This is a genomic window from Actinoplanes sp. G11-F43 (genome assembly GCF_050589265.1).
In the GTDB taxonomy this organism is placed as follows: domain Bacteria; phylum Actinomycetota; class Actinomycetes; order Mycobacteriales; family Micromonosporaceae; genus Actinoplanes.
The window spans coordinates 265,646-322,569 of sequence record NZ_JBNZCE010000005.1 but is presented as its reverse complement, the minus strand read 5'-3'; the positions used below and the strand labels follow the sequence as shown (position 1 = coordinate 322,569).

Here is a 56,924-nt window from a genome sequence, read left to right as displayed (position 1 = left end):
TTCCGCCTTCTCGCAGGCCGCTTCCAGTTTGAACGCGTTCAGGCCGCCCGGGCCCAGCAGGTCCAGGTCCTCGTCGGAGATCAGCACCCGGCCCAGCACCGTCGGTTCGCCCTTCGTCTCGCCCTTCGTCTCGTCCGGGCAGGGCGCCGACCGGCCCCATGGCAGGCAGAGGTGCAACGCCCGATCACACTCCGGATCGAACCCGAGATGCCGGCGGGAGCCGACGGCCACCACCCGGTTCTGCGGCTCCTTGGTGATCGAGCTGGTCAGCAGACGGCGGGCGGTCTGCCGGCCGTCGGTCAGGGTCACCAGGTAGCGCAGCGTCTCCTCACCGGCCCGCCCGTCGACCTCGATGCGGCGGGTGCCCCGGGGCATCGACGAGTCCCGGACCACCTCGGTGTCGAACGGAACGGCCCGGGTCTCCACATCGGTGCGGGTGGTCACCACCGGCTCGGCGGCGGACGGCTCACCGCCGGCCGTCTTCGACGCGGTGGTACGGGCCGGCCGTGGCCCGGTCCGGTCGGCCCGGTCGTCAGTCACCCGGGCCCGGCTGAGCTGGTCGGCCGTCGTCCGGGTGGTCGTGGTGGTGGTGGTGGTCCGTGCGGGCGCCGGGACGGGCGGGGTGGGCACGCCCGCGGTGGCAGCCGGGGTCGGCACCGGCGGGGTCGCACCCGGGCGCCGGGGCAGCGGCTGGGCGGCGGCCGCGGCACGGCTCACCACCTCGGGATCCTCCTCCAGCATCGGCGCGCCGAGGGTGTCGTCGACGGCGGTCTGCGTGGCAGCCGTCGTGCTCTCCGGGCCAGGTCCGAACATGGTGGCGACACCGGCCGCCGAACCACCGACCACCACGAACATCGCGGCCGCGCCGGCGGTCATCCGTACACCGAACGGAAGCCGAGCCCACCAAGACTTTCGTGGCATTTCGAGCAGATCCTGCCAAGAGTCACTAGTTGTCTGGTTTTGCACCAAAGCATTGTTACTTCCTCCGGCTCGCAGGCAAATGTCCTCCTGTCACTCGAAATGACGACGCCCACTCCCCACACCCACCTCCATCCGTTGCCCCGACTAGGTGCAAAGTCGGCCTTTACCATCACTGCCATGGCCGAACCCCCCGTCCCACTCACCCCCGACGAAGAGGCGGTGATGCGTGCGCTCGGCCGATTCCTGCTGGTCATGCCACGTGCGCTCGACGCCGACCTGGAACGGGAACAGCGCATGTCCGCCAGCGAGTACTCGGTCCTGCGCCACCTCTCGGAAACCCCGGGCCACCTGATGCGGATGAGTGAACTCGCCACCGCGTGCGATATGTCACTGAGCGGCATGACACGACTCGCCGGAAAACTGGAGTCACACGGCTACCTGCGCCGGGACCGCTGCCTGCAGGACGCCCGCGGCGCCAACGCGGTCCTCACCGACAAAGGCCTCACCCGCCTGCGGGAAGCCTGGCCCACCCACCTGGCCAGCGTCCGCCGGCACATCTTCGACCATCTCGACGGCCTCGACCTGCGACAGTTGGCCGACGCCTTCACCGCGATGGCCACCGACACCTGAGCCGCGGCGGCGTTTCGCATCGACCGTTCCACCAGATCGTCTTGCGATGATGGTGATCGTGCTGAACGCTGCCACCGACGAAACCCGCCGTACGCCATCCGCCCCCGGCATCCTGGACCGGATCGCGACAGTGGTCTCCGAGGTGCTGGCCCCCGCCGTGCTGGTCGCCGCCCTCCTGCTGATCGTCGGCTGGCACGCCGGCGACACCCCCGGCGTCTCCCGGTGGTGGGGGCTGCCCGGGGCGCTGTTCGCCGCGATCATCCCCCTCGGATACGTCCTGCACGGCGTCCGGCGCGGCCGGCTCACCAACCACCACATCCCGGAACGGGCGGCCCGCCGGATCCCGCTCCTGTTCGGCACCGCCTCCCTGGTGGCCGGCCTGCTCCTGATGCTGGCCCTCGGCGCACCCCGGGAGATCCTCGCGCTGCTCACCGCGGGCGGTGTCGGCCTGGCCGTGTTCGCCCTGGTCACCCACTGGTGGAAGATGTCCATCCACGCCGGCGTGGCGGCCGGCACGGTCGCCGCGCTGACCGCCGTCTACGGTCCGGTCGCCCTCGTCGGCGCCCCGTTGGTGCTGCTCGGCTGCTGGGCCCGGGTCCGGCTCACCGCGCACACGCCCGCGCAGGTGGTGGTCGGTGCGCTGGTGGGTGCCCTGATCGCCGGAACCGTCTTCCCGCTCCTGCGCTGACCTGGCCCGCCTTCACCGCGCTGGTTGTTCCTACGCCGGCTTCCTCTCGGCGGCGAGCCGCAACGCCACGGTCACCACATCTCCCTCACCGATGCCCTCGGCTCGCCGGACCGCGTCCTTGAGCGGCAGCAGATAGCGACCGTCCCGGGGAAACAGCGCGGTCCGGAACTCGGTGCCCCCGATGACGGCACGCACCGGCACCTGTCCCCAGTAGATCAGCGACCGGGCCTCTTCCTTGAGCTCAGCGCTGTCCGCCACAGGCATGGCCACGAAGTAGTACGGCGCCGGCCCACGCCACTCGATGATCTCACCGTCGAATGCCCACTCCACAGACACGAAGCCTAGTGACGGCGGGAGGATCACGCCGCTCCGAGCCGAACCCGAATGCCGCGTCGAGTGAGTCCAACGAGCAGGAAGACCGCCACCACATCAGCGGGCCCGACTCCGACGAGCCGGGCCCTCGCACCGCGGATCAGCGCTTACACGTTGAAGCGGAACTCGACGACGTCGCCGTCCTTCATCACGTAGTCCTTGCCCTCCATGCGGACCTTGCCGGCCGCCTTGGCCGCGGACATCGAACCCGCCGCCACCAGGTCGTCGAAGCTGACGATCTCGGCCTTGATGAAGCCGCGCTGGAAGTCGGAGTGGATGACCCCGGCCGCTTCGGGAGCGGTCGCGCCGACCGGAACCGTCCAGGCCCGGGCCTCCTTCGGGCCGGCCGTCAGGTAGGTCTGCAGGCCGAGCGTCTCGAAACCGACGCGGATCAGCCGGTTCAGGCCGGGCTCGCTCTGGCCGGTGGACTGCAGCAGCTCCAGCGCCTCCTCGTCGTCCAGCTCGATCAGCTCGGACTCGATCTTGGCGTCCATGAACACCGCCTCGGCCGGGGCCACCAGCGCGCGCAGCTCGTCGAGGAACGCCTCGTTGCCCAGCTCGGCCTCGTCGACGTTGAAGACGTACAGGAACGGCTTGGTGGTCAGCAGGTGCAGCTCGGCCAGCAGCTCCAGCTCCACCCCGGCCGCCTTGGCACCCTGGTAGAGCGTGACCCCGTCGTTGAGCAGCTTGAACGCGGCCTCGGCGGCGGACACCACGGGGGCCTTGTCCTTCTTGAGCTTGGCCTCCTTCTGCAGCCGGGGCAGCGCCTTCTCGACGGTCTGCAGGTCGGCCAGGATCAGCTCGGTGTTGATCGTCTCGATGTCGTCGGACGGGGAGACCTTGCCGTCGACGTGCAGCACGTTCGGGTCGGAGAAGGCGCGCACGACCTGGCAGATCGCCGACGCGTCACGGATGTTCGCCAGGAACGCGTTGCCCCGGCCCTGGCCCTTGGAGGCGCCTCGGACCAGGCCCGCGATGTCGACGAAGCTCACCGGAGCCGGGAGGATCTTCTCGCTGCCGAACAGCTCGGCGAGTTTCCCCAGTCGCTCATCCGGCAGCCCGACGACGCCGACGTTGGGCTCGATCGTCGCGAACGGGTAGTTCGCGGCGAGCACGTCGTTCTTGGTCAGGGCGTTGAACAGGGTGCTCTTGCCGACGTTGGGCAGGCCGACGATTCCGATGGTGAGGCTCACGGAACGTGAGTCTACGGGTTCGCCGGCGCCCGCCTTCAGCGGAAGAACCTCCGCAGCTCCGCGGCGACGAGTTCGGGCCGGCCACTGTCGTCGGCGGCGAGATGCCCCACACCGCTCAGGGTCACCCGCCGCACTCGCGGCAGGACCGGCTCCAGGCCGTTCAGGACCGCCGTCAGGTACGCCGGGGAACGCTCGCCCCCGAGCAACAGCGTCTCCACGTCGACCGTCGCGTACGCGCTCAACGGCCCGGCCGCGTCCTCGACGACCGCCGCGTCCAGGCGCATCGTCGGGACCAGCTCCCCTATGCCCCGGCCCGCGCCGCTGCGCATCATCAGCCCCGCCATCGGGATCAGCGCCGCCCGGGGCACGTGCCGCAGTTCTCCGGTGCCCTTGGTGACGGTCACGAACGCCGCGGCCCGGCGGCCCCGCCCCAGCTCCTTCTCGAACCGGGGCAGCCAGGCCAGTGGATCGTGACCCCCGTACTTCAATGGTGGCTCGTACAGCGCGATCCGGTCGATCGGCAGTTCCATCGCCGCACGCAGGGCGATGACCGCACCCGAGCTGAGCCCGAACACGTTCCGCGCGCCGGTCTCGTCCAGCACCGCCGCGAGGTCGTCGATCTCGGCGCGCAGGCCGTGCCCCGCCGCCGCCGGACCGCTGCGCCCACGACCTCGCCGGTCCGGCACATACACCGTGAAGTCCGTCGCCAGCGCCCGCGCCAGCCTGGTGAGGTTCGCCGACGTCTGCATGCCGCCGTGCAGCAGCACGATCTTGGGTCCACCACCGAACGCACGCCATCGGATGTCCGTCCCCGTCGTCCCAGTCATCATGCCGTCAACCTTAGTTGACATATTCCATGATCGTCAACCTGGGTTGACGTCACGGTCATGTCCGAAACCCGCCAGCCGACAGCTCTTCACCGGAGCAGACTCGATGTCATGGAGCTGGACTTCGAACACTGCTACCGGGCCGTCGACAGCCGCGACCCGCGGTTCGACGGGTGCTTCTACACCGCCGTCCGGACCACCGGGATCTACTGCCGGCCGTCCTGCCCCGCGGTCACGCCGAAACGGGAGAACGTCACGTTCTACGTCAGCGCCGCGGCCGCCCAGCGGGGTGGCTTCCGGGCCTGCCGCCGCTGCCGCCCGGACGCGGCACCCGGCTCACCGGAGTGGGACAGCCGCGCGGACACGGTCGGGCGGGCGATGCGCCTGATCGGCGACGGTGTCGTCGACCGTGACGGGGTGCCCGGGCTCGCCGCCCGCCTCGGATACACCGAACGCCACCTCAACCGAATCCTCACCGCCGAACTCGGGGCCGGGCCACTGGCCCTCGCCCGGGCCCAGCGGGCACAGACCGCCCGCATCCTGGTCGAGACGACCGAGCTGGGGCTGGCGGAGATCGCCTTCGCCGCGGGATTCGGCAGCGTACGGCAGTTCAACGACACGATGCTCGCGGTGTACGCCCGCTCGCCCAGCCAGATGCGCGAAAAACGACCGTCCGGACGGAGCGAGGCCGGAGTGGTGAACCTGCGGCTCGCATACCGCCCGCCGCTGCACGCGAGTGCGCTGCTCGGCTTCCTGGCGGCCCGAACCCTGCCCGGAGTGGACGCGGTGGTGGACGGCACGTACCACCGTGGACTGAATCTGCCACACGGCACCGCGCAGGTGGCGCTCACTCCCGGTGACCGCTGGATCCACGCCACCCTGCGTCTCGGCGACGTGCGGGATCTCGCGCCCGCGGTGGCCCGGTGCCGTCGTCTGTTGGATCTGGACGCCGATCCCGTGGCGGTGGACGCCCTGCTCGGCGCGGACCCGGCGCTGGCCGCGGCGGTCGGGGCCGAGCCGGGCGTGCGGGTCCCCCGAGCTGTGGACGGTTTCGAGACGGCGGTCCGCGCGATCGTGGGCCAGCAGGTCAGTGTGGCCGGCGCACGAACCACCCTCGTCCGAATCCTGACCGCAGCCGCAGCCCCCGGTCCCAGTTCCAGTCCTGGCGCTGGCACTGGCACTGGCACTCCGGATGAGCTCCTCGCCCCGACCCGGGGCACCGCCGGACATCTCATCGGTTCCCCTCCTGTCGATATCCATGACGCCCTTCCCGAACCGTCTCCGAGCACGGCCGTCACCCACTCCGATTTCCCGCCCCCCGAGCTCGTCGCCGGCTTCCCGTCAGCCGAGACCCCCGCCGGTCCCCGATCCGCCGAGACCAACGCCAGCTTCCGATCCGCCGAGACCAACGCCGGTCTCCCGCTGGCCATGACCGGCATCCCATCCGCCGATGCCCTCGCCGGTCTCCCGTCGGCCGTGACCAGCGTCCGATCCACCGATGCCCTCGCCGGGCTTCCGCTGGACGCAGTCATGGCCCACTTCCCGTCAACTGAGGCCTTGACCGGCTTCCCGTCAGCCGAAGTCATCGCCGGGCTGCCGGACTCCGCGTTCGGCATGCCCGCCGCGCGCCGGGCCAGCATCCGGGCCCTCGCCGAGGCGGTGGCCGACGGCAAGCTCGACCTCGACCCCGGCGCCGACCGCGCCGAGACCATCGCCCGCCTCGTCGAACTGCCCGGCATCGGACCGTGGACCGCCGGTTACGTCGCGATGCGAGCGATCGGCGACCCGGACGTCTTCCTGCCCACCGACCTGGCCGCCCGCCGCGGAGCCGAGGCCCTGGGACTGCCCGGCACCGCGAAAGCACTGGCCACCCACGCCGAAGAACACTGGCGGCCCTGGCGCTCCTACGCACTGATCCGTCTGTGGCGAGCCGCCTGACCGGCTCGCCGATGCACCGAATCTACCCGCCGCGCGGCGGCCGGACGGCGTTGTCCACAGTGCGCTCCGCGCCGATTCGGTTATCCACAGGCGGACCGAATTCTCACCCGCGAGCCGCAAAACAAGCCACGCTTGTGACTCCCCCAGCGAGGAGACAACGATGCTGATTCACTCGACTCTGACCACCCCTGCCGGCCCGTTCACCGTGGTGACGACCAAGTCCGGCGCGGTGCGCGCGGCCGGCTTCACCAGGGATGTGCCGGTGCTGATGAGCCTGGTGCACCCAGTGTTGCTGGAGCCGGTGGAGCCCGGCGAGCCGGGCGTGGTGGGCGAGGCGATCAGGGCCTATCTGGATGGCGACCTGACGGCCATCGACGCGATCGCGGTCGAGCAGCACACGGCCGGCGAGTTCATGCGGCACGCATGGCACGTGATGCGTGACATCAAGCCCGGTTCCCCGGTGACCTACACCGGGTTCGCCGAGCTGGCCGGCCGGCCACCGGCGGTCCGCGCGGCGGCCGCCGCCTGCGCCCGCAACCCGGTCGCGCTGTTCACGCCGTGTCACCGGGTGCTCCGCACCGACGGCACGCTCGGTGGCTATCGATGGGGCCTGCACGTCAAGAAGTGGCTTCTGACATTCGAGTCCGGCTCGCTCGAGGGCGAGCCGATGGCTGGATGAGGATAGATCCGGACACCGGCCCCACCAGGCCTCGTTCGAGGTGACGCGGTCGCCGGTGGACTCGGCACAGTGCGGTGCACCGGTGTAAAGCTATGAGGCGTGACGATGGCGTTCGGGTGTCGGCCAGCTGCTGATCAGCGGCAGCGCAGCGCTGGCGGGTTCATCCCGTCGACCAGGTCGCGACGTTTGACGCCGGCCTGGCGAGTGACACCGGGCCGGTGAGTAACGCCGGGCCGGTGAGTAACGCCGGGCCGGTGAGCTGGCTCGTGCGGCCGGACGACAGGATTCAACCGAGATGAGGTGACGGCATGGTGGGTGCTCAGCCGGATCCGTCGGAGAGACTGACGGCGGCGCACGACCCCAGCGATGTTACCGAGCCGGCGCGGCTGACGGTGGGGCAGCCAGGGGTGTATGTGTCCCGGCGCTACCAGACGGATCGGCGCGACGGCGATGACGATCCGTCCACGGGATTCACCGGGCAACCATATGACGAGGCGCCCGGCCACCAAGCCACCGGCCAGTCAGGCGACGGGCTGTCCGGTCACCAGACCACAGGCTCTATCGGACAGTCCGACGACCAGCGCCCCGGCCATCAGGAAGAGGGCGGGCGGAGCGACGACCGGACCGTCTACTACGGCACGGAGAGCGATACGACGATGTCTCATGGCTGGCATCAGGATCAAACCGTGCACTACAGCCGGGACCGGACGCAGGCGCACGGGCTTGCCGGTGACCCGACCCTGCGGTCCATCCCTGACCCCGAAGCACGCGACGAGGAACAGACGCTCAGAATCCGGCGGCTGACAAGGCGCGGGGATTCCGATCCCGAGTCGACCGTGGAGCACGTCGAGGAGGATCCGGCGGAGTGGGCGCGACATCCCGATGGCCGGTGGGTCGTCGGGGATGCCGGGGAGCAGCCGGCGGTTCGGGCTCGGGCTCCACATCTGTTCCGGAACCCGCCACCGGACACGACGATCGACGGGGCGGAGGCCGGCGGGATCGTCTACCGGGCCGCCTCGGTCCGGGGGATCCGTCACCAGCAGCAGGGTGCACCTCGGCAGGACGCCTATGCCGTGCGCTTGACGAAGGACCAGGAGTGGCTGGTCGGCTGCGTCTCGGGCGGAGACTCCAGCTCCGATCAGCAGTACGAGATCACCATCGCGGTCTGCGACCGGATCACCGAAACACTTGTCGATCATCTGACGGCCGAGCCACCTCCGGACGATCCGGCACGATGGGCGGAGTCGATCACCGCGCTTCCCTGGGACCGGGTGGCGAAGGCAGCTGATCATGTCGCCGGTGAGCTGGCGTTCGTGTTGGCGACCGAGGCGTCGCCGGACGGCACCCATCGGGCGATGGTTCTCTATGCGGCAGGTGACGCGGCGGCGTTCCTGCTGCGGAAGGGGCAGTGGGTCCCGCTGGCCAGGGCCGGGGACGAGCCGGGGGTGGTGAGTGCGCGGCCGTTCTCCCCGCGGGTGGGTGAGCCACTGATCGTGATGACCGGTGGGCTGACCGATCCGGTGGGGGACGCGACGGGACCGGTCAGCCGGTTCCTCACGGACTGCTGGAGCGGCCCGCCGGACCCGCTGGCGTTCGCGCAGCAGCTGGCGTTCCAGCGCCCGCCGTTCACCGGAGACCGCACCGCGGTGGTGGTGTGGCCGGGACAACAACCGGAGCAAGAACCGGAGCAAGAACCGGAGCAGGAGGACACGGGACGAGACGCGGAGCATGCGGCGGAGCCGCGATGACGGGCATAAACACGTGGCCGCGGGAGTCGGGCGGTCCTACGCTGACCGGCATGACTGATACGGGAACCGGGCGCCCCGGGCTCCCCGCGAAGCCGTCACTCGACGGTCTCGAGGGCAAGTGGGCGCCGCGCTGGCAGGAGGAGGGCACGTACACGTTCGACCGTTCCCAGGAGCGGGCCGACGTGTTCTCGATCGACACACCTCCGCCGACCGTATCCGGCTCGCTGCACATCGGGCACGTCTTCTCCTACACGCACACCGACACGGTCGCGCGGTTCCAGCGGATGCGGGGCCGGTCCGTCTTCTACCCGATGGGCTTCGACGACAACGGGCTGCCGACCGAGCGCCGCGTGCAGAACCTGTTCGGAGTCCGCTGTGACCCGTCACTGCCCTACGACCCGGAGTGGGAGCCGCCGGCCAAGGCGCCCAAGCAGCAGATTCCGATCTCCCGGCGCAACTTCGTCGAGCTGTGTGACCGGCTGACGGTCGAGGACGAGAAGGGGTTCGAGGCGCTGTGGCGCCGGTTGGGGCTGTCCGTCGACTGGGCACTGACCTACACGACGATCGGCGAGAAATCGCGGGCCGTCTCCCAGCGGGCGTTCCTCGCGCAGCTGGCCGCCGGTCAGGCGTATTCGTCGGAGGCGCCGACGCTGTGGGACATCGGCTTCCGGACCGCCGTCGCGCAGGCGGAGCTGGAGGATCGCGAGCGGCCCGGGGCGTACCACAAACTGCGTTTTCACGGCCCGGACGGACCTGTCGAGATCGACACGACACGGCCTGAGCTGCTGCCGGCATGTGTCGCGCTGGTCCATCACCCGGGTGATCCCCGGTTCGCCGGGCTGACCTCGGTCCGGACGCCGTTCTTCGATGTCGAGGTTCCGGTCCGGGCGCACCCGCTGGCGGCCATGGACAAGGGCACCGGCATCGCGATGGTCTGCACCTTCGGGGACCTGACCGACGTCACCTGGTGGCGTGACCTGGACCTGGACACCCGGGTGGTGCTGGGCCGGGACGGCCGGTTCCTGCCGGACGCCCCGGCGGGTGTGCCGGTCGCCGCCTATCAAGGGCTGGCCGGGTTGACGGTCAACGCCGCCCGTACCGAGATGGTCCGGATCCTGCGGGAGTCCGGTGACCTGATCGGTGAGCCGCGGCCGGTGACGCATCCGGTCAAGTTCTACGAGCGGGGCGACCGTCCGCTGGAGATCGTCACGAGCCGTCAGTGGTTCATCCGCAACGGTGGTCGCGACCCGGGGCTGCGTGATGGGTTGCTGGCCCGGGGCCGGGAGTTGGAGTGGACCCCGGAGAGCATGCGTCACCGGTACGAGCACTGGGTCAACGGGCTGACCGGGGACTGGCTGGTCAGCCGGCAGCGGTTCTTCGGGGTGCCGATCCCGGTCTGGTACCCGCTGGACGCCTCCGGCGAGCCGCAGCATGATCGGCCGCTGCTGCCGGAGGACACCGCGCTGCCCGTCGACCCGTCGTCGGACTGCCCGCCCTGGTTCACCGAGGAGCAACGGGACGTCCCGGGTGGCTTCACCGCCGACCCGGACGTCATGGACACGTGGGCGACCTCGTCGCTGACCCCGCAGATCGTCACCGGCTGGAGCACCGATCCGGACCTGCACGCCCGCACCTATCCGATGGACCTGCGCCCGCAGGGGCAGGAGATCATCCGGACCTGGTTGTTCTCGTCGGTGTTGCGAGGCGACCGGCTGTCCGGTGGGCTGCCGTGGCGACGGGCGGTGATCTCCGGCTGGATCCTCGACCCGGACCACAAGAAGATCTCGAAGTCGCTGGGCAACGAGGTGGAGACGCCGATCGCGCTGCTGGACCAGTTCGGTTCGGACGCGGTTCGCTACTGGGCCGCGGGCGGGCGGCCGGGCGCCGACCTGGCGTTCGAACCGGCCCAGCTGAAGGTCGGCCGGCGGCTGGCGATGAAACTGCTGAACGCGTCGAAGTTCGCACTGGGACTGGGCGCGGCAGTGCCGGACCAGGCGAAGTCGATCACCGAGCCGCTGGACCGGGCGATGCTCGGGCGGCTGGGCGAGGTGGTCGAGACGGCGACCGCCGCGTTCGGGGCCTACCAGCACACCGATGCCCTCCAGGCGACGGAGACGTTCTTCTGGACGTTCTGCGACGACTACATCGAGCTGGTCAAGGACCGGGCATACGGGGAGGGGCCGGGTGCCGACTCGGCCCGCGCCGCGCTCGCCACCGGGCTGTCGGTGCTGTTGCGGCTGTTCGCGCCGTTTCTGCCGTTCGTGACCGAGGAGATCTGGTCCTGGTGGCGGACCGGGTCGGTGCACACGGCGGCCTGGCCGGGGCGGGACGAGCTACCCGAGGGTGACGCGTCGTTGCTGGACCTGGCGGGTGAGGCTCTGCGGCAGGTTCGGCGGGCGAAATCCGACCGGAAGGTGTCGATGCGTACCGAGGTTCCGGTCGCCGAGGCGCTCGGGCCGGCCGATCTGCTGGACCGGCTGGCACTGATCGACGGTGACTTCCGGGCAGCCGCCCGGATCGGCAAGTTGGAGCTGTTCCGGGACCGGACGCCGGAACTGGTGATCGCCTGCGAATTCTGAGTGCGGGCGGCCACCATGGGAGGCATGTCGATCGCGCCCGAGGAAGTGCGGGCTCCGGCCGGGGACACGGTGCTGTTCCGGTCGTCGCCGGGCCGGACCTTCGTCATGGTGTTCGCCGTGCTGATGGTGGCCTACCTGGCGGTGTCACCGGTGATCGGCTGGATCTCCGGTGACGCCGACCCCTGGTGGGTGATCGCCACGCAGGCGATGGTGATCGGGGTGGGTGCGGCCGGGGCCTATACGGTCTCGGCTCGGGCCGCCCTGCCGACCTGGGTGCGGGTCTCGTCCGGAGGGCTGGAGATGGCCGCGCAGGACTCCGATCCGATCCTGCTGGACTGGGCGGACATCTCGGCCGCGGTGATCCACCGGGAGGGGCTGCGGACCGTGCTGGAGGTGATCCCGGCGGACCTGGACAGCGTGCACCCGGTGCAGGAGGGTGACACCGGTGGGCCGGCGCTCACCGATACGCCACGGGGCCCGGCGTTCACCGCCGACCTCACCCAGATCTGGCCGAGCCCGCGAGCGCTGCGCCGCGAACTCGACCGGCACCTGCGCCGCTGACCATCGCGATCTCGCAGCGGTCCCAGCCCGGCGAGACATCAGAAACCCGGCCGGCCCCGATAAGCGGTACGGCAACCCGGCCCGCCCCGGGTAATGCGGTACGGCAACCCGGCCCGCCCCAGGTAATGCGGTACGGGAACCCGGCCCGCCCCAGGTAATGCGGTACGGGAACCCGGCCCGCCCGGTGTAGATGAGATCGGGCGCGGCCGCGGCTGGTGGGGCCAGGGACTCCGTTCGTGTGCCGATTCGCGGCTCGATGCGGACCCTGATGGTTGATTCAGGAAGGCAGCTCGCCTGTGGAAAACGTCATGGAGACCGCGTCCGGCCCGCCGACGAGCCGGTCAACCGTCAGGCTCCGATTCGAGCCACAGATCGGCACGCGGTCGGACCCCGATCGCGGACACTCGCTAGAAGTCGAAACCGCCGAAATCGCCGCCGCCCATGTCGCCGGCGCCGAAATCGCCGCCGGCGAAGTCGCCACCCATGTCACCGCCCATGTCTGCGCCGCCGAAGTCGTCGCCGAAGCCGGGTGAGAACAGGGCGTCGAAGATCAGCATGCCGCCGAGTACGCCGGCACCGGCGCCCAGCGCGGTCTTCCAGACCGGCGTCGAATACCAGCCGGCCGGCACCGGGCGGCCCTGCACACGGCCGCCGGGGTAGTAATACGGGGTGTCCGAGCCTGGCTGCGGCGCCGCCTTGTACGAATGCCCCTGCACACTGACCTCACGCGCCTGGGTGATCTGCCCGGCACCCTGCGCGGAGTGCAGCGGCGGCAGATCCGGCCCGGCGTCCAGCCCCATGGCCAGGCGGGCGGCCCGCACGTACTGAAGTCCTTCGAGGGCCGACTCCCGGGCGAGTTCGAATTGGCGTACCGAATTGGCGCTCTGCAACTGCCCACCGGCGGCGTTGTAGCGCTCGCCGGCGTCGGCCAGCGCCTGCCTCGCGGCCGGTTCCTCGGAACTCAGGTTCATCACCTGACCGCCGAGCCGTTCATACCACCGTTGGGCCTCGGCCCTGGCATCGTCCAGGTTCGTCTGCCGGCGGGCCTGCCCGCCTCGTTGAGTCGCGACGACGACCAGGGCGATCACCGCGACGATGGCCAGGATCAGCAACACGCCCTTCATGTTTCCCACCGTACCCGCGTTAACTGTGCACTTCCTTTCTGGCAATCTGCGGTGGTGACCTTCTCGACACTGGCCGTGGTTCTCGTCTGTCTGGCCGCCGGTGGGGCGGTGGGCTGGCTGGCCGCCCGGGCCCGCGCGGCGACCGACATCGCCCGCCTGGAGGCGACCGTGGAGGCGGCCCGCGACGGCGAACAGCGGCTGGAGCAGTCGTTGCGGTCGCTGTCCTACGAGGCGACGGTGCAGTCGCAGGAGGCGGTGGCCCGTGCGGTGGCCCCGTTGCACGACACCTTGCGGCGGTACGAGGACCGGGTGGCCCAGCTGGAGCATGACCGGGTGGACGCCTACGCCGAGTTGCGGGAGCAGGTGCGGTCGATGGGCGCGGTCTCCGGCGAGTTACGCACCGAGACCCGGCAGCTGGTGGCGGCGTTGCGGGCTCCGCAGGTGCGCGGGCGCTGGGGTGAGCATCAGCTGAAGCGGATCGTGGAGGCGGCCGGCCTGCTGGAGCACTGTGACTTCGCCGAGCAGGTCACGGCGTCGACCGACGATCAGGGGGTACGCCCGGACCTGGTGGTGCGCCTGCACGGCGGCCGGACCGTGGTGGTGGACGCGAAGGCGCCGCTGGAGGGTTATCTGTCGGCGATGGAGGCCCGGGACGAGCACACCCGGGACGGCCATCTGGATCAGCATGCCCGCCACCTGCGCGGGCATGTGGACGCGTTGTCCGGGAAGCGGTACTGGTCGGCGTTCGAGTCGTCGCCCGACTTCGTGGTGCTGTTCGTGCCGGCCGATCCGTTCCTGGACGCGGCGTTGCAGCGGGATCCGTCGTTGATGGAGCACGCGTTCCGCCGGGGCATCGTGCTGGCCACCCCGGCGACGCTGATCGCGATGTTGCGGACGGTGGCCTTCTCCTGGCGGCAGGAGGCGCTGACCCGGAACGCGGCGGCCGTGCACGGGCTGGCCCGGGAGCTCTACGGCCGGCTGTCGACGCTCGGTGATCATGTGGACAAGCTGGGGACGTCGCTGTCCGGGGCGGTCACCGCCTACAACCGGGCGGTGGGTTCGCTGGAGTCGCGGGTGCTGGTCAGTGCCCGCAAGCTGGCCGACATGGGAGTGTCGGACGAGGAGCTGCTCCCGCCCGTACAGGTGGAGATCGCTCCTCGCCAACCGCAAGCCCCGGAGTTCAGCTAGCTTTCGCCGCGGCCGCCTTCTTCATGTCGCGGCGCAGCTCCTGCGGGAGGGAGAAGGTGAGCCGCTCCTCGGCGGTGGTGAACTCGGTGACGTCGCCGAACCCGCGGGTGGCCAGGTGGCCGAGCACCTCCATGACCAGCTCGTCGGGGACGCTGGCGCCGGACGAGACACCGACCGTGGTGGCGCCCTCCAGCCACTCGTCCTGAATCTCGGAGGCGAAGTCGACCAGGTGGCCGGCCCGCGCGCCGGCGCCGAGGGCGACCTCGACGAGGCGCACCGAGTTGGACGAGTTGGTCGAGCCGACCACGATCACCACGTCGCACTCCGGCGCGATCTCCTTGATCACGTGCTGCCGGTTGGAGGTGGCGTAGCAGATGTCGTCGCTGGGTGGCGACTGGAGCAGCGGCAGCTTGGTCTTGAGCCGGGCCACCGTCTCCATCGTCTCGTCGACCGACAGGGTGGTCTGCGACAGCCAGACGACCTTGGACGGGTCGCGGACCACCACGTCGTCCACATCGTCGGGGCCGTCGACCAGCTGGATGTGCCTGGGGGCCTCGCCGGCGGTGCCGATGACCTCCTCGTGCCCCTCGTGACCGATGAGCAGGATGTCGTAGTCCTCGGCGGCGAACCGTTTGGCCTCGTGGTGCACCTTGGTCACCAGCGGGCAGGTCGCGTCGATGGCCTTGAGGTTGCGCTCGCGGGCCTGGTCGTGAACCTCGGGTGCCACGCCGTGGGCGGAGAAGACCACGGTCGCGCCCTCGGGGACCTCGTAGTTCTCCTCCACGAAGATCGCGCCGCGGGCCTCCAGCGTGCTGACCACGTGCTTGTTGTGCACGATCTGCTTGCGCACGTAGACCGGGGCGCCATAGAGCTTCAGCGCCTCCTCGACGGTCTGCACGGCGCGGTCGACACCGGCGCAGTAGCCACGCGGCTTGGCGAGCAGGACCCGCTTACGAGCTTCAGTCACCCGGCCATGGTACGTGCACCACGCCCCGCCCCGCCTCTCTGCGATCTCCGCCACAGCCCCGGCGACCGGGCTTCCGTTTCGCCACTTATAAGGGTAAAAGAACTAGATAATCAACTGATGGGCGCCGTGCTGCGCGTGATGACCGGGTGGGGCCTGCTCGGCATCGGACTGTTGGACATCGCTGTCGAGCTGGACGGCGGACTCACCATCACGTACCTGGTCTTTCATCTGATGCTCTGCGCCGGCGGCCTGCTCCTGCTGGCCCATCGACGGCCGGTGCCGAGCCGGGCCGCACTCGCCGTCACGGCTGTTCCGGTGCTGGCCGGGATGGTTCTCCAATACCCGTACCGGTACCGCGACGGCGCCTCGGTCGACTGGTTCCCCGCCTGCGCCGACCTGGTCTTCTGGGGCTGTGCCGGGCTGCTGCTGGCGTCCGGGCTGGCGATGCTGGAGAGACTGCTGCCGGAGAGGCGTACGCCCGTCGATCTCTCCCACTACACCGGCCACGCCGAACAGCGCGCGGCCGAAAATGTCGGTGGGCTTCCGTAATCTGGCCCGGTGAGCAACCCCAGCACCGCCGACGAGCCCTGGCCGGTCCGCGTCGTCAGCCAGAAGATCACGGCCTGGATCGGCAAGCTGGGCTGGGTCTGGGTGGACGGACAGGTCGCCCAGATCAGCCGCCGGCCCGGTTCCGGAGTGGTCTTCCTCACCCTGCGCGACCCGGCCTCCGACCTCAGCCTGACCGTCACCACCAGCCACGACGTCATCCACGCCGGTGCGCCCGAGCTGGCCGAGGGCGCCCGGGTGACACTGCACGCCAAGCCGGAGTTCTATCCGGCCCGCGGCACTCTCAGCCTGCGGGCCGACGAGATCCGCCAGGTCGGCCTGGGTGAGCTGCTGGCCCGGCTGGAGCGGCTGAAAAAGCATCTGGCCGCCGAGGGCCTGTTCGCCCGGGAGCGCAAGCGGCGGCTGCCGTTCCTGCCCGGCCGGGTCGGCCTGATCACCGGGCGGGCCAGCGCCGCCGAGCGGGACGTGCTGGTCAACGCGCGCCGCCGGTGGCCGTCGGTCGACTTCCGGGTGATGAACGTCCCGGTTCAGGGCCCGACCGCGGTGCCGCAGATCATCGACGCGCTCAAGGTGCTGGACGGCGACGACACCATCGACGTGATCGTGATCGCCCGGGGCGGTGGCAGCGTCGAGGACCTGCTGCCGTTCTCCGACGAGGCGCTGTGCCGGGCGGTGTTCGCCGCCCGCACCCCGGTGGTCAGCGCGATCGGCCACGAGACCGACAGCCCGCTGCTCGACCACGTGGCCGACGTGCGCGCCTCCACCCCGACCAACGCGGCCGAGCGGATCGTGCCCGACCTGGCCGAGGAGCAGAAGCTGATCGCCCACGCGAAAGCGCGGCTGGACCGGGCGGTGCTGCACATGATCGACCGGGAGACGCAGCGGATCGAGGCGTGGCGGTCCCGGCCGGTGCTGGCCCGGCCCGAGGCGCTGCTGGACCAGCGGGCCGCCGAGGCGGACGCCCTGCGCGACCGGGCCACCCGCAACCTGGAGCACCGGCTGCGCCGCGCCGACGACGCGCTGGAGCACACCCTCGCCCGGCTGCGGGCGCTGTCCCCGGCGAAGACGCTGGAGCGGGGTTACGCGATCGTGCAACGGTCCGACGGTCACGTGGTCCGCGCCGCGGGCGAGGTGGCCGGCGGCGACATTCTTCGGATCCGGCTCGCCGAGGGCGAGCTGCGAGCGACGGCACAGGAGAGCTGATGAGCGACGACGAGACGATGAGCTACGAGCAGGCCCGCACCGAGCTGGCCGAGGTGGTCGAGCGGCTGGAGCGGGGCGGCGGCAGCCTGGAGGAGTCACTGGCCCTGTGGGAGCGCGGCGAGAAACTGGCCGACGTCTGCCGGCGGCGGCTGGACGGCGCCCGCGAGCGGATCGAGGCCGCCCGTGCGGCCCGCGCCGACTGAGCGGTCAGGGCAGGGCCGCGGCCAGCTTCTCCAGATTGGCGACGTCGTTGCTGGAGCCGATCAGCACGATCGTGTGGCTCTGCTCGGTCGCGATCAGCGCCGTCTCGCCCTTACGCCCGGCGTACTGCATCCACGTCCGCTGCGTGGTGCGGAAGGTGCCGCTCCGCTGACCCTCGGCACCGACCTCGGCCGGGACCAGCACGCTCGGGTCCACCGTGCTCTGGATCATCAGGATGGCCTCGTCGCTCGGCGGGATGTAACCGAGCCGCAGGGTGGCCCCGGTGCCCTCACGGCGGAAGTTCGCCGACGTGACATGCCAGTCGTCGTCCTCGGTCAGCCCGGCCGGCATCCGCACCGGGAACTCCCGCGACGCCAGCTCCACCGACGACGTGGTGTCCACCGAGACCGGCCGGTTGCCCTCCAGCACCACCTGGTAAAAGACCATGATCAGCGCGATCGGGACCAGCAGCACGGCCAGCGACAGGATCATGTCGCGCGGCCGGCGGCCCTCCTTGGGCGCGAGACGCGGCGAGGAGGCCGGGGCCGGCGGGGTGGGCGAAGAGGCTGGTTCCACCTCGCCATTGTTAACCATGTCGCTGAACCGAGACTTGGCACGTCCTCGGATGCCAGGATCGGGGGACGAAACCCCGCAACGTCGCGAGGAGGCCGCCCGTGCCCGCCCGAGTCCCGCAGGATCTCGACCGCAACATCGCCCTCGACCTCGTCCGTGTGACCGAAGCCGCGGCGATGGCCGCCGGCCGCTGGGTCGGCCGCGGTGACAAGAACGGCGGTGACGGCGCCGCCGTCGACGCCATGCGCAAACTCATCAACTCGATCCAGATGCGCGGCGTCGTCGTCATCGGCGAGGGTGAGAAGGACGAGGCGCCGATGCTCTACAACGGCGAGCGGGTCGGCGACGGCACCGGCCCGGAGGTGGACGTCGCGGTCGACCCGATCGACGGAACCACGCTGATGAGCAAGGGCATGCCCGGTTCGATCGCGGTGCTGGCGGTCGCCGAGCGGGGCGCGATGTTCGACCCGAGCGCCGTCTTCTACATGGACAAGATCGCCGTCGGCCCGGACTGCGCCGACGTGATCGACATCAACGCCGGGGTGAAGGAGAACCTGCGCCGCATCGCCAAGGCCAAACGCTCCAGCGTCTCCGACGTGACCGTGTGCATCCTGGACCGCCCCCGGCACTCCCAGCTGGTCGACGAGGTCCGGCAGGCCGGCGCCAACATCAAGTTCATCTCGGACGGTGACATCGCCGGCGCCATCTCGGCGGCCCGCCTGGAAACCGACGTCGACGTGCTGATGGGCGTCGGCGGCACCCCCGAGGGCATCACCGCGGCGTGCGCGCTCAAGTGCCTGGGCGGCGCCATCCAGGCCAAACTGTGGCCTCTCGACGACGCCGAGCGGGAGAAGGCGATCGCCGGCGGCCACGACCTGGACCGCGTGCTGACCACCGACGATCTGGTCACCGGCGACAACTGCTTCTTCGTCGCCACCGGCGTGACCTCGGGCGACCTGCTGAAAGGCGTCCGCTACCGTTCCGGCGGCGCCCACACCCAGTCGATCGTGATGCGTTCCAAGAGCGGCACCATCCGGGTCATCGACTCCTACCACCGCCTGGAAAAACTGGCCCTCTACTCGGCGGTCGACTTCGACGGCCACCTCCCCACGGTCGCGCTGGGCGACCCGATCCTGTAACCCCGAACACAAAACCCCGCCGCCGGTACGCTCCACGGCCCCACAACCGCAACGGCCCGCCCCGCGTCGTCCCCGCGAGGCGGGCGGTGGGCCCGGACCGCCCGGCGACCGCCGGGCGGATGCGGTGCTCCCGGCCGTCCCACCCCACGTGCCGCCTTCCGGCGAGCATCCCCACACAAGTGCGAGCCGCCGGTGACGTGCCGCAAAGCGGCGCAATCCGCACCACAACGCGGCACGCGAACCCGGAAACACCGCCACGTGCCGCAAAACGGTGCGATCCGCACCACAACGCGGCACACGAACCCGAAAGCACCGCCACGTGCCGCAAAACGGCGCGATCCGCACCACAACGCGGCACGCGAACCCGGAAACACCGCCACGTGCCGCAAAACGGCGCGAATCGCACCGCAGCGCGGCACGCGAACTGCCGACACGGGTTGCGATGCTGCGCTGACTGAGTCACAGCGCGGCACGCGGGGCGGATGACCCGGGGGCACCGCATTCGCCCGGCGGTCGCCGGGCGGTCCGGACCGAACGCCCAGCTCGCGGGGACGCACGGGGGCTGGGTGTTGCGGTTGTGGGGCCGTGGGGCGTACCGGCGGAGGGTCAGGCTTTTCGGCGGAAGACGACTGCCGCGACCACGCCGCCGACCAGGCCCAGCAGGTGGCCCTGCCAGGAGATCCGCTGGTCGGTGGGGAGGACGTTGAAGAGCTGGTACCAGTAGAGGAGGCCGATGAAGCCGGCCACCGCGAAGTGCCACCAGCTGCGTTCGACCAGGCCGCGGGCGAAGATCAGGCCCAGGTAGCCGAAGATCACGCCGCTGGCGCCGACCACGACGGTCTGGGGGTCGCCGATGAACCAGACGCCGACGCCGGAGACCGCGATGATCAGGACGGTCGACCAGATGGCCCGGCGGACGCCTCCGGCGAGCACGAACGTGCCGAGCAGGATGAGCGGGACCGCGTTGCCGTAGAGGTGATCCCAGCCGTCGTGCAGGAACGGGCTGAAGAAGATGCCGTCGATGCCCTCACCGGAGCGCGGGATGATGCCGCCGGCCAGGTCGAGGGTGCCGGGGCCGAGGGCCACGTCGATCGCCTCGATCAGGAACAGCACCGGCACGATCGCGCACATCGTCACGAACGCACGGCCCAGTGCCGCGTAGAAGGCTTCCGTCCCGAATCTTGACGACTCGTCCGCTCGTGCGTCTGCTGCCCATCCGCCGTACCCCATGCATCGATGGTCGCAGGCGAAAACGAAAGCGGCCACTCAAGAGAGGCGTCTTGTGGCCTCTTCGATCTCGGCACGGAACTTGGCGATCTGGGTATAGACCCCGAAATATCCGTCCCGGGCACAACCCAGACCCCAGCTGACGATCCCGATCTGCACCCACCGCCCGGTGCGGTCCCGGCCGACCATCGGGCCACCGGAGTCGCCCTGGCAGGTGTCGACGCCGTGCCGGCCGGCGCAGATCGACTCGTCCTTGACCAGTTCCACCCCGGCCCGCCGGTACGCCGCCGCACACTCCTCGTCCGGGATGGTCGGCACGGTGGCGTAGTGCAGACGGCGTTCCTGCTGGGTCGAGTCCTCCCGGGTCTGCCCCCAGCCCATCACGGTGAACTCGCCCTCCTCGACGTCCTCAGCGGTGATCGGCAGGGTGGGCAGGACGAGTTCGCGTTCCAGCTTGACCAGGGCCCAGTCGTCGCCGGCGGTCTCGGTGACGAAGTCCGGCGACCGGTAGACCTCGACCGATTTGACGGCGACCGCGGACCGGGCTTTGAGGTCGCTGGCGCCGGCGGTGACGGTGATCCGGTCGTTGGGCCCGCTCGGCCCGACGCAATGCCCGGCGGTGAGGACGACGCGGGGCGCGGTCAGGGCGCCGCCGCAGCCCATGGAGAGCCGGACGGCCCACGGGAACCGGCCGTTGCCGGCGAGTTTGCCGCCGACCACCTCCCGGATGGGTGGCCGCCCGGTGTCGGCCCGTGCGGGTGCTCCGGTCACCGCGGGTGCTCCGGCCGCCGCCAACGCGAGCACGACGAATGACAAAGCCGCTTTCCGGACCATACGGACATTGGATCACAGCAAAAACGGGGCCGCGCGATTCGCCGCGCAACCCCGTTCAAAGCTCAGCTTTTAGTACCAGCCCACGCTCTGCGAGTGACTCCACGCGCTGCACGGGGTGTTGTAACGACCCTCGATGTAGCCGAGGCCCCACTTGATCTGGGTGGCCGGGTTGTTCTTCCAGTCACTGCCGGCCGACGCCATCTTCTTGCCGGGCAGCGACTGCGGGATCCCGTACGCCCCGGAGCTGGGGTTGGTGGCCTTGTAGTTCCAGCCACTCTCCTTCTTCCACAGCTTGTCCAGGCAGGGGAACTGGTCCAGCTTGAAACCGGCGTCCAGCATCATGGCGCAGCCGATCTCGCGGCTGCCGCTGTATTCGCTGCAGGACTCCGGGATGTCCCCGGTGAAGGTGACCGGGCCGGCGGCCTCCTCGGCCTTCTTCTTCTCCTCCGCGGCCTTCTTGTCCGCGATGGCCTTCTTCTCCTTCGTCCACGCCTTGGACGCGGCGGCCTTCACCTCGCTGGCGGCCTTCGCCGCGGCGACCTCCTCGGCGGCCACGCGGTGTGCGCGGTCCGCGGCGTGCTCGGCCTCACGCACCTTGAGCAGGCGCAGCTGCTCGGCGGCCGCAGCGGCCTCGGCGTTCGCCTGGACGAGAGACTCGGTCGAGGCCACCTGTTGCTTCGGGGCGTCGTCCCGGTCCTGGCCGAGGTACACACCACCGGTGAGACCCGCCGCGAGAAGACCGACGGACGCGACACGCACTCCGAGCCGGCTCCAGAGCCGCTTCACGAAGTTTCCCTTCGTCGGGGGCAAGAGAACGGCGGGCCCCCGACCCTCGGGCCGGACCTCGCCGTCAGCACCGCGACCCGATCAAGTCGCCGCTTGGTGCCCGCCGAACACCATGGCGCAACGTGAAGTGGATGTGAAACGCCAGCGTGGAGTTGTGAGGTTAGTCACTCGACTTTTCCCTCAAATCTCGGACATATCTGCCACGCTGGCGTTCCACCCGAAGACTTACAGCGGAATCTCCTCCAGGAGGTCGGTCACCACCTCGGCGATCGGCGAACGCTCCGAACGGGTGAGGGTGACATGCGCGAAGATCGGATGCCCCTTCAGCGCCTCGATCACCGCGGTCACCCCGTCGTGCCGGCCCACCCGCAGATTGTCCCGCTGGGCGACGTCATGGGTGAGCACCACCCGCGAGTTCTGCCCGATCCGGGACAGCACGGTCAGCAGCACGTTGCGTTCCAGCGACTGCGCCTCATCGACGATCACGAACGCGTCGTGCAGGCTCCGGCCCCGGATGTGGGTCAGCGGCAGCACCTCCAGCATGCCCCGGGCCAGCACCTCCTCGACCACATTGGCGTGCACCACCGCGCCCAGGGTGTCGAAGACCGCCTGCGCCCAGGGCGACATCTTCTCCGACTCGCTGCCCGGCAGATAGCCGAGCTCCTGGCCACCGACCGCGTACAGCGGGCGGAACACCACCACCTTCTTGTGGCGGTTGCGCTCCATCGTCGCCTCCAGGCCGGCGCAGAGCGCCAGCGCCGACTTGCCGGTGCCCGCCCGGCCGCCCAGCGAGACGATGCCGATCTGCTCGTCGAGCAGGATGTCCAAAGCCACCCGCTGCTCGGCCGAACGCCCCCGCAGCCCGAACGCGTCCCGATCACCGCGGACCAGTTTGATCGACTTGTCCGGGTTGACCCGGGCCAGCGCCGAACCACGCGGTGAATGGATCACCAGACCGGTGTGGCAGGGCAGATTCTCCGCCTCGTCCACCTCCAGCTCGTCTCCGGAGTAGAGCGAGACCACCTGCTCCTCGGACAGCTCCAGGTCGGCCATCCCGGTCCAGGTCGGGTCACTGGCCTGGCCGTGGCGGTACTCGTCGGCGGTGATGCCGACCGAAGCCGCCTTCACCCGCAGCGGCATGTCCTTGCTGACCAGAGTGACCTCACGGCCCTCGGCGGCCAGGCCCAGGGCCACGGACAGGATGCGGGTGTCGTTCGAGTCGTTGCGGAAACCCTGCGGGAGCACACTCTGATCGGCGTGGTTCAGCTCCACCCGCAGCGTGCCGCCCTCGTCGTTGCAGAGCACCGGCTGATCCAGGCGGCCGAACTTGATCCGCAGCTCGTCCAGCATCCGCAGCGACTGCCGGGCGAACCAGCCCAGCTCGGGGTGGTGACGTTTGCCCTCCAACTCGGAGATGACCACCAGGGGGACGATCACCTCGTGATCGGTGAACCGGCGGAACGCCGCCGGGTCGGACAGCAGGACCGAGGTGTCCAGGACGAAGACCCTGCCAGCGGTGGCGGGCTCCGCGTCGGCGTGCCGGTCCCGGGCCCTACGGCGCCCGGTCGTGGCACTGCTGCTGGAGACTTTTTCGGCCGGGTTCTGGTCGACCCCGGCATCGGTACGGCGAGATGTCACAGGCCTGCTCCAGCGGGCGTGCAACCCGGTCCGCCCGCGGTCCGCCACCTCCGGTCGCCGGCCCTCTGCACGGAGTCGGATCGCAGTCCCCGTGGCGCAATCGTCGCAGGTCCGGGCCGACCGGCTGGCCCGGGATGACCCCGTGCCATGACTCAAACGCTAGCGGTCAACTACGTCCCGCGGTAGTGCGCAAAATCGGGCACTCATGGGTGACGCTCGACGCACCGGAAATCGTGGGCATAAAAGAGGGTGGTGCGCGGGTAGTCTGGCTTTCGTGGCAGAGAGCGAACGTCCGACACACCCGCTGACCACCGACGACGCGTGGGCGTTCACCGCTTCACGTGCGTCGTCGACAACCTTCTTCTTCGATTTCGACGGTGTTCTCTCACTCGTCACCGACGACCCGGACGCCTCACAGCCGGTGCCATCCGTCCCAGGCGTGCTCGAGCGTCTGGCCGGCTCCGTCAACCGTGTGGCGATCGTCTCAGCCCGGCCGGTCAGTTTCCTGCGGTCCCGCTTCGAGACCCTCGACAACGTCGATCTGTTCGGGCTCTACGGCCTGGAGGTCTGGCACGACGGCGAGATCGTCACCAACCCGGCCGCACTCGAGTTCGTGCCCGCGATGGCCGAGCTGGCCGAGGCCGCCCGGTCCGCGCTGCCCGCCGAGATCCTGGTGGAGTACAAGAGGCTCTCCGTCGCCCTGCACTACCGGACCGCCCCCGAGCACGCCGCGGCCGTCGAGCGCTGGGCCCACGAGCAGGCCGAGCGCCTCGGCTTGCGCACCCAGCGCGGCCGCATGGTCGTCGAGCTGAAACCACCCGTCGACCAGGACAAGGGCATGGTCATCACGGAGAGCGTCCGGGACGCCGGCTGCGCCTGGTATTTCGGTGACGACATGTCCGACATCAAGGCATTCGACGCGCTGCGCGCCCGCGAGGCCGTCGACCCCGGATTCTTCGGCATGGCAGTCGCCGTCGCCAACCCGGAGACCGGCGCCGAGGTCTCCTCCGCCGCCGACCTCACACTGGAATCCCCCCACGCGGTCGCCGCCTTCCTCACCGAGGGCTTGAAACGCTTCTAACCCTTCCGCCGGTACGCCACGGGCCGCCCTCGCCGAACCGGGGACGCCCCGTGTCGTCCGCGCGACGTGGGTGCCACTCCGGACCGCCCGGCGACCACCGGGCGAATGCGCCCCTCACCGGCGGATTGGTAGCCGGGATTGGCGACACCGAAATGGTTCTTCTCCCGATTGAGGGCCGGGTGCCGCGCAAGTCCTCGGCCGGGTAACTCGAATCCGTCCCGGTGCGGGCACACCGTGACCGGTCGCGCTCCGGCGCAGACACTTCGGAGTCTTCTTCTTGGTGGAGGGCCGGGTGTCGCGCACGTCCTCGGCCGAGCGACTCGCCTCCACCTCGGTTCGGGCACACGGTGACCGGTCGTGCGCGAGCGCAGACGCCCCGGACCCGGCGTGGCATCACGGCCTACCGGCCGTGTTCCCGTGCCAGTGTTCCTCGGCCTGACCAGCGCATACGAACCATGAATGTGTGCGCCGGGCGGGCCCAGGGCCGGCACCGGCACCGGCACCGGCACCGGCACCGGCGGCCAACGATGCCGGCACCGGCACCGGCAACACCGACGGTGACAGCGACGGCGACGGCGACGGTGACAGCGACGGCGACGGCGACGGCGACGGCGACGGCGACGGCGACGGCGACGGCGACGGCGACGGCGACGGCGACGGCGAACGGATCATGATGGAGTCGCCGGCCCCGGCCCGGCCACAGTCCATCTCTCGAAAACGGGATTGCCCGNCGACGGTGACAGCGACGGCGACGGCGACGGTGACAGCGACGGCGACGGCGACGGCGACGGCGACGGCGACGGCGACGGCGACGGCGACGGCGACGGCGACGGCGACGGCGACGGCGAACGGATCATGATGGAGTCGCCGGCCCCGGCCCGGCCACAGTCCATCTCTCGAAAACGGGATTGCCCGTAAGGCCCAACCCCACCAAGCAGAAGGCACTCCGCGTCGGGCGAGGCATCACGGTCAACCGGTCGTGTTCCCGCGCCGGTGTCCTCAGCGCGACCAGCACACATGAACCGCGAAAGTGTGCACCGGTCGGGCCCGGGCCGGTGTCGGCGACGGCGGTTCATGGCGGAGTCGCCGGCCCGACCCGGCCACAGGCCGTCACTGGAAGGCAGGACCGCCCGACAGGCCACCCACACCAAGAAAAGGGTCTAAAAGGTGGTAATTCCCCAGGTTTCGGCTGAGTGGGCCGCCCCGCGAGGGATTTACCGTGAGGGATTGCCGCGAGCGATCAGATGCCCGAGGACAAGACTGAAATCGGCGGCGAATTGACCGAGATCGCATATTTTGCGGTCGCTCACGTGAGGTGTTGCCCGTGAATGGGCGGACAGCCGGGAGCGAGGCCCGACACGGCGGCCAGGGCGGCCAAGAGCTGCGGGAGGGCACTCGATGCGGGGCAACGACGCCGGGGAGCCAGGTCGGCTGAGGAGAAGGCTCGTGACGGTGGTAGATCGAGGGCGGGCCGAGATCGAGGGCGGGCCGCGGATTAAGGCTCACGTCGGGGATTGGACGCCAGGCAGCCGGGGGCGCGCGAGATTCCACATCGGTGGGACGATCGCGATGTTGGCTGGGGCTGAATCGCGGGCGATGTTCGATTTCGGTCAGAGGGCGTCTCGGCGTGGGATGAGACCGGGCGGGGTGCCGGTGGGGGCGCATTCGCCCGGTGGTCGCCGGGCGGTCTTGAGTGGCGCCCGCGTCGCGGGGACGATGCGGGGCGTCTTGGATTTGGCGCGGACGGCCCGGGGCGTACCGGAAGAAAGGTTCAGGCGCCGTAGCGACGCTGTCTCGTCGCGTAGGAGCGTAGGGCGCGCAGGAAGTCGATGCGGCGGAAGTCGGGCCAGTTGGCGTCGTGGAAGTAGAACTCCGAGTGGGCCGACTGCCAGAGCAGGAAACCGGACAGGCGCTGTTCGCCGGAGGTGCGGATGACCAGGTCGGGGTCGGGCTGGCCACGGGTGTAGAGGTGTTCGGCGATGTGTTCGACGTCGAGGATCTCGGCCAGTTCCTCGATGGTGCCGCCGGTGGCCGCGTGCTCGTAGAGCAGGGAGCGGACCGCGTCGGTGATCTCGCGGCGGCCGCCGTAGCCGACGGCCATGTTGACCTCGACGCCGTCGCAGCGGTCGCGGGTCTTCTCCTGCGCGGCCTTCAGGGTGGCGGCGGTGGCGGACGGCAGCACGTCCAGGGCGCCGACCATGCGCAGGCGCCACGGGTTGCCCTCTTCGGCGAGTTCGGTGGCCAGGTCCTCGATGATTCTCAGCAGGGGATCCAGCTCGGCGGCGGCCCGGCGCAGGTTGTCGGTGGCCAGCAGGTAGAGCGTGACGTGCTCGATGCCGGACTGGTCGCACCAGGTCAGCAGGTCTTTGACGCGGGTGGCGCCGACGCGGTGACCGTCGTTCGGGTCGACGAAGCCCATCTCCCGGGCCCACCGGCGGTTGCCGTCGCACATCACGCCGATGTGTTTGGGCACGGGCTTGCCGGCCAGCTTGCCCGCCAGCCGCCGTTCGTAAAAGGTGTAGACCAGAGAACGCAGACTCATCACCCCAAAGCGTAGCCACCCGCGCCACAGGCTCAAGTGGGGCGGCCCGCCGTGGGACCATCCGCGCCGGGATGCGTCCGATCGTGCGATCGGGGGCATCCACCGACCGGCCGGTCCCGCCCCGGGCGCCGTTGCCGTGGGGCGGGACCAGCCGGGGTCAGGCGTCGGCGAGTCTGGCCTTGAGCGCGTCGAGCTCGGACCAGAGCACCGCCGGCAGCTTGTCGCCGAACCTGGTGAACCACTCGGTGACCTGCGGGATCTCGGCCTGCCACTCGGCCGGATCGACCCGTAGTGCCGCCGCCAGGTCGGCCGGGTCGAGGTCGAGTCCGGTCAGGTCGAGGGCCTCCGGGGTGGGCACCGGGCCGATCGGGGTCTCGACCGCGTCGGCGGTGCCGTCGAGGCGTTCGGCGACCCATTTGAGGACCCGGCTGTTCTCGCCGAAACCGGGCCACAGGAACCGGCCGTCGTCGCCGCGGCGGAACCAGTTGACGTAGAAGACCTTCGGCAGCCGGGAGGCGTCGCCGGACGCGCCCTTGGCCATGTCGATCCAGTGCTGGAAGTAGTCGCCGGCGTGGTAGCCGATGAACGGCAGCATCGCCATCGGGTCGCGCCGGACCACACCGACCTGGCCGACCGCGGCCGCGGTCGTCTCGGACGAGAGGGTGGCGCCCAGGTAGACGCCGTGCACCCAGTCCCGGGCCTCGCTGACCAGCGGGACGGTGGTCTTGCGGCGGCCGCCGAACAGGATCGCGTCGATCGGGACGCCGCGCGGGTCGTGATATTCGCCGGCGAGGGTCGGGCATTGTTCGATGGGGGTGCAGAACCGGCTGTTGGGGTGGCTGGACGGCGTCTCCGAGCCGGGTGTCCAGTCCTGGCCCTTCCAGTCGGTGAGGTGTGCGGGCGGTTCGCCCATGCCCTCCCACCAGATGTCGCCGTCGTCGGTGCGGGCCACGTTGGTGAATACCGAGTTGCCGCGGGCCAGGGTGCGCATGGCGTTCGGGTTGGTGTGGAAGTCGGTGCCGGGCGCGACTCCGAACAGCCCGAACTCGGGGTTGGTGGCCCAGAGCCGGCCGTCCTCACCGAAGCGCATCCAGGCGATGTCGTCGCCGACGGTCTCGACCTTCCACCCGTCGAGAGTCGGCTCCAGCATCGCCAGGTTGGTCTTGCCGCAGGCGGACGGGAACGCCCCGGCGATGTACTTGACCGCACCCTCCGGCGAGGTCAGTTTCATGATCAGCATGTGTTCGGCGAGCCAGCCCTCGTCCCGGGCGGCGACGCTGGCGATCCGGAGCGCGAAGCACTTCTTGCCGAGCAGCGAGTTGCCCCCGTAACCGGAGCCGTACGACCAGATCTCCCGGGTCTCCGGGAAGTGCGAGATGTACTTCGTCTCGTTGCAGGGCCAGGCGGTGTCGGTCTCGCCGGGGTTCAGCGGCGCGCCGACCGAGTGCAGGGCCGGGACGAAATCCGTGTCCGTTCCCATCGCGGCGAGGACGTCGGCACCCATCCGGGTCATGATCCGCATGCTGGCCACGACGTACGGGCTGTCGGTCAGCTCGACGCCGAACATCGGGGACGGGGCGTCCAGCGGGCCCATGCAGAACGGGACGACGTACATCGTCCGGCCGGTCATGCAGCCCCGGTACAGCCCGGTCATCAGCTGCTTCATCTCGGCCGGGGCCATCCAGTTGTTGGTCGGCCCGGCGTCGGCCTCGTCGGCTGAGCAGATGAACGTCCGCTCCTCGACCCGCGCCACATCGGACGGGTCGGTGCGCGCCCAGAACGAGTTCGGCTTCTTCGCCGGGTCGAGGCGCACCAGCGCGCCGGAGTCGACCAGTTCGTCGGTGAGGCGGGTCCATTCGGCGTCCGAACCGTCGCACCAGACGATCCGGTCGGGTGTGGTCAGGGCGGCGACCTCGTCGATCCACGCCAGTAGTCGGGGGTGCGAGGCAGGGGGCTGGGTCAAGATGAAGCTCCTTCGGTCGGCACTGACCTATGACCGATCAGCCGGGGTGAACCGGCTGTTGTCATGGGGAGTCACGTCAGCGTAAGCCCAAGTTCATCGGCTGAATCTGTGGACAACCGCACAATCTTTGGCCGAGATGCGCGTTCACGATCGATTCTTCGCCGCAAAGTGCAGCAGTGCGCATGCGTGCCGAATCCGGTCCAGCCACACCGCCACGCCTGACAACTTTCACAAAAAGGGCTTAACGCCTTAGACTCTCGCGTAATCGGGCATTCTTCACAGTTCCGGCCACAGGAGGCGGAATGACGATCCCGGGCAACGACGCGGACTCGGACACCGGCCTGCTCGCCGCGGTTCGGGCCGGCGACACCGCCGCGTACGGGACGCTCTACGAGCGGCACCACACGGCAGCCCGCAAGTTCGCCTTCGGACTGGTCCACCGCCCCGCCGACGTCGACGACCTGGTCGCCGAGACCTTCGTCAAGGTCTTCGCGACGCTGCGCGCCGGCCGGGGACCGCTGGTGGCCTTCCGCGCCTATCTGCACACCACCATGCGGCACCTCTGCTACCAGCGGGCCCGGATGGACCGGCGGCTGGAGTTCACCGACGACCTGACCCGGTACGACCCGGGCGAGCCGTTCACCGACCCGGCTTTGGACCGGCTGGAGCGCACCTTCGCGGCCGCCGCGTTCCGGCAGCTGCCCGAGCGCTGGCGGGACGTGCTGTGGCAGACCGAGGTGGAGGGCAGCACCCCGGCCGAACTGGCCCCCCGGATGGGCCTCACCCCGAACGCGGTGGCGGTTCTCGCCCACCGGGCCCGCGAGGGCCTGCGCAGCCTCTATCTCCAGCAGCACGTGGCCACCGCCGACCACCCGGAGTGCCGCTGGGCCGCCGAACGCCTCGGCGGGCAGGTGCGCGGCCGGCTCGCCCCGCGCGACGCCCACCGGATGCGAACCCACCTCACCTGGTGCGCCGACTGCCGCGAACGGCTGGCCGAGATCCGCGAGATCGACAGTTTTCGTAACTCTCCGTACCGGCAGCGTCACCATGCCGAGACGTCCGGTTAAGGGTCGGCAACGAGGACGGCCGGGAGTGACCGGCGCCGGTACTCTCGGTCCCGTGCCCCCGAACCCCGACCTACGCTCCCGCATCCGGGGGATGGTCCGCGAGCTCGGCAAGTTCGGCACCGTCGGCGGTTTCGCCTTCCTGGTCGACCTGGTGATCTACAACCTGTTACTCCAGGCCGGCTGGGAGACCCTGATCGCCAAGGCCCTGTCGACCACGGTGGCCACCACCATCGCGTTCCTGGGCAATCGCTTCTGGACCTGGCGGGACGAGGGCGACCACGTCGGCATGACCCGCCAGTACACGACGTTCTTCGTGCTCAACCTGATCGGCCTGGGCATCTCCCTGGCCTGCCTGGCGATCAGCCACTACGGCCTGGGCTCGGTCTGGGCCCCGGCACAGACCAAACTCGCCGACAACATCGCCGGGCTGGGCGTCGGGACAGCCTTGGGTACCCTGTTCCGGTTCTGGTCCTACCGTCGTTACGTCTTCCGGGTCAACGCTGCCCCGGGCGTGCAGTCACCGGCCTCACAGTGACTCGGCGTAGCCTCCCCCGCTCCCGTAAGGTTGCCGAATGCCCCCAGCCAGTACGCTGACGTCACGCCTTCGTCAGCTCGCCCCGGAAGCCATCGCCTTCGGCGTCATCGGGGCCGGCAACACATTGCTCTACCTGGCCATCTACTACGTGTCGATGCCGATCGGGCCGGTCAAGGCGAGCATCCTGGCGACGGTCGTCACGACCACTCTGGCGTACCTGGCGAACCGCTACTGGACCTACCGCCACCACACCCGGACCGCACTGCGCCGGGAGTACACCCTGTTCTTCGGGTTCAACCTGGTCGGCATGCTGATCCAGTCCGGCATGACCGCTCTCGGCAAGTACGGGTTCGGCCTCTCCGAGCACGACGACAAGCTGAAACTGCTCGCCGTGACGACGGTCGGCATCGTGATCGCCACGGTCTTCCGGTTCTGGTCGTACCGCACGTTCGTCTTCCTGAAGCCGCCGGTCGACGGGCACGAGGGCGCCATCACCGACATGGACGCCACCGCCGGGTTCGCCGAGCTCAGCGCGATCGACGAGCCGGGCAGCGCGGCTAACCTCGATCTGCGGCCGGAGCTGGATCCTCGATGACCGGGGCCGGGGCCGTCTCGATCAGCTCATACAGGGTGTTCTGCACCAGCTGAGCGGCGGGGATCCCGGCCAGCACCGCGGTCTGATCCCCGATCGAGTCGATGGTCAGCGTCCCGCTGCCGAACATCCGGTCCACCAGCGACTGGGTCATCACATGGTCGTTGACCCGCTCCAACGGCAGGTCACGCCGCTCCCGCGCGAGCATCCCGCGCTGCACCAGGAGCCGCTCGGTGGTCAGCACGTACTCCGTGGACCACCAGCGCAGCAGCGGGCCCACGCCGTAGCGGGATCCGTAATAGAGCACGATGCCGGCCACCATGAGCAGGCCGATCCGGCCGCCCTCGCTCGGCGGGAGCAGCACCCACGCCGTCACCAGACCGGTCACGGCCAGCACCAGCACGACGGCCGGCAGCACCACGGCCTTCCAGTGCCCGCGCAGGTGGAGGACGATCTCCTCCTCGTCGGCGAGCAGATCCTCCGGGAACGACACGCGGATCAGCGTACGTGCAGGACATCCCCGGCCGAGACCCGAAAATCGCCGTCTTCCACCGTACGGATCACCAACTGCCCGTCCCGGTCCACCGCGACCGCCTCGCCGGTCTTCTCCCCGCCTCCGGGCAGCAGCACCCGCACCTCGCGGCCGATCGTGACGCAGTGTCGCTGGTAGGCGGCGAGCAGCCCGCACATCTCGGCGTCGCCGTCCGCCTCCCGCCACCCCTCGTACCACCGGGCGACCCCGCGCAGCAGGGCCCGCAGCAGTGGATCGCGGTCGGTGCTCTCGGCACCGGCCACCCGCAGCGAGGTGGCCGGCACCCCGGTGGTCTCCGGCAGCTCCTCGGCCCGGGTGCTGACGTTCAGCCCGATCCCGACCACCACCGCGTCACCGGACACCTCGGCCAGGATCCCGGCGCATTTGCGGTCGGCGACCAGCAGGTCGTTGGGCCATTTCAGCGCCGCCTCCACGCCGGACACCCGGGTCACCGCCTCGGCCAGGGCCACCCCGGCGAGCAGCGGCAGCCAGCCGAACGCCGCCTGCGGCACGGCCGGGCCGGGCCGCAGCAGCACACTCACGGTGAGCCCGGCCCGCGGCGGCGACACCCACTGACGGTCCCGGCGGCCGCGCCCGGCGATCTGGCTCTCGGCCACCAGCACCAGGCCCTCCGGCTCGCCGCGGACGGCGGCGGCCGCCACGTCGGCGTTCGTCGAGCCGGTCTCCTCGCGCACCTCGATCCGCGACCAGAAGGCGCCCGGCGTGATCAGCGCCCGGGTCAGGGACCGCTCGGACAGCGGCGGCCGGTCCAGCTCGGTGTAGCCCATCAGGGCAGCTTACTGCGGCTTGGCCGAGTGCCTGCTGACGTAGCCGGTGGCCGGCCGGGGCCGGGGGCTGGGCCGTTCCTCGCCGTCCGGCTGGACGTGGCGGGGCTGGGCGTTGCGCTCCTCCCAGGACCGTGGCAGCCGGACCCGGCGTTCCCGATCGCGGGGCGGCCACTCCGGCATCGGGCCGGTCGCCGGGATCGGCGGCAGGTCGAAACCGGTGGCCGGCTCGTAGTCCGGCACCGGCGGAAGCGAGTCCAGGCCGGAGACGGTGTACAGGTCGTCCGGCACCGGGGTCCAGTAGTCCCCGGTCGGCGGGCGCTCGACGTCGGTGTAGCGGGGCCAGTCCCATTCCGGCATCGGCTTCTCCTCGTCCAGTTCGCGGTAGCGCCCGGAGTAGCCCCGGGGGTTCTCGGCGTCGCGCGTCGCCCAGGCGTACCCGTCCGGTTCCGGTTCGCGGCGCCGCCGGCGCGGTGGCCATTCCTCGGCAGGCTCCGGCAGGGGCTGGTCTTCCTCGTCGTCGTCGGCCAGCCCGATCGAGGCCAGCCCGCTGGCCGCCGGGTCCGCTTCGGGCCTCGGCACGCTGTGTGTCCCGGTCGCGGTGAGCACGGGGTACTCCCGGCTCGGCAGTGGGTCCCGGCGGGGCGTGGGCACCGACCGCTCCGAGCGCCGGCGGCGCGCGGAGGAGCCGGCCCGGTCCGTCCGACGAGCCCCGCCACCGAAGAGCACGGCGCGGAAGCTGATCAGGGTGGCGAGGCCGCCTGCGATGAAGGCGAGCCCGGCCGCGGTCATCCAGTTCGTCACGACGCTAGTAACGAATGGGACATTGGGTATGAAACGTGCGCGTAGCGACGCCCTCCCTGTGCGATATCAAATTCGTTAGCCTGAACGAACACTTGGCTGCCTGAGAGCGTGGAGACCATCGTGACAACGCCGCCCGACATCCACACCACCGCCGGCAAGCTCGCCGACCACGCCCGCCGCACCGACGAGGCCGTGCACGCCGGCTCGGCGCGGGCCATCGAGAAGCAACACGCCCGAGGCAAGAAGACCGCCCGCGAACGGATCGAACTGCTCCTCGACAAGGACTCGTTCGTGGAGCTCGACGAGCTGGCCCGGCACCGGTCCACCGCCTTCGGCCTGGACCGGAACCGGCCGTACGGGGACGGCGTGGTCACCGGCCACGGCACCGTCGACGGCCGGCAGGTCTGCGTCTTCTCCCAGGACTTCACGGTCTTCGGCGGCTCCCTCGGCGAGGTCTTCGGCGAGAAGATCGTCAAGGTGCTCGACCTGGCCATGAAGATCGGCTGCCCGATCATCGGCATCAACGACTCCGGCGGCGCCCGCATCCAGGAGGGGGTGGTCGCGCTCGGCCTCTACGCCGACATCTTCTTCCGCAACGTCCGGGCCAGCGGTGTCGTCCCGCAGATCTCACTGATCATGGGCCCGTGCGCGGGTGGCGCCGTCTACTCCCCGGCGATCACCGACTTCACCGTGATGGTCGACCAGACGTCGCACATGTTCATCACCGGACCGGACGTGATCAAGACGGTCACCGGTGAAGAGGTCGGCATGGAGGAGCTGGGCGGGGCGCGCACCCACAACACCCGCAGCGGCAACGCACACTACCTGGCCAGCGATGAGGAGGACGCGATCGAGTACGTCCGGGCGCTGCTCTCCTACCTGCCCAGCAACAACCTGGACGAGCCGGTCGTCCTCGACCTCGCGGAGAGCGGGGAAGCCGATCTCGAATTGGACACCCTGATCCCGGACTCCCCCAACCAGCCGTACGACATCAAGACGGTGGTCGAGACGGTGGTCGACGACTTCCTCGAAGTGCAGGAGCTGTACGCGCAGAACATCGTGGTCGGCTTCGGCCGCGTCGAGGGCCGCCCGGTCGGGGTCGTCGCCAACCAGCCGATGAGCCTGGCCGGCACCCTCGACATCGCGGCGTCGGAGAAGGCGGCCCGGTTCGTGCGCACCTGTGACGCGTTCAACATCCCGGTGCTGACCTTCGTGGACGTCCCCGGATTCCTGCCCGGCACCGGACAGGAGTGGGACGGGATCATCCGGCGAGGAGCCAAACTGATTTACGCGTACGCCGAAGCGACCGTCCCCAAGGTGACCGTGATCACGCGAAAGGCGTACGGCGGAGCCTACGACGTGATGGGTTCCAAGCACCTCGGCGCCGACGTCAACTTCGCCTGGCCCACCGCCCAGATCGCGGTGATGGGCGCACAGGGCGCCGTCAACATCCTGTACCGGGCCGACCTCGCCGCCGCCGAGGACCCGGTGGCACGCCGGGCCGAACTCATCCAGGAGTACGAGGACACCCTGGCCAACCCGTACATCGCGGCCGAACGCGGCTACGTCGACGCGGTCATTCAGCCCTCACAGACCCGCATCCAGGTCACCAAGGCCCTGCGCATGCTCCGCACCAAGCGCGAAACCCTGCCGCCCAAGAAGCACGGCAACATCCCCCTCTGAGGATGTCGCCCCGATCGCGTGGTGAGTTGCGGTGCGCTCCGCGCCGCAACTCACCACGCGGGGTGTCAGAGGGACGCGGACAGCTCCGGGAGCCACTGGCCGGCCAGCAGGAACGCGCCGGTGGCCAAGGCGATCAGGTTGACGACGAGGAAGACGCCGACCCAGAACAGCGCCGGCAGGTGAGTCAGCCGGGCCAACTGGTCGGCGTCCGAATCACGCATCCGGCCCCGGCTGCGCAGACTCTGCAACTCGAACACCGGGCGGACACCACCGAAGAGCAGGAACCAGACGCCCGCGTACGCGAAAGCGGCCTGGGTCTCCGGCTCCGCATACCAGGACACGGCGAACACGATCGCGCCCGTCACCAGCAGCGACACCACACCGAACAGGTTCCTGATGTTGATCAGCATGAGCAGCAGGAGCACCACCGCCAGCCACAGCAGCAGCGTGATCCGATTCCCGCCCAGCAGCCAGGCGCCCAGCACACCCACCAGCGACGGCGCGATGTAGCCGAACAGCAGGGTGAGGATCATGCCGAGCCCGGTCGGACGGCCCGCCGACAGGGTCAGGCCGGACGTGTCGAACTCCAGACGGATCCCGCGCAGCTTGCGCCCGGTCAACAGGGCCAGCAGCGCGTGACCACCCTCGTGGGCGATCGTCACCGCGTTACGGGCCACCCGCCACACCGGTCGGATCGCCACCGCCAGAAGCCCGGCCAGCGCGGTGAGGAGCACCAGCATCCCGGGCGGGTCGGGCTGCGCCCCGAACAGGTGGTCCCACAGGTCAGTCACGCCTTCGATCGACACGCCGGGGACTGTAGCCGATCCGGTTGTGTTTTCGGTCGGCCGCGCCCGCGTCTTCGGGTCGACCGCGCCTCCGTTTTCGAGTCAGCCGCACCCGCGTCCTTGGGTCAGCCGCGCCCGCGTCTTCGGGTCAGCCGCGCCTGCGAGCGACCACCCGGGCCGGCTCCGGCTCAGCGTTGCCCAGCGTGCGGGCGGCCAGCACACCGGCACCCGCGATGACCGCGACCGCGGCCAGGATCAGCAGCAGCGTGAACAGCCCGGCGGACACCACGATCAGCGCGACGTCGACCACCGCGACCAGCATCCAGAGGGCGACCGTGGGCTTTCTGCCGTGTCGTCGGCAGTTCATGAGGAGCACCTCCATCCGTGATGCTGGATAACTACCCAGCCGTCCGGATCTCACTCACACATGGAGGTGGATCATCCTCAGCGGAACTTGAAACTCTGGTAGACCGCGGCCAGATCCTTCTTGCCCGCGTTCCAGTCCTTCGCCTCGGTGTACCAGGTCAGCACGATGGTCTGGTTGCCGTCGTTGAAGACCCGGCGCACCACACGCTGCTTGTAGCCGCTCGGGTTCCGCTCGTACTCGTGCTCGGCGGCCTTCCGCCCGTTGAAGTCGACCTCGGTGGCGCTGCCCAGATCGCTCCTCAGGTACTTGACCGGATCGATCTTGCCGGGCACCACGTCGAACCGGAACTGCCGGCCCTTACCCCAGCTGTACGTGATGTTGTTGCCGCCACCGGAGCCGCTCGCGCTCGGCGGGGCCTTGAACGAGAACCCGGAGTAGTTGAGCGTCCGCCAGTCGTCCGGGATCGCCGCGGCCGCCGGTGAGGACGGCGGCTTAGAGGTCGGCGTCTCCTTCGACGGTGTCGAACCGCCGGTCCCAGCACTGGGCTGCGCCGGGGTCGACGCGACCCCGCCCTGGGTGACCTGGTTGTCCTCCGAGTCGCTGCCGAACGCCTGCACCACGATGATGCCGATCAGGATCACGAACGTCAGCACGATGCCGAGACCGATCGCCGCCTGACGGCGGGTCAGCGTGGTCCCGAAGATGGTGACCCCGCCGCGGCGCTCCTGCGGGCGCATCTGCATCGGCGTCCAGGCCGGGCGGTTCGGGCGGTTGAAACCGGGCACGTCACCGACGACCGAGGTCGGCGGCTCCGGGCTGCTGGTCACGATCCGGCGGCGCGGCGGCATGCTGACCACCGACGTACGGTCGTCGTCCGCACCGGGGCCGGACAGCAACGTCGTCCGGTCCTCGACCGGGGCCCGCGGCGGAGGCGGCGACAGGAACGTCGTCTTCTCCTCGGCCTGGCCCGGCTGGGGCGTCACCGGTTTCGGCGGAAACGCCATGACCGACGTCCGGTCCTCGGCGGCGGCCTTCTCCTGAGCGGCCTTCTCCCGGGCGGCCTTCTCTTCCGCGGCCTTCTCCCGGGCAGCCTTCTCCTCAGCGGCCCGCTCCCGGGCGGCCTTCTCCTCGGCCGCCTTCTTCGCAGCGGCCTCCTCGCGGGCGGCCTTCTCCTGAGCAGCCTTCTCCTGAGCGGCCTTCTCCTCAGCAGCCTTCTCCTCAGCAGCCTTCTCCCGGGCGGCCTTCTCCTCAGCAGCCTTCTCCCGGGCGGCCTTCTCCTCGGCGGCCTTCTTCCCGGCCGCCGCCTCAGCGGCCTTCTCCGCCTCGGCCGACTGGTCCGCGGACTCCGCCTCGGGCTCCGGCGAGCCCTGCGTGGCCGACACCGTCCTGGGCTCGGCCGACGGCTCCGGCTTCTCCCCTGCCTCCGGCTCCGTCTCCGCGGCGGCCGGCGCTTCGGTACTCGCGTCCGCCTCGGCCTTCACTCCGGCTTCCGCGTCGGCGGCTTCGGCGGGTGCGGGCTCGGCGGGTGCGGGCTCGGCCTCCACCACCGGGGCGGCGGCCGGCGAGGTCGGCGCGTCGGCCTTCACCGCGTACGGCGAATCGGTTTCGGTCTTCGGCTCCGGCTGGGAAATCTTTGGTGTGTTCTTCGTCTCCTCAGCCGCCGGAGCGTCCTCAACAGAGGATTCCTCGGCCGATTGGTCACGTGGCGTGACGACGGGGTAGCCGGAAGTGGCCTGCGCGAGGGAACGCTCGTGCTCCGGCGCGGCCTGCTTCCGCCGGTTGGCGACGACGTCGGCTGCGGTGAAACCGGTCCGCAACGCGTTCGTCGGTGCCGAACTGTTCGCCATCGACTGCGGGCTCGCCATCGGCTGCGGACTCGCCGACGACTGCGGGACCTCGACCGGGCGGCCCGGCTCCACCGGCGGGCGGCCCGCCGAAGGCATCCCGATCGAAGGGCGGCCCGCGGCAGGACGGTCCATCGGCGGGCGGCTCACCGTCGACCGGCCCGTGGCGGTACGCGGCGGCTGGCCCGGGTAGGGGACGGAGGCGGACCCCGAACCACCGGAAACGGGTTTGATCTCGTCCCGGACCGGCGGAGTGTCGAGCCGCGTCGCGTCCAGCGGTTTCGCCGGACGCCGGGGCGGCTCCGGAGACACCTGAGCCTTGCCCTGGGCGAAGTGCGGCGGACGGCCGTCAGCGGCGGGCGGCTGCACCACCGGCGGGCGCGGGTTCGGCACCACCGGAGCCGAACCCGTCGCCGTCGACCAGCCGGAACCCGGCAGAACCGGCGGCCCACCCGGACCACTCGGCAGCGACGGGCGCTCCCGGCCGGCACCCGGACGGCGCATCGACGGGCTCATCGGGAACGTGATCTTGGAGCGGCGACCGGCCGCCCGCGCCAGCAGACGCTCGGCCTCCTCCGCGTTGATGCGGTGCGCCGGATCCTTACGCAACAGGCCGTTGAGCACCGGTTTCAGCGGCCCACCGTTACGCGCGACAGGCACGTTCTCGGTGGCCAGCGCGGCCAGCGTCGCGATCGCCGACGGGCGCGCGAACGGCGACTGGCCCTCGACCGCCGCATACAGGGTGGCGCCCAGCGACCACAGGTCGGCGGCCGGACCGGCGGTGCCGTCCCGCGCGCGCTCCGGCGCGATGTAAGCCGGCGAACCCAGCACCAGACCCGTCCGGGTCACATTCGGGTCACCCGGCACGGTGGCCAGGCCGAAGTCGGTCAGAACCACCCGGCCGTCCGCGCCGAGCAGCACGTTGCCCGGTTTTACGTCCCGGTGCATGACGCCGTTGCGGTGGGCGGCACGCAGGGCGTTCAGCACACCCAGGCCGATCTCCGCCGTACGCAGCGGGTTGAACGGCCCGTCCTGCGCCAGCGTGTCCTGGAGCGAACGCGACGGGACGTACTCCATCACGATCCAGGGGTCGGCATCCGTGCTGAGCACGTCGAAGACGCGCACCACGTTGATGTTGTTGAGCCGGGCGATGGCACGCGCCTCACGAAGAGAACGCTCGCGCATCTCCTGCCGCTCGCTCGGGGTCAGCCCCGGCGGCGGCACGAGCTCCTTGATCGCCACTTCTCTGTGCAGGACGACATCGGTCGCCCGCCAGACACGTCCCATCCCGCCCTGACCGAGCGGCGAAACGAGCCGGTACCGATCAGCGACAACGGGAGGGGGAGAAGAAGACATCACGCAGAAAATACCTGGTTCTGTCGAGCGGCCGCGAATTGATCAGCCGAGTGTGGGACACGTGTCACCGGATCTCCGGGCAGAGGTCGTACGCTCGGTTGATGAATGAGGAACCGCTGGTCAGCGTCGTACGGGGAAGCCTAGACGATCATGAGCTGGCCGCGCTGGCCGCCATCCTGGCATCTCGATCCACTTCGGTCAATCGCCATATCACCCCGCAACCCGTATCAGACTGGATGCGCGCGGCCCGCCCGTCAACAACCCCCCGCACCTGGCGAACCGCGGCCCACCCCCGCTGACCCGTCATCCACAGGGGGCAGAGAGGCGCTCGGTGATTCGCTAACCTCGGTGAGTCATTCGTTGAGTGTCGATGGGGGGATCGCCGATGCCTGTGGACAACGGACCCGCATACCGGAGTTCGGTCGACAATTACGATCTCAGTAGCATCAATGGGATCGAAGCGGACATCGCGGCCATGGAGGAGTTCGCCGCCGGCCTGAAGGCCGACCTACTCGCGAACTACGCACCACACGCCGACGCGGTGACGAAGTCCATGTTCGCAGAGATCCCATCCGGCGGCGGGTTCTACAACCTGCAACTCTTCCTGTACGCACACCAGCAGGCCCAGGACGCGACCCAACAAAACGTGTACGGGTACATCGACGGCACGTACCGCTTCGCCACCTCGGCGGAGGCCATCAGCACGCAGTACCGCGGAGCCGACGCCTTCTCCAGCGCCAGGCTCTCCGACGTCGAAGCGGCCTTCAAGAAGACCGGCACCTCGACCTCCGAGCCCATTCACCCCGGGGACAGCTGATGGCCAGGTATGACGGCGGCGGAATCTCCGGCGACATCAACTGGTCGTCCACCGACATGCCCTACATGTGGGAGATGGTCAGCGGGCACGAACACGCCCCGTACCAGCCGGCCCTCGACGGCTGGAGGCAGTCGTACGAACTCGTCCTGATGCACCGGACACAGGTCGAGACGTACAAGGACAAGTTGATGCAGGCGTGGCCGCCGGAGCGCAACAAGGCCTCGCAGGCCTACATCGAACGCTTGGATCAGCTGATCGCGAGCTTGACGGAGACATACGACGCAGCGGTCTCCAACTACACGACCTTCTCAGCGGCGATCTCAGCGGTGGCTTCCGCCAAGAGCAACATGAAGCCCTTGCAGGAGGCGTACGCGGCGAACGAAGTCCTACTCGCCAAACACGAGAAGGACATGACCAGCTGGTCGGCGAAATACACGCCGCCGAAGTCCCCGGTAGCCGACGGCCAGCAGGAACACTTGCGCCAACAGGCAGCCGCAATCATGACGTCCCTAACCGCCGAACTCGCCGCCGCCCAGACGTCCCTCGTCCACCCGAGGCCCTATTCCTCAAAAGCCGCTTTCAGTGATCAAAGCGAGTCTCTAACAACTGGCGGGGCAGTTCCGATGACGCCAGTAGCCTCTAATGCATTCTCGGGAAGCATCACACCTCGAACAAGGCCGTCAAGTTCTGTCATTTCGAAGCCGACTCCGGGTAGCCTAAAAACCACCCCGACACCCGGTTTCGTTGAGCACCCGGGAACCGGGAAAAATCCTCCAACTCAGGGCCCTATCCTTGGCGAGGCGAAGCCACCAATCGGCTCTCCCAGTACCGGGGTGCCGACACCACCTTCAACAAGCACAAACCCTAGCTCCAGCTTTCCTGGTCAGTACAAAATCGGCCAGACGGGCAATCCTCCTCCCTCAACAACACAGCCTCGAATTCCTGCAACCAACAACACTCCCGGCACGTTGCCGCCAGCCGCCGGCAGTACGGGAGTGCGCGGAGGAGCACTGCCACACAGCGGGATTATTGGGGGAAATGCGCCCATAGGCGGCGTTCCCGGTTCGGGCCGCTCTAGCCAAACGATGGGTCCGGGACGTGGCAGGCAGAAGGTAAATCCAGTCGGTGGCCTGCTCGGGCAAGAACAGTTCACTCAGTCAGGGCAGCGCAGATCTTCGCGCAGTCAAGACCAGGGCCAGCATAACCAATGGGATCCAGATAACCCTTGGGAGACCAAGACGGGAATGGATCCTGTCCTTCTCCCTTCCGAGGAGCAAAGAATTGACCCAGGCCCCACTATCGGTGGACGATAAATGAGGGCCAGCAGAAAAGCTGCGATGGTGGCCGCCACCACCTCGTTCGCAGTCTTCAGCTTAGGTACTCCAGCCCACGCCGACAGCATTAGAGATTCACAATGGCATTTGCGGTACCTTAATATCTCCAAAGCGCATGAAATTACTAAGGGCTCTAGCATTAGCGTCGCCGTCGTTGATAGCGGAGTATCCCCACACATCGATCTAATAAAGAATCTTGGAGATGGTACTGACACAAGCTCCGGCGGTGACGGCGTAGGACACGTCGACGAGTCAGGCCACGGAACAGCAATGGCAGGACTTATTGCCGGCCACGGGCACGGCTCCAACGACGGCATCCTCGGGATAGCTCCAGATGCAAAAATCTTACCAATAAAGGCGCTCAGTTCCAATGACTCCAGAAACACCATCGAACTTGGAATACAACGAGCCGCCGAACTAAAGGCAAAGGTTATCAATGTATCCAACGGAACCGCTCAATCACGATCCCTAATCGATGCCGTGGAGACAGCAGCTCGGGCAGATTCCATCCTAATTGCAGCAGCCGGGAACTCATCTCAAGCAGCCAGGCTCGGTTACCCTGCAGCCTTGCCGGAGGTCTTAGCAGTCGGCGCTATCAACCGAAGCGGAAAGGTAGCCAACTTTTCTGTAACAGGGTCAAATATTGGCCTATGCGCCCCAGGCGTTGATATCGCAACGACTGACCTGAGCAACAAATACGTAAAGGGCCGCGGAACTTCACAGGCTGCAGCGATTGTTTCTGGGGCTGCTGCTCTTGTTCGGGCTCGGTTTCCGGACCTGTCTGCTCCTGAGGTTGTTCATCGACTTACGTTTACTGCTGATGACAATGGGCCTCCCGGTAAAGATGATCAGTGTGGGTATGGGGTGCTTAACATTGTTGAGGCTCTGACTGCTGATGTGCCTCCGCTCAACGCCGGCGGGGCGACTTCTGCTCAACCCGGTGTTTCCTCCGCGCCGGGCGGAAGTGATGTGAACTCCACGGGAGCTGTGGGTCAGGCGCCGTCGGAGAGCGAGGATGCCGGGTCCGATCTTTCCGCGCTCATCGGGGTGGGGAGTGTGGCGGCTGTGCTTGTGGGGCTGCTGGCCTTTGTCACGGTTCGGAAACGACGTACTTCCTCGTAGATTCCGTTGGTTCATGGATCGCGCGGTGCTCGCCCACCTATGGCGAGCGCCGCGTTGCGCGCTGTCACAGAGGGGCGCCCGGGCACGTCACCACGGACATCACGGTGCGCTGTGGGGGCGGGATCGCAGGCTAACCTCTCAGGTGCCATTCAGCGTGTGATCTATGGGGAGGGGGCTCCGGTGATCCCTGAAGAGGACCGAGGTCCCGCTTGGCTGCGGGACTACGACTACACCGACTTCGGCAGCATCGAGGCGGACATTCAGGCCATGAAGGAGTTCGCCGCGAAGCTGACGGCGAACATCGAGGGCAGCTACGCCCCGCATGCCCAGTCGGTCAGTGAGTCGATGATGAGTCCGCTGCCGGAAGCGCCGCATTTCTACGAGCTGCACCTTTTCCTGTACGCGCACGATCAGGTTCAGATCGCGACACAGCAGAACGTGTACGGGTACATCAACAACACGTACCGGTTCGCCAGTGCCGCCGACCAGATCAGTGACAAGTACAGCGGCTCGGACGCCTTCTCCCGGGCGAAACTCACCGATGTGCAGCAGTTCCTGCACACCCCGGCAGGCGCCGGCACCGGCACCGGTTCCCCGGCGCTTCTCGATCTGCCTCTGGACGGAAGTGCACCACCGCCCACCACCGAATTCGACAACTCCGGGGAGGGCTGATGGGCATCGAGTCGGGTGGCGGTACCGGCCGCACGAGTTGGGACTCCACGCCGATCCCGATGATGTGGGCGGCGCTGAAGGATTACGACAGCGCGCCGCACTGGCGGATGACGGGGGCGTGGCGGCAGTCGTACGAGCTGCTGATCGCCCACATCGGGCAGGTGAAGCAGTACCGGGACAATCTGGCCGCCGCGTGGCCGCCGCACCGGAGCAAGGCTGCCGCCGCGTACGTGCAGGAACTCGACGGGCTGATCGAGAACCTGGAGGAGACGTACGAGGCGGCGATCGTCAACCACCAGGCGCTGTCCACCGCGACCTCGGCCATCTCGGAGGCGCGGCGTGAGCTGGAGGCCGTCCACACCGAGTACGAGTCGAACCAGACGCTGCTGGCCGAGTACGAGAAGGAGCTGACCTCCTGGTCGGCGAAGTACACACCGCCGGAGAATCCGCTGGCGGACGGGCAGCAGGCCGCGTTGCAGTCGCGGGCGGCCCGCATCATGCAGTCGCTGAGTGCTGAACTGGCGACGGCCCAGACGTCGTTCATCGCCCCGCGGCCCTACACGGCGGCCGGCAACCGGGGCGCCGGCGAGGAACTGGTGAGCCCGAGCGGTGGCGGCGGTGCGGGCGGCGGGCCGGGGTTCGCACCGCGGAGCATCACCCCTCCGGCGCGGTCGGGTTCGGTGACACCGCCCGCGGTCGGGGAGATCGCGGCCCCGGCACCGGCCGGTCAGGGCCCGACACTGGTGGGCACGACGCCGGCTCCGGTTCCGGCCGCCCCGAATCCTGGCCTGCCCACCGCCCCGGTCGCCACGCCCACGGTTCCGCCGGGCGCCGGTGGCCCGTTCCCGCTCACTCCAGTTCCGGGGAATTCGCCGCCCCGCCTCCCGGTGACGGGTGGCGGGGTGCCGACGCGGGTCGGTAGCCCGCCGACGAACACCGGCGTCCGGGGTGGCCCGTTCCCGGGTGGCGGGGTGATCGGTGGCAGCCCGGCGACGGGTGGCGGCAGCCCGACCGGAGGCGGTGGCCGTCCGATGTCGGGTGGTGCCGGTCCGATGTCGGGTGGCGGCGGCCCGATGGGCGGCGGCGGGCGTCCGGTGAACGGTGGGCCGCAGCGGGTGAACCCGACCGGCGGCATGATCGGCGGCCCGGGTGCGGGTGGGTCGGGAAGACCGGGTGGACCAGGTGCACCGGGTGGCATGGGCGGCCCGGGCGGGCGCCGTCACCAGTCGGATGTCGACGGGGATCCGCAGAACCGGCGGTGGGACCCGGACAACCCGTGGGAGACGGACATCGGCGTGGATCCGGTTCTTCTGCCGGCGCGGGAGCAACGTATCGATCCCGGACCGACCATTGGTGGCCGCTGAGTGACGTACCGAAAGATGTCCGCGGTGTTCGCCCTGGCCGGGGTGCTCGTTCTCCCGGCGGTTCCGGCCGCCGCCGCCGACCGGATCAGGGATCAGCAGTGGCAGGTCACCTATCTGAAGCTGGCCGAGGCGCACCGGATCACCACCGGGTCCGGGGTGTCGGTCGCGGTGGTCGACACCGGGGTCGCACGCCATCCGGATCTGGCCCGGAATCTCCAGCGTGGGACCGATGTGATCGCGGGTGGTGACGGTTCCGGTCAGGTCGACCAGGACGGGCACGGCACGCAGATGGCCGGGCTGATCGCCGGGCACGGGAGTGGCCGGGACGCCGGGGTGCTCGGTGTCGCCCCGGGAGCGAAGATCCTTCCGGTGAAGGCCACGGCCACCCGGGACGACGGTGCCGGGGTGGGCCCGGGTTTCGAGTGGGCGGCGTCGCAGGGCGCCGGTGTGATCAACTTTTCGAGTTCGGTGCCGATGTCCCGGACGCTGACCGACGCGGTCGCGGAGGCGGTGAAGGCGGACGCGGTGGTGGTGGCGCCGAGCGGGAACCGGGCGAGCGACCTGGTGTTCTCCTATCCGGCGGCGATTCCGGAGGTGCTGGCGGTGGGCGCCGTCGGTGAGAACGGGGAGGTCGCCGACTTCTCGGTCACCGGGGAGAAGGTCGGGATCTGCGCGCCGGGCGTCGATCTGGTCACGACGACCCGGAACGGCCGGTACGCCAAGGCCAGCGGCACCTCGCACGCCACCGCGCTGGTTTCGGGGGCGGCGGCGCTGGTGCGGGCGAGGTTCCCGGAGCTGTCGGCGCCGGAGGTGATCCACCGGCTCACCGCGACGGCCGACGACAACGGGCCGCCCGGCCGGGACGACGAGTGTGGCGCCGGGGTGCTGAACATCGTCAAGGCACTGACCGCTGACATTCCCTCGACCGAACCTGACAGATCATCTGAAACAGTGGCACAAGTTGACAAAGGCGCAGAACCCACCGGCTCCTCGCTGCCGATGATCGCCGGGGCCGGCGCCGCCGTCATCGTCCTCGGCGGCCTGACCGCGTTCCTGCTGGTCCGGAAACGCCGCTCGGCGTCCTGATCGAAGGAAACGCGGTGGTTGGTCACGCTTCCGCCTTGATGGGGCTTGTAGGCTCCGCTTTTGTGCAGACTGACATCGCGTATCGCCTGATCCTCGCCTCGGCCAGTCCTGCCCGGCGGGCTCTGCTCACCGGGGCCGGGATCGATGCCGAGGTCATCGTCAGTGGTGTGGACGAGAGTGTGGTCGAGCACGAGGACGCCTACACCACCAGTCTCGCGCTGGCCCGGATGAAGGCGCGGACGGTGGCCGCCGAGCTGCCCGCCGATCCGGCCGCCCTGGTGCTCGGGTGTGATTCGGTGCTGGAGTTCGAGAACGAGGTGTTCGGCAAGCCGGCCGATCCGGTGGAGGCGGCCAAGCGCTGGTCCCGGATGCGCGGCAAGTCGGGTGTGCTGCACACCGGGCATCACCTGACCGGGCTGGTGAGCGGGCTGCAGGCGGAGGCGGTGGGCCGCACCGTGGTGCATTTCGCCGATGTCTCCGACGCCGAGATCGACGCCTATGTGGCGTCGGGTGAGCCGTTGCAGGTGGCGGGGGCGTTCACGCTGGACGGCCGGGGTGGCGCGTTCGTGGACCGGATCGAGGGCGATCCGGGCAACGTGATCGGGCTGTCGCTGCCGCTGTTGCGTAACCTGCTGGCCCAGATGGGTGTGCCGATCACCAGTCTGTGGCGACACTGAGATGCGAATCGCGGCTAACTTATCGAAGGTGCGGGGGGCTGAATCCGCCTGAGTAGCCGTTAGGCTCCTACATGTGCGGAAGATTCTGATCGCCAATCGTGGCGAGATCGCCGTCCGGGTCATCCGGGCCTGCAAGGACGCCGGCCTGACCAGCGTCGCCGTCTACGCCGACAGCGACCGGGACGCGCCACACGCGCGCCTGGCCGACGAGGCCTACGCGCTGGACGGCGAGACCGCCGCCGATACGTATCTGCGCATCGACAAGCTGCTGGATGTGGCGGCACGCAGCGGGGCTGACGCCGTACACCCGGGTTATGGGTTCCTCTCCGAGAACGCCGACTTCGCCCAGGCCGTACAGGACGCGGATTTGACCTGGATCGGGCCGACCCCGCAGGCGATCCGCGACCTGGGGGACAAGGTGACCGCGCGGCACATCGCGCAGCGCGCGGGGGCGCCGCTGGTGCCGGGCACGCCGGAGCCGGTCGCGGACGCCGCGGAGATCGTCGCCTTCGCCGCCGAGCACGGGCTGCCGGTGGCGATCAAAGCGGCGTTCGGTGGGGGTGGCCGGGGGCTGAAGGTGGCCCGCACGGCCGAGGAGATCCCGGCGCTGTTCGAGAGCGCGACCCGGGAGGCGGTGGCCGCGTTCGGCCGCGGCGAGTGTTTCGTGGAGCGCTATCTGGACCGCCCGCGGCATGTGGAGGCGCAGGTCCTGGCGGATACGCACGGCACTGTGGTGGTGGTCGGCACCCGGGACTGCTCGTTGCAGCGCCGCCATCAGAAGCTGGTGGAGGAGGCGCCGGCGCCGTTCCTCAGCGACGAGCAGCGGGCGCGGATCCACGAGAGCGCCAAGGCGATCTGCCGGGAGGCCGGCTATCACGGCGCGGGCACTGTGGAGTATCTGGTGGGCCAGGACGGGACGATCTCGTTCCTCGAGGTGAACACGCGTCTGCAGGTCGAGCATCCGGTGACCGAGGAGACGGCCGGCATCGACCTGGTGCGGGAGCAGTTCCGGATCGCGGCCGGCGAGCGGATCGGGCTCGGCGGGGATCCGGTGCCGCGTGGGCACGCGATCGAGTTCCGGATCAACGGGGAGGACGCGGGCCGGGGTTTCCTGCCGGCGCCGGGCACCGTCAGTGAGCTGGTCTGGCCGTCCGGTCCGGGGGTGCGGGTCGACTCCGGGGTGGAGGAGGGCGGTGTGGTCGGCGGCAACTTCGACTCGATGCTCGCCAAGATCATCGTGACCGGGGCGACCCGGGCGGAGGCGCTGGAGCGGTCCCGGCGGGTGCTGGACGAGACGGTGATCGAGGGCATCGCCACGGTGCTGCCGTTCCATCGCGCGGTGGTCCGGGACGAGGCGTTCACCGGTGAGCCGTTCACCGTGCACACCCGCTGGATCGAGACCGAGTGGGTGAACGAGGTGGAGCCGTTCGCCGGCGGCCCGGCGACCGGGACCGAGCAGGACGAACGCGAGACCATCGTGGTCGAGGTGGGCGGACGGCGGATCGAGGTGCGACTGCCGAAGATCAAGGAAACCCAGCGGCGGAGTACGGCCCGGGCGGTCAAGCGCGCACCGAGCAAGGTCACCACCGGCGGCCTGACCGCCCCGATGCAGGGCACCATCGTCAAGGTCGCGGTGCAGAACGGCGACGAGGTGGCCGAGGGCGACACGATCGTGGTGATCGAGGCGATGAAGATGGAGCAGCCGCTGCACGCCCACAAGGCCGGTGTGGTGTCCGGTCTCACGGTGGAGGCGGGCGCGACGATCACGGCCGGCACCGCCATCTGCGAAATCGGCTGAGAAACCCGGGAGCCACCTGACGCGTTCAAGGAGCGGGCCGCCGATACGGGACCTACCGACGGCCCGCGGCCGCGCGCCGGCCGTGCGGCACGGGCAGGTCAACCGTACGCCCGCCACCGGCGCCCGGCGAAAACCGGGAGCGAGGGAAAGGGGCGGGCCGTAGCGTGTCCCGCATCACCGCAGAACGCACACAAGAGAGCGCATGCTGTGAACACAGCGCTCTCTCAGCCGGTCTGTCGCAGAATGCCGGGAGTCTTGAAGCCGCGAGGTGGCCGCACCGATGACCGAACTGCTGACCATGGTGGCGACACCGGCATGGGCGTACCTCGCCCTGTTCTCGTTCCTGGCGGTCGACGCCCTGGTGCCGGTGATCCCGATCCAGGCCATCATGATCACGTCCGGGGCGCTGACCGTCTACGGCAACCTCGATCTGGCCGCGGTGATCGCCATCGGCGCGCTGGGCATGTTCACCGGCGACACCATCGCCTTCGTGCTGGGCCGGTCCACCGGGGCCCGGCTGAGCGCGCTGCGGTCCCGGTTCGCGCCGCGCAACGAGGAGCACGACTCGAAGACCCGCCGGGCGGCCGAGCGGTTCACCCGCGGGCTGCGCCGGCCCGGCCCGCTGGTGATCCTGCTCTGCCGCTTCGTGCCGGGCGGCCGGATGGCATCGGGGTACCACGCCGGCCGCACCGGTTATCCGATCCGCCTGTTCGTGCTCTACGACGGGCTGGCCGCGCTGGGCTGGGCCAGTTACGGCGGACTGGTCGGGCACCTCGGCGGCACCGCGATCACCCAGTCCGCCTGGCGGCTGTTCGCCGTCGCCGCCACCGCCGCGGTCGTCTTCGGCACGGCCGGCTGGATCCTCGCCCTGTTCGGGGGCAAACCCGTCACTGAATCTCGTGCTGCATCAGTTGACGAGCGGCCTCAGCGATCGACCCCGACAGCGACGGATAGATCGTGATGGTGTGCGCCAGCTGATCGACGGTCAGGTTGTTCTCGATCGCCATGGTGATCGGCAGGATCAGCTCGCTCGCCTTCGGTGACACCACCACGCCGCCGACGATCTGCCCGGTCGCCGGCCGGCAGAACAGTTTCACGAAACCGTCCTGGAGCCCGGCCATCTTGGCGCGCGCGTTGCCGGTCAGCGGCAGCATCACCTGACGGGCCGGGAACCGGCCGGAGTCCACCTCGTTCTGCGACACCCCGACGGTGGCCAGCTCCGGGTCGGTGAAGACGTTCGCCGAGACGGTGCGCAGCCGCAGCGGGGCCACCGCCTCACCCATGGCGTGCCAGATCGCGATCCGGCCCTGCATGGCCGCGACGCTGGCCAGCGGCAGCACACCGGTGCAGTCACCGGCCGCGTAGATCCCCGGCACGTTGGTCCGCGACACCCGGTCCACCGTCACGTAGCCGTGCTCGGAGACGTCCACCCCGTACTCCCGCAGGCCCAGCTCGGCGGTGTTCGGGATGGCGCCGACGGCCATCAGCACGTGCGAGCCCTCGACCACCCGGCCGTCGGCGAGGGTCACCCGGACGCCGTCGCCGGTGTTCTCCACCGCGTCACCACGGGACTGGCTGAGAATGGTCATGCCCCGGTCGCGGAAGACCCGCTCGATCGCCATCGCCGCGTCGGCGTCCTCGTGCGGCATCACCCGCTCGCGGCTGGAGATCAGTGTCACGTGCACGCCCATCGCCAGGTAGGCGCTGGCGAACTCGGCGCCGGTCACCCCGGAACCGATCACGATCAGGTGCTCGGGCAGCTCCTCCAGATCCCACACCTGCCGCCAGTCCAGGATCCGGTCGCCGTCCGGCCGGGCGGTGGGCAGCACCCGCGGGGTGGCGCCGGTGGCCAGCAGCACCGTGCCGGCCTCGACCGGGTAGGTCTCGCCGCCCTCCGGGGTGATCAGCACCTGGTGGGTGTGGCCGAGCCGGTCCTCGCCGAGGCGGGCCCGGCCGCGGACCACGTCCACCCCCGCCTTGATCAGCTTGGTCTGGATGTCACCGGACTGGGCCAGCGCCAGTCTCTTGACCCGCTCGTTGACCGCCTTGGCGTCGACGGTCACCCCGTCCAGGCCGGGCGAGCGGATCCCGAACCGCTCGTCGTAGCGCAGCCCGGTCACCACCTCCGAGCTGGCGATGAAGGTCTTGGACGGCACGCAGTCGGTCAGCACACAGGCGCCACCGGGCCCGTCCGCCTCGACGAGGGTGACGTCGGCGCCGAGCTGCGCCGCGACCAACGCCGCCTCGTACCCTCCCGGTCCCCCACCGATGATCACGATCCGACTCACGACTCAAAACCTCCAAAAGCGGCAACCGATGCCGAACAGTTGTGCCGACACGCACTTCTCATATTCTCACCACCGCCCGCTACGACTATCGTCGTCGCCGTGCGTCACTACGCCGCGTATGGCTCGAACCTGGATCCCGCCCGCATGCGGGCCTACTGTCCGCACTCGCCGATGGTCGGCGTGGGGTGGATCGAAGGCTGGCGCCTCACCTTCGCCGGTGAGGGAGATATGGGCTGGGAGGGGGCGGTCACGACGATTGTCGAGTCGCCCGGAGACCGTGTCTTCGTCTCCCTCTACGACGTCCACGCCTGGGACGCGGCACAACTCGACGAGGTCGAGGGCGTGACTGCGGGGGCGTACCAGAAGGTCACCGTCCGTGTATCGACGCTCGACGGTGACGTACCCGCATGGGTGTATGTCTTCGCCGGGTACGAGGGCGGCCTGCCGACCGCGTGGTACCTGTCGGAGATCGCCAACGCGGCCGAGAAGGCCGGCGCGCCCGACGACTACGTGGCCGATCTGCGCGGCCGCCCCTCGGGGACCGCGTCACCCGAGGTCTAGATCGTGGTGCGGTAGATGTTCGCCCGGTACAGCGCGTCCATGCCGACCTTGAAGTACAGGCTCGCGGCGTCGGTCGGATTCTCCAGATCGACGCCGAGCCCGGCCTTCGGGCGACCGGCCCCGGCGTAGGCGGCGAACGCGCGGCGCAGCAGCGCCTCACCGACACCCCGCTTGCGGTACGCCCGGAGCACGGCCAGGTGCTTGACCCAGCCCTCGTCGCTGTCCTCACCACCGTCGCTGCTCTGCAGGACACCCACCACACGGCCGTCCACCTCGGCGACGAACCACTCGCCGAACGGCGTGCCCGGCCGGGTGATCTGCTCGTGCCAGCCACCGAACGGGATCGCCCGGTGGTCGGAGTCGGCGAACGCCTCCTCGATCACGGCGTGGAAGACCCGCAGCTCCGTCGCGTCCCCGGCCCGGACCGGGCGCACGGTGACCCCGGGCGGCGGCTCGGGCGCGACCGGCGAGACCCCGGCCAGCGACATCTGCATCCGGGCGAACTGTTTGAGGAAGACGAAGCCGGCCTCGGTCAGCGCCGCGATCAGCTCGGTCTCGCCGGGGATCGCGCCGGCCCGCACCTCGTAGACGTCGTGGCCCAGCTCGTCGGCCCGCTCCCGCATCCGGCCCATCAGCAGCGCCAGCAGCGGCCGCAGCGCGGGCTCGCCGTCGCCGGGCCGGAAGTAGACGTTGGCCATGTCACGGGCGCCGCCGGTGGAGTTGCCGGGGAAGGCCCAGCCGGCGATCCGCCCGGCGCCGTCGAGGGCGAGCCAGCAGTCCCGCGCCATGTCGGTGTTGGGGTTGGTGAGGTCGTCGCGCACCTCGTCGGCGCTGTAGTCCGGCTCCCCCACCGAGGCGACATCACTGGCGTGCACCAGCTCCAGGATCGCCGGAACGTCGTCGAGGGTGGGCCGGCGTGTGGTCCAGCCCGGGGGCAGCTCGCTCATGCCCCGCATCGGAACACGCCCCGTTCCCCGCTCACAACCGAGTTTCGCCCGGGGCCGGGCCGACCTACCATCGGGCTCATGCAGCCGCGCAGCGAGCGAATGAGCCGCCCCCACCCGGGGCTCCTCGCCGTGCGCTGACCCAGACCACGACCAGGCCCGGTCTCCACGGGCCGCGTCATCTCCCGTCGGGGCTCCGGCCGGACGGGAGAGACATGACCACCTTCTACGTCACGACCGCCATTCCGTACGTCAACGCCGCCCCGCATCTCGGGCACGCCCTGGCCCGGCTGCGAGCAGTTCTACACGGCGGCGGAGCTGCCCGGCGGGCTCTGCCCGGAACACCGGGTGCCACCCGATCCGGTCGCCGAGGAGAACTGGTTCTTCCGGCTGTCCCGCTACACCGGCCGGATCCGGGAGGCGCTGGAGAGCGGCCGGGTCCGGATCGTGCCGGCCGCCCGCCGCAACGAGGTGCTCACGCTGCTCCGCGACGGGCTGACCGACATCAGCGTGTCCCGGCCGGCCGCCCGGGCCGCGGGCTGGGGCATCCCGGTGCCCGGCGATCCCGGCCAGGTGGTCTACGTCTGGTGGGACGCGCTGGCCAACTACCTGACCGCATTGGGGTACGCCGATCGGCATCGCTGGTGGGGCCCCTCCGGTGAGCGGGTCCACGTGATCGGCAAGGGCATCGTCCGGTTCCACGCCGTGCACTGGCTGGCGCTGCTGCTCTCGGCCGGGCACGAGCTGCCGACCGGCATCCTGGTGCACGACTACCTGACCGTGGACGGCGCGAAGCTGGCCAAGAGCGCCGGCAACACGGTCGACCCGGTGGAGCTGACCACCCGGTACGGCACCGACGCCGTCCGCTGGTGGCTGCTGCGCGAGCCGGCTCCGCTGGGTGACACCGACTTCACCGTCGAGCGGCTGGTCCGGCGGGCCGATCACGATCTCGCCAACGGTCTCGGCAATCTGGTCCACCGGGTGCTCGCCCTGGCCTGGCGACTGCGGGACGGCTGGATCCCGGAGACGGGCGTGCCGCCGGGACGCCTCGGCGAGGTGGGCGCGGCCCTGCCCGGCACGATCGACAGCGCGCTGTCCGACTTCGATCTCCGGGCGGCCACCGGCGCGCTCCGGGCAGTCGTCGAGGAGGGCAACCGCTGGATCGAGGCCGAACGCCCGTGGGATCCGGCCGCGGCCGACCGCCTCGACACCGTGCTGGGCGGGCTGATCGCCGTCCTCCGGCTGCTCACCGTGGAGCTGGAGCCGTTCCTGCCGTCGGGGGCGGCCCGGCTGCGCGACCTGCTGCTCGCCGGCGACCGGGTGGCCCGCCCGGCACCGGCCTTCGCCCGCCTGGACAGCGCCCGGTGACGGGTCTCAGCAGGTGGTGGCTCAGCGGGCCAGGCGGTGGCTGAGGGACTCCAGCAGGCCGGCGAACTCGATCCGCTCCGGCTGCTCCAGGGCCGCGTAGGCCTGCCCGGCCAGCGCGTCGGTGACCGCGTCGGCCCACAGCAGGCGGCGGATCAGCGGGCCGGCCGGCGGGTAGGGCGCCTGCCAGCCCAGCGCCACCGCGTCGGTCTCCCCCTCCGGGCCGGCGATGATCGCCTCCAGCGGGGTGAGCCCGCTGGCCCGGACCGCGATCACGTGCACTCCCTGCCGGTGCTCGTGCAGCAGGTGCAGCAGCATCGCGGCGCGGGCGCCGGGCTCGCTGCTCGGCGCCGGCATCGCCCGCCACGCCGCGAAGAGCGGCAGCCCGGCGGTGTCGATCCGGTCGACGACCCGCTGGGCGAGATCGTGCAGGCGGGTCAGCCGGGGGAAGCCGCCGAGGTTGTCGGCGCCCCAGTTGCACAGCTCGCCGAGATGCCATCCGGCCACCTTCGCCGGGGCGGACGACTTGACCGCCGCCTCCCAGCCGTCGGTCACCGCCTCGGGGGCGATGAAGGCCAGCGCCGCGGCCACCGTCTCCGGCCGCACGTCGCCGAGCGCTCCGGCCCGGGCGGAGACGTGGTACGCCCACCCGGAGAGCCCGAGCAGCCGGGCCCCCTGCAGGGTGCGCGGTGATTCCGAGAAGGCACGGAGGATGGCGGCGAGTCCCACTCGGGCATTGGCGGCGGCCTGTTCCGGGGTCACCCGCCCGATTCTGCTCCCCTCGACCGTCTAAAGAAAACGCTCCCCGGCATCAATGCCCGTTCGCGACCTCATCGAGCGCCGCCTGTGCGTCGCCGACCCGGCGCCGGGCCTCGGCGGCCTGGCGTTCCGCGGTCCGGCGGGCCTGCTTGCGCCGGGCCACCTCGGCCACCGCCGCGGCCCGCCGCCGTTCCAGCTCGGCGAGTTCCGTGTCCAGGTCCTCGACCAGGTGCTCGGCGTCGCGTTCGGCGTCCTCGGCCCGGCGCAGCTGGGCGTCGGCGCGCCGCTCGGCCGCCTCGGCCGACCCGAACTCCCGCTCCAGCTCCCGCCGGCGCCGCCGCTGCTCCGCGGTCTCGACCGAAGCCGAAATCGAAGCCGAAGCCGAAGCCGGAGTCGGAGTCGAAGCCGAAGCCGGGGCCGGGTCCGGAGTCGAAGCCGGAGCCGGGTCCGAGGACTCGTCATCACCGGTGATCAGGCGCAGGCGAGGGCGCGGCACCTCACCGAAACCCGCGTAGCTGACCGCCCGGATCAGCCGCCCGGTCCGGATCTGCGCGGCGATCTCCGGCTCGGCCAGCGCCGCGGTGACGGTCGCCTCCACCTCGGCCAGCGGCAGTTTGCCGCCCGCGGCGCCGGCCTCGACGGCGAGCTTGCGGGCCGCCTCGACCAGGGTGGTGACGAACCGCCGCCGATGCTGGGACAGCTCCCGCATCTGATCGCCGCGCAGGTCCCGCTGGGCGGCGCGCAGGGCCTCGGCGATCTCGGCCAGCTCGTCGAGCAGCTCGGGCCGCCGCAGCGCCACCAGGTTGACGATCCAGGCCGCCACGGTGGGTTTCTTGAGCGCGGCGATCCGCCGGGCGGTGTCCCGGTCCCCGGCGGCCCGCGCGGCCTCGACGGCGGCGGACCGGGCGGTGACGAAGCCGTCCGGCGGCGCCTCGTACAGCCGCCGGACCGTCCCGTCGGCGTCGGTCACAGCACGCTGCCGGGCGCCACCTGCCGGTAGGTGGTCTCCGAGAAGTTCTCCAGGTGCTTGCCGTAGACGGCCGCGCCCCGCTCGTTGAGCAGCCCGTCGTGCAGGGCGAAGGCCCGCTCCGGTTTGACGCCGCGGACGAACTCCAGGGACTGGGCGACGGTCGCCCACGGCGCGTTCAGCGGTGCGAACAGCGTCTCGACCGGCTCGTCCGGCACCACGAACGAGTCACCCGGGTGGTAGAGGTTGGCGCCACCGTCGGAGATCAGGAAGCCGAGATTGGCGAAGACCGGCACGTACGGATGGATGACGGCGTGCTGTCCCCCGTACGCCCGGATCCGGAGACCGGCCGCCTCGAAGGAGTCGCCCACCGCGACCGGGACCGTCGCCTCCGCCACGTCGGCCAGCAGGGCCAGCACCGCCTCGTGCGCGTGGATCCGCAGTGCCGGGTTGCGGGCCACCGCCGCCCGCACCGCGGCGACGTCGATGTGGTCGAAATGCTCGTGCGTGACGAGGATCGCATCGGCACCGTCCAGGGCGGACGGTTCGGAGAATTCGCCAGGATCTACGACGAGTACCCCCGCGCCTTCGATGCGTAGGCAGGAATGCGTGAACTTCGTGACGCGCACGGGACCCCTCCGCTGCTGATTCGTGACCGCTCATCTCGCAGTCTGCCGGAACCGGGACGTGCCTGCCGTACGTCCCACGGTCAGTGATGACGTGAGATCGGAGCTGCCATGAATAAACGGGGACTCACCGCGGTGCTGCTGTCCGGGCTGCTGCTGGCCGGGTGTGGCGCGGACGACAGCGATTCCACCGCGAGCTCGGCCGCTGAACCGGCGGTGGCACAGGCCGACCGGGCGGGTGGCGCCGCGGCGGAGAAGGCCGCGCCGGCGGCCGGTGCGGACGTCCCGGCCCAGGCACCGAACCTGCGGGTCGACCAGCGTTCGATCGTCTACACCGGGTCGATCACGGTGCGGGTGGACGACGTGACGGCGGCCGCCGCGCAGGTGACCGGGATCGCGGCCGGGTCGGGCGGATTCGTCAGTGGTGACGAGCGACACAGTGGCACCGGTTCGGCCACCGCGAACATCCAGCTGCGGATCCCGGCCGACAAGTTCAACTCCGTCGTCGACCAGGTCGGCAAGCTGGGCAAGGAGGAGAACCGCGGGATCAACACCGAGGACGTCACCGAGCAGGTGGTCGACCTGGACGCCCGGATCGCCGTGCAGAAGGCCCGGCTGGAGAGCGGCAAGCGCCTGCTCGCCGAGGCGAAGTCCCTGGACGACCTGGTGATGCTGGAGCGTGAGGTGGCCAGCCGGGAGTCCGACCTGGCGTCGCTGGAGGGCAAGAAGCGCCGGCTGGACGACCTGACCGCGCTCTCCACCATCACCGTGGTGCTGCTGGATCCGGAGGCGGTCCGCGACGCCGGGGACGACGAGCCGGCCGGGTTCCTGGGCGGGCTGGCCGGCGGCTGGAACGCGCTGCTGATCTCGATGGGCGTGCTGCTGACCGTGCTCGGCGCGCTGCTGCCGTGGATGATCGCGATCGGCGTACCGGCCTGGCTGATCCTGCAGGGGGTGCGACGCTACCGCCGCCGCACCGCCCCGGCGAACCCGTAGGTTCGTGGGGGGGGGGGGGGGGGGGGGGG

51 protein-coding genes and 4 pseudogenes (1 of these 55 cut by a window edge) are annotated in these 56,924 nt (G+C 70.0%); 31 read left to right on the top strand and 24 right to left on the bottom strand.

Translation table 11 applies throughout. The features are described 5' to 3' along the window. Nucleotides 1-876: the 5' portion of a G5 domain-containing protein gene (locus tag ACQ0O7_RS06630; protein WP_430780855.1), read on the bottom strand. The gene continues 147 nt to the left of window position 1, outside the view; 876 of the gene's 1,023 nt are visible here — the first part of the coding sequence; the start codon lies at nt 874-876; the stop codon falls past the left edge of the window. Nucleotides 877-1,098: 222 nt separating this feature from the next. Here ACQ0O7_RS06630 and ACQ0O7_RS06625 point away from each other — a divergent pair, with 222 nt between their 5' ends. Further along, a complete protein-coding gene (locus ACQ0O7_RS06625) occupies nt 1,099-1,551 on the top strand; it encodes a MarR family winged helix-turn-helix transcriptional regulator (RefSeq protein ID WP_430780854.1) in 453 nt (150 codons plus the stop codon). 46 nt (nt 1,552-1,597) lie between these two features. Next, on the top strand, nt 1,598-2,239 hold the full coding sequence (locus tag ACQ0O7_RS06620) for a phosphoesterase PA-phosphatase (protein ID WP_430780853.1): 642 nt from the start codon (nt 1,598-1,600) through the stop codon (nt 2,237-2,239). Between the two features lie 30 nt (nt 2,240-2,269). Here the strand turns inward: ACQ0O7_RS06620 and ACQ0O7_RS06615 are convergent, their stop codons facing one another. The 3 genes from ACQ0O7_RS06615 to ACQ0O7_RS06605 form a co-directional block, all read right to left on the bottom strand. Continuing rightward, nucleotides 2,270-2,569 (bottom strand): DUF1905 domain-containing protein, encoded by a 300-nt coding sequence (locus ACQ0O7_RS06615; protein WP_430780852.1) that lies wholly within the window; start codon nt 2,567-2,569, stop codon nt 2,270-2,272. Between the two features lie 149 nt (nt 2,570-2,718). Next, nucleotides 2,719-3,804, bottom strand: coding sequence for a redox-regulated ATPase YchF (gene ychF / locus ACQ0O7_RS06610; protein ID WP_430780851.1), 1,086 nt, complete (start codon nt 3,802-3,804; stop codon nt 2,719-2,721). Nucleotides 3,805-3,839: 35 nt separating this feature from the next. Beyond that, nucleotides 3,840-4,631, bottom strand: a complete 792-nt coding sequence (locus ACQ0O7_RS06605) for an alpha/beta fold hydrolase (protein WP_430780850.1) — start codon at nt 4,629-4,631, stop codon at nt 3,840-3,842. 111 nt (nt 4,632-4,742) lie between these two features. Here ACQ0O7_RS06605 and ACQ0O7_RS06600 point away from each other — a divergent pair. The 5 genes and pseudogenes from ACQ0O7_RS06600 to ACQ0O7_RS06580 form a co-directional block, all read left to right on the top strand. Next, nucleotides 4,743-5,760 (top strand): annotated as a pseudogene (locus ACQ0O7_RS06600) (bifunctional transcriptional activator/DNA repair enzyme AdaA); the annotation flags it as partial. Between the two features lie 969 nt (nt 5,761-6,729). Continuing rightward, a complete protein-coding gene (locus tag ACQ0O7_RS06595; protein ID WP_430780849.1) occupies nt 6,730-7,248 on the top strand; it encodes a methylated-DNA--[protein]-cysteine S-methyltransferase in 519 nt (172 codons plus the stop codon). Between the two features lie 308 nt (nt 7,249-7,556). Next, on the top strand, nt 7,557-8,996 hold the full coding sequence (locus ACQ0O7_RS06590) for a hypothetical protein (protein ID WP_430780848.1): 1,440 nt from the start codon (nt 7,557-7,559) through the stop codon (nt 8,994-8,996). A gap of 50 nt (nt 8,997-9,046) precedes the next feature. Beyond that, nucleotides 9,047-11,575, top strand: coding sequence for a valine--tRNA ligase (valS, locus tag ACQ0O7_RS06585; RefSeq protein ID WP_430780847.1), 2,529 nt, complete (start codon nt 9,047-9,049; stop codon nt 11,573-11,575). A 24-nt stretch (nt 11,576-11,599) separates the two neighbouring features. Beyond that, nucleotides 11,600-12,136, top strand: coding sequence for a hypothetical protein (locus ACQ0O7_RS06580; RefSeq protein WP_430780846.1), 537 nt, complete (start codon nt 11,600-11,602; stop codon nt 12,134-12,136). 407 nt (nt 12,137-12,543) lie between these two features. Here the strand turns inward: ACQ0O7_RS06580 and ACQ0O7_RS06575 are convergent, their stop codons facing one another. Continuing rightward, nucleotides 12,544-13,260 (bottom strand): hypothetical protein, encoded by a 717-nt coding sequence (locus tag ACQ0O7_RS06575; RefSeq protein ID WP_430780845.1) that lies wholly within the window; start codon nt 13,258-13,260, stop codon nt 12,544-12,546. Nucleotides 13,261-13,314: 54 nt separating this feature from the next. Here ACQ0O7_RS06575 and ACQ0O7_RS06570 point away from each other — a divergent pair, with 54 nt between their 5' ends. Then, nucleotides 13,315-14,448, top strand: a complete 1,134-nt coding sequence (locus ACQ0O7_RS06570) for a DNA recombination protein RmuC (protein ID WP_430780844.1) — start codon at nt 13,315-13,317, stop codon at nt 14,446-14,448. Here the strand turns inward: ACQ0O7_RS06570 and ACQ0O7_RS06565 are convergent. Continuing rightward, entirely contained in the window at nt 14,441-15,460 is a 1,020-nt protein-coding gene (locus ACQ0O7_RS06565; protein ID WP_430780995.1) for a 4-hydroxy-3-methylbut-2-enyl diphosphate reductase, read from the bottom strand. The genes ACQ0O7_RS06570 and ACQ0O7_RS06565 overlap by 8 nt on opposite strands. A 72-nt stretch (nt 15,461-15,532) precedes the next feature. Here ACQ0O7_RS06565 and ACQ0O7_RS06560 point away from each other — a divergent pair, with 72 nt between their 5' ends. Genes ACQ0O7_RS06560 through ACQ0O7_RS06550 form a run of 3 tightly spaced genes read left to right on the top strand, consistent with a single transcriptional unit; the run spans nt 15,533 to nt 17,388 of the window. Next, a complete protein-coding gene (locus tag ACQ0O7_RS06560; RefSeq protein WP_430780843.1) occupies nt 15,533-15,964 on the top strand; it encodes a hypothetical protein in 432 nt (143 codons plus the stop codon). Between the two features lie 9 nt (nt 15,965-15,973). Further along, the gene (xseA, locus tag ACQ0O7_RS06555) at nt 15,974-17,185 is read left to right on the top strand and encodes an exodeoxyribonuclease VII large subunit (RefSeq protein WP_430780842.1); all 1,212 of its coding nucleotides are present in this window, start codon (nt 15,974-15,976) and stop codon (nt 17,183-17,185) included. Then, entirely contained in the window at nt 17,185-17,388 is a 204-nt protein-coding gene (locus ACQ0O7_RS06550; RefSeq protein ID WP_430780841.1) for an exodeoxyribonuclease VII small subunit, read from the top strand. Before xseA ends, ACQ0O7_RS06550 begins: the two co-directional genes overlap by 1 nt. 4 nt (nt 17,389-17,392) lie before the next feature. On the opposite strand, the gene ACQ0O7_RS06545 is transcribed toward ACQ0O7_RS06550, so the two are convergent. Then, complete coding sequence (locus ACQ0O7_RS06545) at nt 17,393-17,962, bottom strand: DUF4245 domain-containing protein (protein ID WP_430780840.1); 570 nt, start codon at nt 17,960-17,962, stop codon at nt 17,393-17,395. Nucleotides 17,963-18,060: 98 nt separating this feature from the next. On the opposite strand from ACQ0O7_RS06545, the gene glpX reads away from it, so the two are divergent. Beyond that, complete coding sequence (glpX, locus tag ACQ0O7_RS06540) at nt 18,061-19,098, top strand: class II fructose-bisphosphatase (protein ID WP_430780839.1); 1,038 nt, start codon at nt 18,061-18,063, stop codon at nt 19,096-19,098. A gap of 606 nt (nt 19,099-19,704) precedes the next feature. Here the strand turns inward: glpX and ACQ0O7_RS06535 are convergent. From ACQ0O7_RS06535 to ACQ0O7_RS06520, 4 genes are all read right to left on the bottom strand, one after another. After that, a complete protein-coding gene (locus ACQ0O7_RS06535) occupies nt 19,705-20,328 on the bottom strand; it encodes a rhomboid family intramembrane serine protease (RefSeq protein ID WP_430780838.1) in 624 nt (207 codons plus the stop codon). A 36-nt stretch (nt 20,329-20,364) separates the two neighbouring features. Continuing rightward, nucleotides 20,365-21,141: a serine protease gene (locus ACQ0O7_RS06530; RefSeq protein WP_430780837.1), complete on the bottom strand. Its 777-nt coding sequence runs from the start codon at nt 21,139-21,141 to the stop codon at nt 20,365-20,367. An 87-nt stretch (nt 21,142-21,228) separates the two neighbouring features. Further along, a complete protein-coding gene (locus ACQ0O7_RS06525) occupies nt 21,229-21,945 on the bottom strand; it encodes a lytic transglycosylase domain-containing protein (protein ID WP_430780836.1) in 717 nt (238 codons plus the stop codon). A 225-nt stretch (nt 21,946-22,170) separates the two neighbouring features. Next, nucleotides 22,171-23,583 carry a PhoH family protein gene (locus ACQ0O7_RS06520; RefSeq protein ID WP_430780835.1) on the bottom strand — a complete coding sequence of 471 codons (1,413 nt, stop codon included), beginning with the start codon at nt 23,581-23,583 and terminating at the stop codon, nt 22,171-22,173. A 274-nt stretch (nt 23,584-23,857) separates the two neighbouring features. Between ACQ0O7_RS06520 and otsB the strand changes: the two genes are divergently transcribed. Then, nucleotides 23,858-24,664, top strand: a complete 807-nt coding sequence (gene otsB, locus ACQ0O7_RS06515; RefSeq protein WP_430780834.1) for a trehalose-phosphatase — start codon at nt 23,858-23,860, stop codon at nt 24,662-24,664. Nucleotides 24,665-26,435: 1,771 nt separating this feature from the next. Here otsB and ACQ0O7_RS06510 read toward each other — a convergent pair. Together ACQ0O7_RS06510 and ACQ0O7_RS06505 are read right to left on the bottom strand one after the other, a co-directional pair. Beyond that, nucleotides 26,436-27,206: an isoprenyl transferase gene (locus tag ACQ0O7_RS06510; RefSeq protein WP_430780833.1), complete on the bottom strand. Its 771-nt coding sequence runs from the start codon at nt 27,204-27,206 to the stop codon at nt 26,436-26,438. Nucleotides 27,207-27,363: 157 nt separating this feature from the next. Continuing rightward, on the bottom strand, nt 27,364-29,169 hold the full coding sequence (locus ACQ0O7_RS06505) for a phosphoenolpyruvate carboxykinase (GTP) (RefSeq protein ID WP_430780832.1): 1,806 nt from the start codon (nt 29,167-29,169) through the stop codon (nt 27,364-27,366). 302 nt (nt 29,170-29,471) lie between these two features. On the opposite strand from ACQ0O7_RS06505, the gene ACQ0O7_RS06500 reads away from it, so the two are divergent. The 3 genes from ACQ0O7_RS06500 to ACQ0O7_RS06490 are packed head-to-tail and all read left to right on the top strand — an operon-like array spanning nt 29,472 to nt 31,366. Further along, on the top strand, nt 29,472-30,236 hold the full coding sequence (locus ACQ0O7_RS06500; protein ID WP_430780831.1) for a sigma-70 family RNA polymerase sigma factor: 765 nt from the start codon (nt 29,472-29,474) through the stop codon (nt 30,234-30,236). Continuing rightward, nucleotides 30,217-30,771 carry a GtrA family protein gene (locus ACQ0O7_RS06495; protein ID WP_430780830.1) on the top strand — a complete coding sequence of 185 codons (555 nt, stop codon included), beginning with the start codon at nt 30,217-30,219 and terminating at the stop codon, nt 30,769-30,771. Before ACQ0O7_RS06500 ends, ACQ0O7_RS06495 begins: the two co-directional genes overlap by 20 nt. A gap of 37 nt (nt 30,772-30,808) precedes the next feature. Further along, nucleotides 30,809-31,366, top strand: a complete 558-nt coding sequence (locus tag ACQ0O7_RS06490; RefSeq protein ID WP_430780829.1) for a GtrA family protein — start codon at nt 30,809-30,811, stop codon at nt 31,364-31,366. Here ACQ0O7_RS06490 and ACQ0O7_RS06485 read toward each other — a convergent pair. The 3 genes from ACQ0O7_RS06485 to ACQ0O7_RS06475 are packed head-to-tail and all read right to left on the bottom strand — an operon-like array spanning nt 31,329 to nt 33,484. Next, nucleotides 31,329-31,856, bottom strand: a complete 528-nt coding sequence (locus ACQ0O7_RS06485) for a PH domain-containing protein (protein WP_430780828.1) — start codon at nt 31,854-31,856, stop codon at nt 31,329-31,331. The two genes, ACQ0O7_RS06490 and ACQ0O7_RS06485, sit on opposite strands and share 38 nt — an antisense overlap. 5 nt (nt 31,857-31,861) lie before the next feature. Further along, complete coding sequence (locus ACQ0O7_RS06480) at nt 31,862-32,683, bottom strand: biotin--[acetyl-CoA-carboxylase] ligase (protein ID WP_430780827.1); 822 nt, start codon at nt 32,681-32,683, stop codon at nt 31,862-31,864. Nucleotides 32,684-32,692: 9 nt separating this feature from the next. Beyond that, nucleotides 32,693-33,484 carry a hypothetical protein gene (locus ACQ0O7_RS06475; protein WP_430780826.1) on the bottom strand — a complete coding sequence of 264 codons (792 nt, stop codon included), beginning with the start codon at nt 33,482-33,484 and terminating at the stop codon, nt 32,693-32,695. 120 nt (nt 33,485-33,604) lie between these two features. Between ACQ0O7_RS06475 and ACQ0O7_RS06470 the strand changes: the two genes are divergently transcribed. Further along, the gene (locus tag ACQ0O7_RS06470) at nt 33,605-35,167 is read left to right on the top strand and encodes an acyl-CoA carboxylase subunit beta (protein WP_430780825.1); all 1,563 of its coding nucleotides are present in this window, start codon (nt 33,605-33,607) and stop codon (nt 35,165-35,167) included. Between the two features lie 65 nt (nt 35,168-35,232). On the opposite strand, the gene ACQ0O7_RS06465 is transcribed toward ACQ0O7_RS06470, so the two are convergent. The 3 genes and pseudogenes from ACQ0O7_RS06465 to ACQ0O7_RS06455 all read right to left on the bottom strand — a co-directional run. Beyond that, the gene (locus tag ACQ0O7_RS06465) at nt 35,233-35,973 is read right to left on the bottom strand and encodes a M50 family metallopeptidase (protein ID WP_430780824.1); all 741 of its coding nucleotides are present in this window, start codon (nt 35,971-35,973) and stop codon (nt 35,233-35,235) included. 127 nt (nt 35,974-36,100) lie between these two features. After that, a complete protein-coding gene (locus ACQ0O7_RS06460) occupies nt 36,101-36,319 on the bottom strand; it encodes a hypothetical protein (protein ID WP_430780823.1) in 219 nt (72 codons plus the stop codon). 1,928 nt (nt 36,320-38,247) lie between these two features. Continuing rightward, nucleotides 38,248-39,519, bottom strand: a pseudogene (locus ACQ0O7_RS06455) (serine/threonine-protein kinase); the annotation flags it as partial. A 101-nt stretch (nt 39,520-39,620) separates the two neighbouring features. Here ACQ0O7_RS06455 and ACQ0O7_RS06450 point away from each other — a divergent pair. From ACQ0O7_RS06450 to ACQ0O7_RS06400, 11 genes and pseudogenes are all read left to right on the top strand, one after another. Then, the gene (locus tag ACQ0O7_RS06450; RefSeq protein ID WP_430780822.1) at nt 39,621-39,818 is read left to right on the top strand and encodes an acyl-CoA carboxylase epsilon subunit; all 198 of its coding nucleotides are present in this window, start codon (nt 39,621-39,623) and stop codon (nt 39,816-39,818) included. Between the two features lie 86 nt (nt 39,819-39,904). Further along, nucleotides 39,905-40,336 (top strand): hypothetical protein, encoded by a 432-nt coding sequence (locus ACQ0O7_RS06445; RefSeq protein ID WP_430780821.1) that lies wholly within the window; start codon nt 39,905-39,907, stop codon nt 40,334-40,336. Then, the gene (locus tag ACQ0O7_RS06440; RefSeq protein WP_430780820.1) at nt 40,336-41,649 is read left to right on the top strand and encodes a hypothetical protein; all 1,314 of its coding nucleotides are present in this window, start codon (nt 40,336-40,338) and stop codon (nt 41,647-41,649) included. The genes ACQ0O7_RS06445 and ACQ0O7_RS06440 overlap by 1 nt, the downstream gene beginning before the upstream one ends. Then, entirely contained in the window at nt 41,650-42,792 is a 1,143-nt protein-coding gene (locus tag ACQ0O7_RS06435) for a S8 family serine peptidase (RefSeq protein ID WP_430780819.1), read from the top strand. 180 nt (nt 42,793-42,972) lie between these two features. Continuing rightward, nucleotides 42,973-43,464: a hypothetical protein gene (locus ACQ0O7_RS06430; RefSeq protein ID WP_430780818.1), complete on the top strand. Its 492-nt coding sequence runs from the start codon at nt 42,973-42,975 to the stop codon at nt 43,462-43,464. Beyond that, a complete protein-coding gene (locus ACQ0O7_RS06425; RefSeq protein WP_430780817.1) occupies nt 43,464-44,828 on the top strand; it encodes a coiled-coil domain-containing protein in 1,365 nt (454 codons plus the stop codon). Before ACQ0O7_RS06430 ends, ACQ0O7_RS06425 begins: the two co-directional genes overlap by 1 nt. After that, complete coding sequence (locus ACQ0O7_RS06420; RefSeq protein WP_430780816.1) at nt 44,829-45,914, top strand: S8 family serine peptidase; 1,086 nt, start codon at nt 44,829-44,831, stop codon at nt 45,912-45,914. It abuts the gene before it with no gap. Between the two features lie 62 nt (nt 45,915-45,976). Next, complete coding sequence (locus tag ACQ0O7_RS06415) at nt 45,977-46,591, top strand: Maf family protein (RefSeq protein WP_430780815.1); 615 nt, start codon at nt 45,977-45,979, stop codon at nt 46,589-46,591. Nucleotides 46,592-46,664: 73 nt separating this feature from the next. Continuing rightward, nucleotides 46,665-48,110, top strand: a pseudogene (locus ACQ0O7_RS06410) (acetyl-CoA carboxylase biotin carboxylase subunit); the annotation flags it as partial. A gap of 75 nt (nt 48,111-48,185) precedes the next feature. Then, a pseudogene (locus ACQ0O7_RS06405) lies at nt 48,186-48,389 on the top strand (acetyl-CoA carboxylase biotin carboxyl carrier protein subunit); the annotation flags it as partial. A gap of 280 nt (nt 48,390-48,669) precedes the next feature. Continuing rightward, nucleotides 48,670-49,350 (top strand): DedA family protein, encoded by a 681-nt coding sequence (locus tag ACQ0O7_RS06400; RefSeq protein WP_430780814.1) that lies wholly within the window; start codon nt 48,670-48,672, stop codon nt 49,348-49,350. Here ACQ0O7_RS06400 and ACQ0O7_RS06395 read toward each other — a convergent pair. Continuing rightward, the gene (locus ACQ0O7_RS06395; RefSeq protein WP_430780813.1) at nt 49,277-50,677 is read right to left on the bottom strand and encodes an NAD(P)H-quinone dehydrogenase; all 1,401 of its coding nucleotides are present in this window, start codon (nt 50,675-50,677) and stop codon (nt 49,277-49,279) included. The two genes, ACQ0O7_RS06400 and ACQ0O7_RS06395, sit on opposite strands and share 74 nt — an antisense overlap. Nucleotides 50,678-50,776: 99 nt before the next feature. Between ACQ0O7_RS06395 and ACQ0O7_RS06390 the strand changes: the two genes are divergently transcribed. After that, nucleotides 50,777-51,238, top strand: coding sequence for a gamma-glutamylcyclotransferase (locus ACQ0O7_RS06390; protein ID WP_430780812.1), 462 nt, complete (start codon nt 50,777-50,779; stop codon nt 51,236-51,238). On the opposite strand, the gene ACQ0O7_RS06385 is transcribed toward ACQ0O7_RS06390, so the two are convergent. Continuing rightward, nucleotides 51,235-52,185, bottom strand: a complete 951-nt coding sequence (locus ACQ0O7_RS06385) for a GNAT family N-acetyltransferase (protein ID WP_430780811.1) — start codon at nt 52,183-52,185, stop codon at nt 51,235-51,237. The two genes, ACQ0O7_RS06390 and ACQ0O7_RS06385, sit on opposite strands and share 4 nt — an antisense overlap. Before the next feature lie 264 nt (nt 52,186-52,449). Here ACQ0O7_RS06385 and ACQ0O7_RS06380 point away from each other — a divergent pair, with 264 nt between their 5' ends. Continuing rightward, on the top strand, nt 52,450-53,550 hold the full coding sequence (locus ACQ0O7_RS06380; protein ID WP_430780994.1) for a methionine--tRNA ligase: 1,101 nt from the start codon (nt 52,450-52,452) through the stop codon (nt 53,548-53,550). Nucleotides 53,551-53,571: 21 nt separating this feature from the next. Here the strand turns inward: ACQ0O7_RS06380 and ACQ0O7_RS06375 are convergent, their stop codons facing one another. The 3 genes from ACQ0O7_RS06375 to ACQ0O7_RS06365 are packed head-to-tail and all read right to left on the bottom strand — an operon-like array spanning nt 53,572 to nt 55,902. Further along, nucleotides 53,572-54,309, bottom strand: a complete 738-nt coding sequence (locus tag ACQ0O7_RS06375; RefSeq protein ID WP_430780810.1) for an SCO6745 family protein — start codon at nt 54,307-54,309, stop codon at nt 53,572-53,574. A 49-nt stretch (nt 54,310-54,358) separates the two neighbouring features. Continuing rightward, a complete protein-coding gene (locus tag ACQ0O7_RS06370) occupies nt 54,359-55,276 on the bottom strand; it encodes a hypothetical protein (protein ID WP_430780809.1) in 918 nt (305 codons plus the stop codon). Next, complete coding sequence (locus ACQ0O7_RS06365) at nt 55,273-55,902, bottom strand: MBL fold metallo-hydrolase (RefSeq protein ID WP_430780808.1); 630 nt, start codon at nt 55,900-55,902, stop codon at nt 55,273-55,275. Before ACQ0O7_RS06365 ends, ACQ0O7_RS06370 begins: the two co-directional genes overlap by 4 nt. Before the next feature lie 108 nt (nt 55,903-56,010). Between ACQ0O7_RS06365 and ACQ0O7_RS06360 the strand changes: the two genes are divergently transcribed. Next, entirely contained in the window at nt 56,011-56,895 is an 885-nt protein-coding gene (locus ACQ0O7_RS06360; protein WP_430780807.1) for a DUF4349 domain-containing protein, read from the top strand. The last annotated feature ends 29 nt before the right edge of the window (nt 56,896-56,924 follow it).

Coding starts and splice junctions, on each gene's coding strand:
- ACQ0O7_RS06625 (WP_430780854.1), top strand. CDS start 1,099: ATGGCCGAACCCCCCGTCCCACTCACCCCCGACGAAGAGGCGGTGATG.
- ACQ0O7_RS06620 (WP_430780853.1), top strand. CDS start 1,598: ATGATGGTGATCGTGCTGAACGCTGCCACCGACGAAACCCGCCGTACG.
- ACQ0O7_RS06605 (WP_430780850.1), bottom strand. CDS start 4,631: ATGACTGGGACGACGGGGACGGACATCCGATGGCGTGCGTTCGGTGGT.
- ACQ0O7_RS06595 (WP_430780849.1), top strand. CDS start 6,730: ATGCTGATTCACTCGACTCTGACCACCCCTGCCGGCCCGTTCACCGTG.
- ACQ0O7_RS06590 (WP_430780848.1), top strand. CDS start 7,557: ATGGTGGGTGCTCAGCCGGATCCGTCGGAGAGACTGACGGCGGCGCAC.
- valS (WP_430780847.1), top strand. CDS start 9,047: ATGACTGATACGGGAACCGGGCGCCCCGGGCTCCCCGCGAAGCCGTCA.
- ACQ0O7_RS06580 (WP_430780846.1), top strand. CDS start 11,600: ATGTCGATCGCGCCCGAGGAAGTGCGGGCTCCGGCCGGGGACACGGTG.
- ACQ0O7_RS06575 (WP_430780845.1), bottom strand. CDS start 13,260: ATGAAGGGCGTGTTGCTGATCCTGGCCATCGTCGCGGTGATCGCCCTG.
- ACQ0O7_RS06560 (WP_430780843.1), top strand. CDS start 15,533: ATGGGCGCCGTGCTGCGCGTGATGACCGGGTGGGGCCTGCTCGGCATC.
- ACQ0O7_RS06550 (WP_430780841.1), top strand. CDS start 17,185: ATGAGCGACGACGAGACGATGAGCTACGAGCAGGCCCGCACCGAGCTG.
- ACQ0O7_RS06535 (WP_430780838.1), bottom strand. CDS start 20,328: ATGGGGTACGGCGGATGGGCAGCAGACGCACGAGCGGACGAGTCGTCA.
- ACQ0O7_RS06510 (WP_430780833.1), bottom strand. CDS start 27,206: ATGAGTCTGCGTTCTCTGGTCTACACCTTTTACGAACGGCGGCTGGCG.
- ACQ0O7_RS06500 (WP_430780831.1), top strand. CDS start 29,472: ATGACGATCCCGGGCAACGACGCGGACTCGGACACCGGCCTGCTCGCC.
- ACQ0O7_RS06495 (WP_430780830.1), top strand. CDS start 30,217: ATGCCGAGACGTCCGGTTAAGGGTCGGCAACGAGGACGGCCGGGAGTG.
- ACQ0O7_RS06490 (WP_430780829.1), top strand. CDS start 30,809: ATGCCCCCAGCCAGTACGCTGACGTCACGCCTTCGTCAGCTCGCCCCG.
- ACQ0O7_RS06480 (WP_430780827.1), bottom strand. CDS start 32,683: ATGGGCTACACCGAGCTGGACCGGCCGCCGCTGTCCGAGCGGTCCCTG.
- ACQ0O7_RS06460 (WP_430780823.1), bottom strand. CDS start 36,319: ATGAACTGCCGACGACACGGCAGAAAGCCCACGGTCGCCCTCTGGATG.
- ACQ0O7_RS06450 (WP_430780822.1), top strand. CDS start 39,621: ATGAATGAGGAACCGCTGGTCAGCGTCGTACGGGGAAGCCTAGACGAT.
- ACQ0O7_RS06445 (WP_430780821.1), top strand. CDS start 39,905: ATGCCTGTGGACAACGGACCCGCATACCGGAGTTCGGTCGACAATTAC.
- ACQ0O7_RS06440 (WP_430780820.1), top strand. CDS start 40,336: ATGGCCAGGTATGACGGCGGCGGAATCTCCGGCGACATCAACTGGTCG.
- ACQ0O7_RS06435 (WP_430780819.1), top strand. CDS start 41,650: ATGAGGGCCAGCAGAAAAGCTGCGATGGTGGCCGCCACCACCTCGTTC.
- ACQ0O7_RS06425 (WP_430780817.1), top strand. CDS start 43,464: ATGGGCATCGAGTCGGGTGGCGGTACCGGCCGCACGAGTTGGGACTCC.
- ACQ0O7_RS06400 (WP_430780814.1), top strand. CDS start 48,670: ATGACCGAACTGCTGACCATGGTGGCGACACCGGCATGGGCGTACCTC.
- ACQ0O7_RS06385 (WP_430780811.1), bottom strand. CDS start 52,185: ATGAGCGAGCTGCCCCCGGGCTGGACCACACGCCGGCCCACCCTCGAC.
- ACQ0O7_RS06360 (WP_430780807.1), top strand. CDS start 56,011: ATGAATAAACGGGGACTCACCGCGGTGCTGCTGTCCGGGCTGCTGCTG.